The 57,671-nt window shown below is 39.0% G+C and carries 57 protein-coding genes, 1 pseudogene, 1 riboswitch and 1 other annotated feature (2 of these 60 cut by a window edge); of the genes and pseudogenes, 4 read left to right on the top strand and 54 right to left on the bottom strand.

The features are described 5' to 3' along the window. A protein-coding gene (locus I6G50_RS03255) for an HdeD family acid-resistance protein (RefSeq protein WP_081167857.1) crosses the window boundary here: on the top strand, positions 1-119 show its 3' end. Its footprint begins 412 nt before the window's first position; 119 of the gene's 531 nt are visible here — the last part of the coding sequence; its start codon lies beyond the left edge, outside the window; it ends in the stop codon at positions 117-119. Positions 120-165: 46 nt separating this feature from the next. Here I6G50_RS03255 and I6G50_RS03250 read toward each other — a convergent pair whose 3' ends face one another. From I6G50_RS03250 to I6G50_RS03240, 3 genes are all read right to left on the bottom strand, one after another. After that, on the bottom strand, positions 166-1,326 hold the full coding sequence (locus I6G50_RS03250; RefSeq protein WP_197909150.1) for an MFS transporter: 1,161 nt from the start codon (positions 1,324-1,326) through the stop codon (positions 166-168). Between the two features lie 171 nt (positions 1,327-1,497). Next, complete coding sequence (gshAB, locus tag I6G50_RS03245) at positions 1,498-3,756, bottom strand: bifunctional glutamate--cysteine ligase GshA/glutathione synthetase GshB (protein ID WP_197909149.1); 2,259 nt, start codon at positions 3,754-3,756, stop codon at positions 1,498-1,500. Positions 3,757-3,885: 129 nt separating this feature from the next. Beyond that, positions 3,886-4,323, bottom strand: coding sequence for an SACOL1771 family peroxiredoxin (locus I6G50_RS03240; protein WP_197909148.1), 438 nt, complete (start codon positions 4,321-4,323; stop codon positions 3,886-3,888). Between the two features lie 138 nt (positions 4,324-4,461). Between I6G50_RS03240 and I6G50_RS03235 the strand changes: the two genes are divergently transcribed. Together I6G50_RS03235 and I6G50_RS03230 are read left to right on the top strand one after the other, a co-directional pair. Continuing rightward, the gene (locus I6G50_RS03235) at positions 4,462-5,310 is read left to right on the top strand and encodes a transporter substrate-binding domain-containing protein (protein WP_197909147.1); all 849 of its coding nucleotides are present in this window, start codon (positions 4,462-4,464) and stop codon (positions 5,308-5,310) included. Beyond that, entirely contained in the window at positions 5,297-6,772 is a 1,476-nt protein-coding gene (locus I6G50_RS03230) for an amidase family protein (RefSeq protein WP_197909146.1), read from the top strand. Before I6G50_RS03235 ends, I6G50_RS03230 begins: the two co-directional genes overlap by 14 nt. Positions 6,773-6,832: 60 nt before the next feature. On the opposite strand, the gene I6G50_RS03225 is transcribed toward I6G50_RS03230, so the two are convergent. The 13 genes and pseudogenes from I6G50_RS03225 to I6G50_RS10585 form a co-directional block, all read right to left on the bottom strand. Continuing rightward, entirely contained in the window at positions 6,833-7,408 is a 576-nt protein-coding gene (locus I6G50_RS03225; protein ID WP_003134660.1) for a TMEM175 family protein, read from the bottom strand. A 50-nt stretch (positions 7,409-7,458) separates the two neighbouring features. Then, entirely contained in the window at positions 7,459-7,656 is a 198-nt protein-coding gene (locus I6G50_RS03220) for a hypothetical protein (RefSeq protein ID WP_003134661.1), read from the bottom strand. Continuing rightward, positions 7,646-8,542 (bottom strand): VOC family protein, encoded by an 897-nt coding sequence (locus I6G50_RS03215; RefSeq protein WP_197909145.1) that lies wholly within the window; start codon positions 8,540-8,542, stop codon positions 7,646-7,648. The genes I6G50_RS03220 and I6G50_RS03215 overlap by 11 nt, the downstream gene beginning before the upstream one ends. Before the next feature lie 120 nt (positions 8,543-8,662). Continuing rightward, positions 8,663-9,070 carry a hypothetical protein gene (locus I6G50_RS03210; protein WP_197909144.1) on the bottom strand — a complete coding sequence of 136 codons (408 nt, stop codon included), beginning with the start codon at positions 9,068-9,070 and terminating at the stop codon, positions 8,663-8,665. A 253-nt stretch (positions 9,071-9,323) separates the two neighbouring features. Further along, positions 9,324-9,689, bottom strand: a complete 366-nt coding sequence (rplL, locus tag I6G50_RS03205) for a 50S ribosomal protein L7/L12 (RefSeq protein WP_003134668.1) — start codon at positions 9,687-9,689, stop codon at positions 9,324-9,326. Between the two features lie 78 nt (positions 9,690-9,767). Next, positions 9,768-10,283 carry a 50S ribosomal protein L10 gene (gene rplJ / locus I6G50_RS03200; RefSeq protein WP_003134670.1) on the bottom strand — a complete coding sequence of 172 codons (516 nt, stop codon included), beginning with the start codon at positions 10,281-10,283 and terminating at the stop codon, positions 9,768-9,770. 34 nt (positions 10,284-10,317) lie between these two features. Then, positions 10,318-10,444 (bottom strand) — a sequence feature (ribosomal protein L10 leader region). 125 nt (positions 10,445-10,569) lie between these two features. Beyond that, the gene (locus tag I6G50_RS03195; protein ID WP_197909143.1) at positions 10,570-11,154 is read right to left on the bottom strand and encodes an ECF transporter S component; all 585 of its coding nucleotides are present in this window, start codon (positions 11,152-11,154) and stop codon (positions 10,570-10,572) included. 101 nt (positions 11,155-11,255) lie between these two features. After that, a riboswitch (FMN riboswitch) is annotated at positions 11,256-11,372 on the bottom strand. 91 nt (positions 11,373-11,463) lie between these two features. Continuing rightward, positions 11,464-13,536 carry a cation:proton antiporter gene (locus I6G50_RS03190; protein WP_197909142.1) on the bottom strand — a complete coding sequence of 691 codons (2,073 nt, stop codon included), beginning with the start codon at positions 13,534-13,536 and terminating at the stop codon, positions 11,464-11,466. Positions 13,537-13,545: 9 nt separating this feature from the next. Beyond that, positions 13,546-13,992 (bottom strand): hypothetical protein, encoded by a 447-nt coding sequence (locus tag I6G50_RS03185; RefSeq protein ID WP_003134673.1) that lies wholly within the window; start codon positions 13,990-13,992, stop codon positions 13,546-13,548. 137 nt (positions 13,993-14,129) lie between these two features. Further along, positions 14,130-14,927 (bottom strand): EAL domain-containing protein, encoded by a 798-nt coding sequence (locus tag I6G50_RS03180; RefSeq protein ID WP_197909141.1) that lies wholly within the window; start codon positions 14,925-14,927, stop codon positions 14,130-14,132. Positions 14,928-14,930: 3 nt separating this feature from the next. Then, positions 14,931-16,265, bottom strand: coding sequence for a glycosyltransferase family 2 protein (locus I6G50_RS03175; protein ID WP_081167826.1), 1,335 nt, complete (start codon positions 16,263-16,265; stop codon positions 14,931-14,933). Continuing rightward, positions 16,255-16,788 (bottom strand): hypothetical protein, encoded by a 534-nt coding sequence (locus tag I6G50_RS03170; RefSeq protein ID WP_197909140.1) that lies wholly within the window; start codon positions 16,786-16,788, stop codon positions 16,255-16,257. Before I6G50_RS03170 ends, I6G50_RS03175 begins: the two co-directional genes overlap by 11 nt. Before the next feature lie 104 nt (positions 16,789-16,892). Continuing rightward, positions 16,893-18,032: pseudogene (locus I6G50_RS10585) on the bottom strand (GGDEF domain-containing protein). A 564-nt stretch (positions 18,033-18,596) separates the two neighbouring features. Here I6G50_RS10585 and I6G50_RS03160 point away from each other — a divergent pair. Continuing rightward, a complete protein-coding gene (locus I6G50_RS03160; protein WP_197909139.1) occupies positions 18,597-19,445 on the top strand; it encodes an Rgg/GadR/MutR family transcriptional regulator in 849 nt (282 codons plus the stop codon). 39 nt (positions 19,446-19,484) lie between these two features. On the opposite strand, the gene I6G50_RS03155 is transcribed toward I6G50_RS03160, so the two are convergent. The 38 genes from I6G50_RS03155 to I6G50_RS02970 form a co-directional block, all read right to left on the bottom strand. Next, positions 19,485-20,150 carry an NAD(P)H-binding protein gene (locus tag I6G50_RS03155; RefSeq protein WP_081167818.1) on the bottom strand — a complete coding sequence of 222 codons (666 nt, stop codon included), beginning with the start codon at positions 20,148-20,150 and terminating at the stop codon, positions 19,485-19,487. Between the two features lie 157 nt (positions 20,151-20,307). After that, entirely contained in the window at positions 20,308-21,939 is a 1,632-nt protein-coding gene (locus I6G50_RS03150; protein ID WP_081167815.1) for a DUF6273 domain-containing protein, read from the bottom strand. Positions 21,940-22,368: 429 nt separating this feature from the next. After that, positions 22,369-23,358, bottom strand: a complete 990-nt coding sequence (gene guaC, locus I6G50_RS03145; protein ID WP_197909138.1) for a GMP reductase — start codon at positions 23,356-23,358, stop codon at positions 22,369-22,371. A gap of 172 nt (positions 23,359-23,530) precedes the next feature. Then, positions 23,531-24,166: a TIGR01906 family membrane protein gene (locus I6G50_RS03140; RefSeq protein ID WP_081167809.1), complete on the bottom strand. Its 636-nt coding sequence runs from the start codon at positions 24,164-24,166 to the stop codon at positions 23,531-23,533. Position 24,167: 1 nt separating this feature from the next. Beyond that, positions 24,168-24,947, bottom strand: a complete 780-nt coding sequence (locus tag I6G50_RS03135) for a TIGR01457 family HAD-type hydrolase (RefSeq protein WP_197909137.1) — start codon at positions 24,945-24,947, stop codon at positions 24,168-24,170. 7 nt (positions 24,948-24,954) lie between these two features. Beyond that, positions 24,955-25,707, bottom strand: coding sequence for an acyl-[acyl-carrier-protein] thioesterase (locus I6G50_RS03130; protein WP_081167806.1), 753 nt, complete (start codon positions 25,705-25,707; stop codon positions 24,955-24,957). A gap of 120 nt (positions 25,708-25,827) precedes the next feature. Next, entirely contained in the window at positions 25,828-26,268 is a 441-nt protein-coding gene (locus I6G50_RS03125; RefSeq protein WP_003134696.1) for a deoxycytidylate deaminase, read from the bottom strand. 1 nt (position 26,269) lies between these two features. Then, positions 26,270-26,605 (bottom strand): arsenic metallochaperone ArsD family protein, encoded by a 336-nt coding sequence (locus tag I6G50_RS03120; protein WP_197909136.1) that lies wholly within the window; start codon positions 26,603-26,605, stop codon positions 26,270-26,272. A gap of 133 nt (positions 26,606-26,738) precedes the next feature. After that, on the bottom strand, positions 26,739-28,382 hold the full coding sequence (locus I6G50_RS03115) for an FAD-dependent oxidoreductase (RefSeq protein ID WP_197909135.1): 1,644 nt from the start codon (positions 28,380-28,382) through the stop codon (positions 26,739-26,741). 9 nt (positions 28,383-28,391) lie between these two features. Further along, positions 28,392-28,676: a rhodanese-like domain-containing protein gene (locus I6G50_RS03110; protein ID WP_081167800.1), complete on the bottom strand. Its 285-nt coding sequence runs from the start codon at positions 28,674-28,676 to the stop codon at positions 28,392-28,394. 183 nt (positions 28,677-28,859) lie between these two features. Further along, positions 28,860-28,997: a hypothetical protein gene (locus tag I6G50_RS03105; protein WP_003134703.1), complete on the bottom strand. Its 138-nt coding sequence runs from the start codon at positions 28,995-28,997 to the stop codon at positions 28,860-28,862. Between the two features lie 2 nt (positions 28,998-28,999). Continuing rightward, positions 29,000-29,206, bottom strand: a complete 207-nt coding sequence (locus tag I6G50_RS03100; RefSeq protein ID WP_081167796.1) for a hypothetical protein — start codon at positions 29,204-29,206, stop codon at positions 29,000-29,002. Positions 29,207-29,223: 17 nt separating this feature from the next. Beyond that, positions 29,224-30,705 carry a PTS sugar transporter subunit IIC gene (locus I6G50_RS03095; RefSeq protein ID WP_081167793.1) on the bottom strand — a complete coding sequence of 494 codons (1,482 nt, stop codon included), beginning with the start codon at positions 30,703-30,705 and terminating at the stop codon, positions 29,224-29,226. Between the two features lie 49 nt (positions 30,706-30,754). Then, positions 30,755-31,846, bottom strand: coding sequence for a DUF871 domain-containing protein (locus tag I6G50_RS03090; RefSeq protein WP_197909134.1), 1,092 nt, complete (start codon positions 31,844-31,846; stop codon positions 30,755-30,757). Between the two features lie 38 nt (positions 31,847-31,884). Next, the gene (locus tag I6G50_RS03085; RefSeq protein ID WP_003134708.1) at positions 31,885-32,208 is read right to left on the bottom strand and encodes a PTS sugar transporter subunit IIB; all 324 of its coding nucleotides are present in this window, start codon (positions 32,206-32,208) and stop codon (positions 31,885-31,887) included. Positions 32,209-32,500: 292 nt separating this feature from the next. Beyond that, positions 32,501-33,517, bottom strand: coding sequence for a GNAT family N-acetyltransferase (locus I6G50_RS03080; protein ID WP_420028275.1), 1,017 nt, complete (start codon positions 33,515-33,517; stop codon positions 32,501-32,503). Further along, complete coding sequence (locus I6G50_RS03075; RefSeq protein WP_003134711.1) at positions 33,517-33,942, bottom strand: DUF3284 domain-containing protein; 426 nt, start codon at positions 33,940-33,942, stop codon at positions 33,517-33,519. Before I6G50_RS03075 ends, I6G50_RS03080 begins: the two co-directional genes overlap by 1 nt. An 84-nt stretch (positions 33,943-34,026) precedes the next feature. Further along, a complete protein-coding gene (locus I6G50_RS03070) occupies positions 34,027-35,292 on the bottom strand; it encodes a dihydroorotase (protein WP_197909132.1) in 1,266 nt (421 codons plus the stop codon). A gap of 38 nt (positions 35,293-35,330) precedes the next feature. After that, positions 35,331-35,960, bottom strand: a complete 630-nt coding sequence (gene pyrE, locus I6G50_RS03065) for an orotate phosphoribosyltransferase (RefSeq protein WP_197909131.1) — start codon at positions 35,958-35,960, stop codon at positions 35,331-35,333. Between the two features lie 217 nt (positions 35,961-36,177). Beyond that, positions 36,178-38,082, bottom strand: coding sequence for an ABC-F family ATP-binding cassette domain-containing protein (locus tag I6G50_RS03060; protein ID WP_197909130.1), 1,905 nt, complete (start codon positions 38,080-38,082; stop codon positions 36,178-36,180). An 83-nt stretch (positions 38,083-38,165) separates the two neighbouring features. Continuing rightward, a complete protein-coding gene (locus tag I6G50_RS03055; RefSeq protein WP_081167778.1) occupies positions 38,166-39,020 on the bottom strand; it encodes a MurR/RpiR family transcriptional regulator in 855 nt (284 codons plus the stop codon). Positions 39,021-39,103: 83 nt separating this feature from the next. After that, on the bottom strand, positions 39,104-39,589 hold the full coding sequence (locus I6G50_RS03050; protein WP_003134720.1) for a glutathione peroxidase: 486 nt from the start codon (positions 39,587-39,589) through the stop codon (positions 39,104-39,106). A 70-nt stretch (positions 39,590-39,659) separates the two neighbouring features. After that, positions 39,660-40,364, bottom strand: a complete 705-nt coding sequence (locus I6G50_RS03045; RefSeq protein WP_197909129.1) for a 16S rRNA pseudouridine(516) synthase — start codon at positions 40,362-40,364, stop codon at positions 39,660-39,662. Positions 40,365-40,453: 89 nt separating this feature from the next. Next, positions 40,454-40,660 (bottom strand): hypothetical protein, encoded by a 207-nt coding sequence (locus I6G50_RS03040; RefSeq protein WP_003134722.1) that lies wholly within the window; start codon positions 40,658-40,660, stop codon positions 40,454-40,456. A gap of 91 nt (positions 40,661-40,751) precedes the next feature. Then, positions 40,752-43,511, bottom strand: a complete 2,760-nt coding sequence (locus I6G50_RS03035) for a cation-translocating P-type ATPase (protein WP_197909128.1) — start codon at positions 43,509-43,511, stop codon at positions 40,752-40,754. Positions 43,512-43,838: 327 nt separating this feature from the next. Next, complete coding sequence (locus tag I6G50_RS03030) at positions 43,839-44,417, bottom strand: transglycosylase (protein WP_197909127.1); 579 nt, start codon at positions 44,415-44,417, stop codon at positions 43,839-43,841. Positions 44,418-45,578: 1,161 nt separating this feature from the next. Beyond that, positions 45,579-46,646: an ABC transporter substrate-binding protein gene (locus I6G50_RS03025; protein ID WP_197909126.1), complete on the bottom strand. Its 1,068-nt coding sequence runs from the start codon at positions 46,644-46,646 to the stop codon at positions 45,579-45,581. 15 nt (positions 46,647-46,661) lie between these two features. After that, entirely contained in the window at positions 46,662-47,462 is an 801-nt protein-coding gene (locus I6G50_RS03020) for an ABC transporter permease (protein ID WP_197909125.1), read from the bottom strand. Then, positions 47,462-48,256: an ABC transporter permease gene (locus I6G50_RS03015; protein WP_197909124.1), complete on the bottom strand. Its 795-nt coding sequence runs from the start codon at positions 48,254-48,256 to the stop codon at positions 47,462-47,464. Before I6G50_RS03015 ends, I6G50_RS03020 begins: the two co-directional genes overlap by 1 nt. Continuing rightward, a complete protein-coding gene (locus I6G50_RS03010) occupies positions 48,253-49,524 on the bottom strand; it encodes an ABC transporter ATP-binding protein (protein WP_197909123.1) in 1,272 nt (423 codons plus the stop codon). The genes I6G50_RS03015 and I6G50_RS03010 overlap by 4 nt, the downstream gene beginning before the upstream one ends. A gap of 601 nt (positions 49,525-50,125) precedes the next feature. After that, positions 50,126-51,028, bottom strand: a complete 903-nt coding sequence (locus I6G50_RS03005; RefSeq protein ID WP_197909122.1) for an HAD family hydrolase — start codon at positions 51,026-51,028, stop codon at positions 50,126-50,128. Between the two features lie 13 nt (positions 51,029-51,041). Continuing rightward, on the bottom strand, positions 51,042-51,950 hold the full coding sequence (murB, locus tag I6G50_RS03000) for a UDP-N-acetylmuramate dehydrogenase (protein WP_197909121.1): 909 nt from the start codon (positions 51,948-51,950) through the stop codon (positions 51,042-51,044). 37 nt (positions 51,951-51,987) lie between these two features. Next, positions 51,988-52,896 (bottom strand): RluA family pseudouridine synthase, encoded by a 909-nt coding sequence (locus tag I6G50_RS02995; protein WP_197909120.1) that lies wholly within the window; start codon positions 52,894-52,896, stop codon positions 51,988-51,990. Further along, positions 52,897-53,349 (bottom strand): signal peptidase II, encoded by a 453-nt coding sequence (gene lspA, locus I6G50_RS02990; RefSeq protein WP_197909119.1) that lies wholly within the window; start codon positions 53,347-53,349, stop codon positions 52,897-52,899. Between the two features lie 109 nt (positions 53,350-53,458). Then, on the bottom strand, positions 53,459-53,806 hold the full coding sequence (locus I6G50_RS02985) for a YxeA family protein (RefSeq protein WP_197909118.1): 348 nt from the start codon (positions 53,804-53,806) through the stop codon (positions 53,459-53,461). Positions 53,807-54,039: 233 nt separating this feature from the next. Then, complete coding sequence (locus I6G50_RS02980) at positions 54,040-55,836, bottom strand: hypothetical protein (RefSeq protein WP_197909117.1); 1,797 nt, start codon at positions 55,834-55,836, stop codon at positions 54,040-54,042. Positions 55,837-56,129: 293 nt separating this feature from the next. Next, a complete protein-coding gene (locus tag I6G50_RS02975) occupies positions 56,130-57,008 on the bottom strand; it encodes a metallophosphoesterase (RefSeq protein ID WP_197909116.1) in 879 nt (292 codons plus the stop codon). Between the two features lie 84 nt (positions 57,009-57,092). Continuing rightward, a protein-coding gene (locus I6G50_RS02970) for a DUF3048 domain-containing protein (RefSeq protein ID WP_197909115.1) crosses the window boundary here: on the bottom strand, positions 57,093-57,671 show its 3' portion. It continues 462 nt past the right edge of the window; the window shows 579 of its 1,041 coding nt (coding positions 463-1,041); the start codon falls outside the window, past its right edge — the gene reads right to left on this strand; its stop codon occupies positions 57,093-57,095.

Genomic DNA, 57,671 nt, shown 5'->3' with positions numbered 1-57,671 from the left:
TAGCGGGATTCATGCTTCTGCTCACACCATTATGGGGTGCAATGGCCCTTTGGACACTTTTAGGAGTAGTTGTACTTGTTCTAGGTATCTTTAAACTTATCCGTTATTTTACTTGGTAAGTATAAAAAAAAAGAGTTCTCATGGGAACTCTTTTTTCTTTAAAGTTTAACTTTTTTTACTCTTACGATTCATGAGTGTTGATAAAATTCCTGTTCCAAACAAAATAATTGCTGAAATATAATAGGGGAAAAAGTGATTAATATCAAACATAACCCCAGCAGCTAAGGGACCTAAGATATTACCAAAACTTGTAAAGGTTGAGTTTAAACCATTGATAGCACCTTGCTGATCGCCTGCATGTTTTGAAAGATAAGTTGTAACTGCAGGTCTAAACAAATCAAAAGCGAGGAAAACGACAAAAGTAGAAAGAGCGACAATGATGCGGTTACCCGTAAAGGCAATCACCGCAATAAAGAGCGCACTGGCAAAGAAAGTCACATGAATCAAGTGCATTTCCCCAATTTTTCCAACAATCCAATCGAAGAGGAAAAGTTGGAAGAAGAGAGCAAGGACACCCCCTACAGTAATCACCAACGCAATTTCACTTGTGGTGAAGCCAAAGTTAATCGTTGCCATAATGCTATAGATTGACTCAAAAGCTTGCAGACCAAATGAAGAAATCAAGATAACGACAAAAAGAGAGGTGAACATTGGATTTTTAAGGATATCCAAAAAGGAAGCTTTAGGGGTATCAGGATTGATATCCATTGTTTTTTCTGGCTCTTTTAGTATAGTCATACTCATGACAAACCCAATAAATGCTAAAAAGGCTGCCACATAGAAAGGCACACGTATACCAAAAGTTGCTATGAAACCACCCACACCAGGCCCAATAATGAAACCTCCACTAATAGCTGCGGAAACTTTTCCCATAGCTTTAGCACGCTCACCTAATGTTGTTAAATCTGCTACATAGGCTGTAACGGAGGGCATAAGCAAGGCCGCGGCCACACCACCTAAGGCGCGCGATACGTAAAATAACGATTTGACTTGTGCCAAACCAAATAAAAGTTCAGAAACAGCAAAAATAATCATACCTAAAGCAATCAGTTTTTTACGACCCACTTTATCTGATAAATGCCCCGCAATAGGTGATGCAACCAACTGAGCAATAGCAAAGATGGATATCATCATTCCCATTGTTGTTCCAGAAAAGTGCATCTGTTCTTTAAGTTGTGGCAGAACAGGAATAACAAGTCCTACTCCTAAGAAGACTAGCAATAAGTTTGAAATTGCTAGATTAATCATCCACTTTTTATTTGTCATAATGCTACACCCCAATAATCCGATAAAAAGACAGATTCAAAAAATTTGAAACCGCCTTTTTATTGTATTCAATTTATTAGTACTATTCTATCATATTATTTCATAAAATTAAAAAGTATAAATTTATTATACCTTTTATTCTTCTTAATGTTCCTAAATACCATACAATAGTTAAAATATTTCAGGAAAAAGGAAACGTAAAACTTCCATGGTTACACGTCTTCCTTTGCCCTTAAGTGGATACAGATGAAACAACATAGCTGGATTAAAATTTGCTTCTATAATGCTGTATTTCCTTGCTGTTTTATCTGTTATATCATCAATGAGGAGATCCACACCAGTTATATTGACCTGTAATGCTTGGGCGGCTTTCTCTGCAATAAGCTTGTATGCTTCGGGCATTTCATCTGTCATATCAATGGAATCCCCTCCTGTCGAAACATTTGAATTCTCGCGAAGATTTATCTTTACATCTTTTGGAGGAATACTCTCTACTGTATAACCTTGAACTTCAAGCATTAGCTTCTCTGTGTCCCCAAGCTGTATTTTTTCGAGGGGGAAACGATGGTCATGCCCCCGTAGAGGATTTTCATTTTTTTGAGTAACCAGTTCGGCGATAGTGGATGTACCATCGCCGATGACGTGGGCTGCATCTCTGCGAAGGACAGCAATTGTTTTGCCATTTAGCACGAAAAAGCGGTACTCGGTACCAGAGATAAATTCCTCCACAATCACTTCTTTATCTTCTTTAAAAGCAATAGCCAAAGCTTTTTGGAACTGTTCTTCTGTAGCTGGCTTTTTAAATATGGAAATACCTAAACCATAATTTGTTGACTTGGGTTTTACTACAATAGCCTTGTCTTGAAATACTGTATAGGCACGAGTTGCTTCGGCTATATCTGTGAACTCTTGACCTTTAGGAGTATTTAGCTGCTTCCGTTTTAAGAGCTTTTTGGTCACCACTTTATTTTCCATGATAGCATAAGCCACCATGGAATCTTTGGAAGTCATGTTTCCCTTCTCAATAATTTCTTCATGAGATTCATACTTAAGTGAAATCATCTGATCGTGTGCATCTAATATCTCTACCTTGAGTCCTTTTTGGATGGCATCAAAGAGTAGGTTTTGAGTAGACAATTCCAAATCTGTAAAGCCAGACAGTTGAAAAGGACGCTCGAAGGTCTGTGCCCGATAAGTTTCTGCTAACTCTAAAGCAAAATTATTATTTTCTTGATAAGCAAGCTCCATGCGCCCAGCTAAAGTTTCTTCTGGATGCTCAATCATGCGAGCAAATTGAGCAATAATCATTTGATCTTCGGCTGAAAAGTTCAATTCTTGGGCGAAATGGCGCATCTCAGTGAAAAAGAGAGAACCTTCCTCATAGTAAGCCGTCTTCTCTAATGGATTTTCAAGTGCAACTTCGTCATTTATAGCTTCACCATACTTTTGACTCACATTCGGTGTTTCTTCTTCTTCTTTGGCTATCAAATAAAGGGCAAATAGATGAACGAAACGGCTTGTATCCTTGTCCATAGCTACACGCACAAAGGGATTTAAGTCAAAATTACGAAATTCAACATATTGAATGCCCTTTTCTAGAAGTTCTTCTACCCGTTTTCCACCCCGTAGGCGTACTGCCGAATAAAATTCTTTCATTTCAGACAGTTCACCAGCTTTAACGTAGCCTTCTAAGTTACTATAGTATTTTTCCAAATTTTCATAACTTACGAAGATATCTTCGGCATTGCGGTAGCCAAACTTTGAGTTTCGGAGAGAGCGGGCAGGTTGTCTGGGGCTTGCGAACTTGTCAGTAAAGAAGCCTGCATTCGCGCGTGGTGAACCACCTAAACAATAAGTAATAATCCACATGTAACGTAAATATTGTCGAGAAAGTTTCATATATACTTCCGTTTTGAAACTCTTAAAGTCCTTTTCTGTTTGCTGCTCCCACATAACTCTCAACAGATCTTCAGAAAATTCAAAATTATAGTGAATGCCTGATACCATCTGCTTACGTTTGCCGTATTTTGAAGCTAAACCCTGACGATAAGCAACGTCTTCTTCTTGCTCTAACTGTGCCAGCTGAATGTCTTCTTCCTTTTCAGGTAAAGCTGGTGGCATAGACTGTACCCAGAGAAGTTCTTTTTTTTCTAACGAGCGTATCATCACGTCATGGAGTGCCTCCATAAATTGTAAAGGCTGATCAGAACGTTCAAATACAGGAGTGATGGCTTCAAGCTGAGTTTCAGCAAAATCAGTTTGGATATAAGGATGAAAACTACGTGATCCTAAAGCTTTAGGATGAGGCAGTGAACTCAAATTTCCGAAGTCATCAATCCGATGTCCTTCTCTTTCTAAGCCAAAACGTGCTTGAAAAAGGTGGGGTCTTACTTTTGAATGAGATAATATTTTTCTATAAGAAATAGTCATTTTTCTTTCCAGAGTTTCTATATTTTATTTGAGACAGTATGTAAAACTTTCACTGTTATTATATCATGTTGGAGCTTGCCACTTATCAAAATAAAAATGCGGATGCTATTTTTCCAAAAAAGTTAGCTATTATTCGACTTCTAGCTTAAGTTTCATTTCTATCACTACATTCCCTTGTATAGCGCGTGAAATCATACAAGAATTTTCTGCATACACTGCAAGTCGACGTGTTTTTTCCAAGTCTGTTCCCTTCGCTACTTTCAAGTACACACTATGTATAATCTTTTCATATTTAAAGACTCCCTTTTCGACACTTACTGTAGCTTCTGAATCAACGTGGAAGGTGACTGCATCTATTTGATTACGCTCTAGCAGTGCGGCTAAAGTAATCGTATAGCAAGTACTGGCTGCACCTAAAAGCATTTCATCTGGATTTGTCCCTAGTCCTGGGCCATCCATACTTGCGGGAATAGAAATTTTTTCTTGGAGAACTCCTGTCTGAATGTCGCCTACGGCATCACGCCCTCCTGGCCAAGTAATCTTTGAATTAAATATATGTTTTACCATTTTATACCCTTCCTTATCACTATCGTACTGTTCTGATGATACCAAAAATTTGTAAACATAAAAAGCTACTGGATTATTAAATTTTGCTAAAATAAAAACATACAGAAAGGAAGGGTTTGCAAGAACCCATTTACATAAATGAATAAAAAATTAGTTTTAGGTCTAGCCTTATTTTCTCTCACTTCTTTTGGGGTATTGACCGCTTGTAGCAAAAAGGAAGACGTTAAGTCTGAACCGAAAGAAATCATCGTGGCAACCAATGCCAATTCAAAGCCCAATACTTATATGGAAAATGATGAGCTTACGGGTTACGATGTCGAACTTGCACGCGCTGTCTTCGATGAGCTTCCTGAATATAAATTGAAATTTCAGGTTATAGATTTTAATTCAGTTTTATCTGGCATCGATAATGGTCGCTTTCAGATGGCCGCCAATGCTTTATCATGGACGCCGGAGCGTGCAGAGAAATATAACTATTCTCTTCCCTTGTCTAAGTCAGCGACTTCTGTAGCTGTCAAGCCTAACTTAGAGGTTAAAACCCTAGCTGATCTGGCTGGTAAAACCACCGAAGTTCTATCAGGCGTACAAGTTGCAACCATGCTTGAAAATTGGAACAAAGAAAATCCTGATAAAGCTATGAAGCTTAAATATATGGATGCAAGTTATCCTTTGCCTTCATATGTCGCTGACGTAGATTCTGGTAAGAGTGATTTCGTCATTTATGACCAGATTTCATTAACTCAGATTATACAACAACATGACTATAAACTTAAGGTAACGCCTATTGACCTTGGAGAAACGGACAAACATACGGGGTTCAGTTATTTCCTTTTTGGAAAAGACAGTGAGGACAAAGACTTACAGGAAAAAGTTGACCAAGCACTCGTCAAATTGCAAAAAAATGGAACAATGAAGAAACTTTCTCAAAAATACTTAGGGGGAGATTTCACTCCCAGAGAGGATGATATGAAAGATGGTAACGATTAAAGATGCTACATATTGGGTCGAAAAAATTCGGCAAGGTGAAGTTACCCCTACTGAATTACTAGCAATTACGCAAAAAAAAATTGATGAAATTAATCCCAAGTACAATGCTCTAGTTGATTATGATATGGCGAAGGCTCAGGAAGATATTATAAAAACAAAGTCAGGATATTTTGCAGGTCTTCCCTTTCCTTTAAAAATGTTAGGGCAAGATCATGCAGGCCTTCCCTCAACATCTAGTTCTAAGCTTTTTCAAAATAGTATTGCACGCTCCGATGATAATTACGTTAAAGCTTTGCTGGATTCAGGATTAACACCTTTCGGTCAGACAAATTCTCCAGAATTTGGCTTCAAAAACATATCGGATTCAGCACTGTATGGAGACACCCGGAATGTTTGGAATACTGCTTGCTACTCGGGCGGATCATCCGGCGGTGCAGCATCTGCTGTTGCCTCTGGAATTTTTCCGATGGCTGGGGCTTCAGACGGTGGTGGCTCGATTCGTATTCCTGCTTCTTTTTCTGGGCTTATTGGCTTAAAGATGACACGGGGGCTTATGCCCCAAGGACCGGGAAATTATCGTGGTTGGCAAGGCGCTGCTACGACTGGGGCTTTAACCGTTTCGGTTCGTGATACGGCTTCTTTTGTAGCCGAAATGCAACGCTCACAGGAAGCTGACCCCTATCAAACACAGTTGTTAGATAAAGAAGTTTTGCATCACTTGACGGAACCCGATCAAGCTTTACGGATAGCCTACTCTTTCGATTCCCCTATATCAGGAGTTGAAATTTCCGATACATCAAAGGCTGCTCTCCAAAAAGCGGTTGACTTTTTAAAAAACCAAGGACACCAGCTCTCGGAAGTATCTTTTCCCCTGGATGCACGTATTTTGGTTCAGACATACTACCAAATGAATGCCGCTGAAACTTATGCCATGCTCAAGCCTTGGGAAGCTGCAAACAAGCGGAAAATTAATCCTCATGATGTTGAAACATTGACCTATGCTCTTTTAGAAGCTGGGCGGAAAGCTGATGCTGCCTCTTACATCCACGCTCTAAACTTATGGGATGAAGCTTGTGCAACCTTTGACGAGAAGATTTTTACAGACTTTGATTTCTTTTTAACGCCTACAACAGCAAAAACAGCTCCAGCGATCGATGAGGAATTAATAAGTAGTGATTTAATAGAAAAGATGAAAGATATTGCGCACTATGCTTTTAATGAACAGACGGAGATTATCGCAAATGCCTTTGAAGCATCTCTGCATTTCACTCCCTATAATTTCATCAGTAATCTCACTGGGCAACCTGCACTTTCACTTCCCGTTTATAAGGAAACTGAAAGCAACCTCCCACAAGGCGTGCAACTTTGGGGTAAAAAGAATTCTGAGGTGATGATGCTTCGTCTAGCTTTACAATTTGAAAATCATGAACAGTTTGTATTACCTGACTATTATCGTGAATAATAAAAACAGAGCCCTGAGCGCTCTGTTTTTCTCTTGTTTTTACACTTGAAGAGGAAGCTTTTAATTCTTATTGACATAGCTTTCAATTTGTTTATCCGGGATAATCCACGGAATCATACTCAAAATTGTTGCAATAAGCGAAATCTGCGCAACTGGAAGTAAGATTGTCAATATAATACCTATTACCAATATTAAAATTGAAAAACCGCCTTTCCAAACCCAACGCATATCTTTTAACTTATAGTTTCTTGATTTGAAGATTTCATAACTTAAAATGTTAAAAATGATATCAATCGCTAAGTTATTGACGGCATATAATATCTCTGGAGTCTTTGAACCTGAGTACTCTGACAGCCAATTTGTTGTAAAAGGAATAAAGCTCATAAAAAACAAGAGCATAATATTCCACCAAAGAATTTTTCCCGATACCTTTTCTGCTAAATGAAAAAGATGATGGTGATTATTCCAGTAAATAGCAAGTAGATAAAAACTCGCCAAATAGGTCAAAAAGATAAAGCTCATATCAAACAAGTCAGACCAGTTTGGACCTTTAGGAATACGCAGATTCAATACCATAACAGTAATTAATATGGCAACAATACCATCGGTAAATGCTGAAATTCTCCCACTTGTCATCTGTTTGCTCCTTCATTTTATGTTCACCCTAGCGAGGTGTTTTCAACTTTTTATTTGCTCAATTCAAAATAAAGTGCAGCGACATTTCCTTTGAAATCACGAGCTGCTCCATTAATTTCTAGTTCTAAAACTTTTGCTGAATCTTCCAAAGCGGGTATTTCACGGTTTTGGAGCAAAACAAATTCTTCTACATCTGCAAATTCTTTACTTTCTTGACGGCCGTTAAGGTGTTGTACTTTAATTTTCATAATTTTCTTCTTTCTCTTTTTCAAAATGGACGCCTTGCTTTTGATAATAACGCAAGAGTTCTTGACGTTTCTTCTCATATCGTGGAGGGAGGGCCAAGCCACTGCCCAGATCTTGAATGGATTCGTCCAATGTAAAACCAGGAGTTCGTGTTGCAAACTCGATGCGGACACCTCCAGGTTCACGTAAATACACAGACTGGAAGTAGCCCCGATCCACATAAAGTTCTCTTTCATAGCCTAGTGCGTGGGCTTTCTCCCAAATTTCATCAAGTTCTTTGCTGGAATCGACAGCAAAAGCAACATGATCAATGGAACCCTTGCCCCAGATACGCTCAGTCTGATTTGTTTGCGAAGGCAAGAGCTGAATTTCTGTGTCTTGGTCCATAAATTGCTGGAAAAATTTCTGTGTGGCTGATAAATTTGAGCTATAGAGCCGAGTTCCCCAAAGACCTGTAATCTGATATTCAGCAGGAACATCTGACAAAAGATTACGTCTAGCATCATAATTTTGCTCGTCTACTTCTATAAATTCTACCAAAATATTATCAAAATCTGTAACCTTAAGCAAACCGTCTATTTGCTGATAATCAAGATTAAACTTTTGGAAACGATGTACCCAATATTCTGTACTACCTCTCGGAATTTTAAACTGAATACCTGTAAGATAATCTGAACCATCCTGTCGCACCACGTCAAAACGCTTATCGGGGAAAAAGGTGACAATTGTTCCAGGAGTTCCCATAAAATCTCCATAATAAACATGACGCATATAAATATTTCCCTGATTAATTGAATTTTTTACTAATCTAAGACCTAAAATATCGACATAAAAATGATAATTCTGTTCAAAATCAGCTGTCAACAAAGATAAATGATGTAGCTCCATTTGTCCACCCTCCTTTTATGTTTACAATTGTAAACCTATCTTGATCATATGTCAAGAATATATACTGAAATATAAAAACAACACCTACTCAGTAAATGTTGTTTCAAGAGGATTTAATTTTTAAGTTTTGACAATATTTTTAATCTTTTTCTTTTGAAGAACTTTCTGTAGCCCTCTTATATTCGGCAAACTCTTTTTTAATTGAGCCAGTTCTTCTTCTAGAGCTGACTTGGACTTCCTATACGCGAGTTCCTCATCTAGTTTTGATTTACGCTCTAAGAGTTGGTCTGTACTTAAATGTTTCAAATCCGCATTTTCGATAATTTGAGCTTGACTTTTTTCTTGGTAGATTTTATAAAACTTGTAAATCGCATAGCAAAAGAGTGCGAGTAGAATAAGTAAAATAAGACCTTTAATGACTGACACAAGACCAAACGCTTCATGATAGCGTGTAACTGGGCCATTCATCATGTTGTTGCGAAAATCGTCACTCGTGACAATGCCTTCTTTAATTGCTTCTGGGTTCATAGGGAGTGCTCCTTTATTGTTTTGAAATTTCCATAAATGTTACAACCTTTACCTTATTATAACTTTTATTACTTAAACAAAACTTTCCACGAAAAAAATTCTACTTTAACAAGAGTCTAGAACACAAAAAAAACAGCCAAATCGTTTGGCTGTTTTCTGGTTGCAATCTTTTCCGAAAGCATTATTTTTGAATCTGCACAAGGCAAATAAATAAAGGAATTAGGAAGCTTTACAACCTTTTTCACTCAAATGATTATTTAAGTGTGATTGAAGCACCAGCTTCTTCCAATTTAGCTTTGATTTCTTCAGCTTCTGAAGTTGCAACGCCTTCTTTGATAACTGTTGGTGCGCCATCAACGAGTTCTTTAGCTTCTTTCAAGCCAAGACCAGTGATTTCACGAACAGCTTTGATTGTAGCAACTTTTTTGTCGCCAGCTGCTGTCAATTCAACGTCGAATGAATCTTTAGCTGCTGCTGCTTCACCGCCAGCTGCTGCTACTGCTACAGGTGCTGCTGCAGTTACGTCAAATTTTTCTTCGATTGCTTTTACGAGCTCAGAAAGTTCGAGGATTGTTGCTGTTTCAAGTTCAGCAACGATGTTTTCAATGTTCAATGCCATTTTGATTCTCCTAGTAAATTTTAGTTTGTTGCGTAAATCCGCCGATATAAAATTTGCTTACTGTAATTCCTGATGGAATTAAGCAGCTGATTCTTCTTTTTCTGCAACAGCTTTGACTGCGAGAGCCACGTTGCGGACAGGTGCTTGAAGCACTGAAAGAAGCATAGAAAGAAGACCGTCGCGGTTTGGAAGAGATGCAATAGCTGCAATTTCTTCTTTGCTTGAAACTTTTCCTTCGATGACACCAGCTTTAATTTCAAGTTTGTCTGCTGTTTTAGCAAACTCGCTCAAGATTTTAGCAGGTGCAATAGCATCTTCGTTTGAGATAGCTACTACTGATGGGCCTACGAAGCTGTCGTTCAATTCTCCGAGTCCAGCTTTTTCAGCTGCACGACGCAAGATTGAGTTTTTAACAACTTTGAATTCCACACCAGCTTCACGCAACTCTTTACGAAGTTGAGTGTCTTGTTCTACAGTTAAACCACGTGAGCTTGCAACAACGATAGATGTCGCAGCTTCGAATTTTTCTGCAAATACGTCAACCAACTCAGCTTTCTTAGCAATAGTTGCTTCGCTTACTTTGTAATCGCTCATTTGTTTACCTCCATTTTATTTTGTTCGTAGAAATTTTTACAAATAAAAATCCCCACGACCAAAAGACATAGAGAGTTCAATCATTGTTTAAAATGTTTGTCCTCGGTTGGATGCTTATGACTAATGTCCCCAACTGTCTTCGGTCAGTCCTTTTCAGAACTTCTCTTAGTATATCAGATATTTTTTTAAAATGCAAGAGTAAAACAAAAATTTTTTTTAAATATTTATTTCAAAGAGAAATCTTCTTAAGCAAAAATAAAAAAAGGAAGTGACTTCCTTTTTTTATTTAGGCATTAAGAAATTTAATTGCTTTTGAACCGCGCAAAGCCCAGTATAAAGCTGCAAAGCTGGCAGCATAGATGAGACCTTCTAAGAGGTTAAAGATGATAACAGCAACGATATAAGCTGAAATCCCTCCTGGGAACATTGTAGCGATGTCAAAGTTTGCAAATGCTGAGTAAAGCGGGATAGCATATACGTAATTCAACACAACCATTACAGCGGTCAAAGCAAGGGTGCCAAAAATGGCGGCCATAATATAGTTACGCAGACTAAACTGATGACGTAAAAAGAACCAGAGGACGAGAACAAATACGGTTACAGCAACAATGTTCATTGGTAAGCCGATATAAGTATTTACCCCTTCGCTGTTTAGCAAGAGCCAAAGAAACGAGCGGATCACTAAGATTGCAAAAGCGCTACTCAAACCAAGCATAAATAGACCAATTAAAATAGGTAAGATTGTAAAATCAATCTTTAAGAAGCTTGCACTAGGAACCAAAGGAAATTGGAACATTGGATAAGACAGTACGAATGAAATAGCACTGAGCATTGCGACAAGTGTGAGTCTACGTGTTTTTGAATTTGACACGAAAAAACCTCCAAAATAGAAAATAGTATTTCTTCATTTTGAAGGGAGTATTTGAATATTTGTGAAAAACTGACGCAACCCAAAAAGAGCTGGTCATATTCCTTATTCTTCTCCCATCCAGACTTTACTGTCGGTTGTGGAATTTCACCACATCAAGCTTTTCAGCTTCGCGGACTTTAACCGCCGGTCCCGAATTTCACGGTGCCCTGAAGATAAGTATATTATATCACAAAAAATATTAATTTGTGATTTTTGAACTGTTTTTTGTGAGGTAATTTTGATTCATTACTCTTGTTATTTTTTCACTACTCAATTTCTATTTCTCGGCTTCTTTCTTTTATTCCTCCGAAATTCCATTAAATCATAGATAAAGGACCTGTGATCACTTGCTAATGCGTATTCCTCTAATAGATTGACGGTTTGCCTTAGTTTTTTCGCCTCACTCAACTCAATCCGTCCTGTATGTTCATAGTCAAAAATGACCTTGCGCTCGAGATAATAAGCTTCCATCAACTCTTCGATATTAGTCAATTCAGTTGCGACGCGGAAACCATTCACATAGTTCCAATTTCCTTGCGCGATATGTTCTGCTAAGCGTAGACGTTCTGACTGTAAGAAGTCAACGAGTTGTGCATCATATACACTTCCTAGATTTTCTAATGTTTCCAGAACCAGCTCGGTATTGTCAAGGTAGAGATTTGTTATTTCCCGGCGTGTTTCTTCCATATCCTCAGCATTTTGCTGTGTTATTTTAAAGTCCAGTCTTAAAAACCTGGTTCTTAAAACTCTCAAAGCTCTTACCAAAACGACTTGGGTAAATTGTAAACTAGAAACAAGGTCGTGCGCCAAGTTTTGCTCTAGAGTCCGAATATAACGATGATAAGCACGGTAGGTACGCATCGAGATGTGATTCTTTTCTAAAGCGCCTTCCAAACCTTCGATTTCCACTCGGATAATCAAAAGTTGTAAAGTATTAAAGTTTGCTGAAATACCCGCACTTTCTTGCTCCACAATAAGCTTTTGAATACGGTTTTGATAGTCGGCAATAACAAGATGATAACCGTTTTGAGCTTTTTCCGTTATTCTTTCTCGGAGTTCTTGAACCACATCACCTAAAATAGCAATGACAGTGAGATTATTAACAGAAGTCTTCTTCTCAACTGCAAAATAAGGCAATGCAATCAGACTCACCAAGAAGCTCAAACCTGTCACTGAGGTACAAAAGAAGATGAGCAAATTAGCTGTATTTCCTGCAAGTTCTGGTAAAAGTAAGATAGTCGCAATAGAAACTGTCCCTTTTGTCCCAGAAAAGGTCAAAAGCAAAAGTTCGCTCCAATAAGAAGTAAACACTTCTGCTTTATTCTTGGTTGCAAAAAGATAATAAAAAAACAATATCAAGAACCGAAGAGCAAAAAGAGCCAACGTTAAAAGTAAAACAACAAAAATCAACCAGAAAACAGAGTAAGTTCGATTAAAGAGAAAAGGAAAAACCAGACTATGTAGTTCAATGCCAAGAAAAATAAAGACACTCGAATTAAGCATAAAGACGATTGTTTCCCAGACACTGTTTTTTACACGTGTGACCTGTGCATCAAAAACAGTCGTTGGTCTCAAACCATTGGACTGAAGAATACCTGCGACTACAACGGCGATAATACCCGAGACGTCCAGTACTTCTGCTAATGCAAAAGCAGCAAGTGGCACAACAAATTCCAACATTAAATAACCGCTGACATCCTGTGCATCCACATCTTCAAGTGCTTGTAAAATTTTATTTTTTAATATGGAAAGTCCAATACCAATAGCAAAGCCACCTATAATCGAAAGCAACAAGTTCATCGTCGCCTGTGGCAATGAAAAACTTCCTGTCACAAGGGCTAAAACGGCTATCTGAAAGGAGACAATACCTGAAGCATCATTGAATAAACCTTCTCCCTGGAGGATGTTCATGACGCGTTGGGGAAACATAAAACGGGTTGAAAGTGTACCTACTGCAATAGCATCTGTTGGTGCTAAAGCAGCTCCTAAAGCCAAACAAGCAGCCAGAGGTATGCCCATATAAAACAAATGAAGAATCCCACCCAACCCAAGAGCCGTTACAAAAACTAAAGGAAATATAAGTACTAAGATCAAGTGACGATGTTTAACGATACGTTTGACTTCTGCTTCTTCACTTTCTCGAAATAAAAGAGGCGCAATAATAAAGCCTAGGAAAAACTCTGGATCCACATGAAGAAATTCTGAAATACCCCCAAAACCAAAAAGAATCCCTATTAAAACCTGTACCAAGGGTAAGGCTAACTTAGGGAAAATTTTATTGATAACATTTGAAAAGACCAATGCGAGGAGGAAAATGATCACGTGGATAATAGACTGTAGCATAAAATTCCTTTAAATATCGTTTCTAAAACGTCTTTGTTTTTCTTGAATTTTTTTGTCCAGTTTTGAACAGTCTTTATTATTCATGCGTAGACGGCAACGCTTAAACTCTAACTCTGCTAACTGACGTTTAATTTTTTCACGTTTTGCTCCGTTAAACTCGTCTTTTTTCACATATTCTAATTTTTGAAGCATTAACTGCTTTTTAGCACCCAGGGCTTCGAGATTATGTTCCAAATCTTCACGGGAAATATTGCTGGTTTCGTCTTGGAGAGTACTTTCCAAAATTTCTTTTTTTCGATTAATTTCGGACAGGTGTTCTTCAATTTTTTTAATTTTATCTTCTTTGGATAAACTCATGAAAGCATTAATCTCTTGAGATTCCTTATCTTCATTACCACCTTCAAGATAAGTCTTTCGAAGCTGTTTTAAGCGCTCTTCAAAAGTCAGTTCATTCATTTTTGTACTCTTCCTTTTTTCACTTATTATCCTTGAGATAATAGATATTTTACGTCAAAACGTTTTTCTAAAACTATTCTACTCTTTTTTGTAAATAATGCAACTTTCAAGTACTTATGAGAGTGAAAAATAAAGCACTACTTCTCAGAGTGTGGTTTATCGATAAAATAGCCTTGTCTGTTGTCTATTTTTAGCTTGTTTGCTAAATCTAGACCTTCGACATCTTCGACTTCTGTAATATCAATATTTTTATTTTTACTTCGAATCAAGCGTACCCAGTCACCAATATTTAAATCAAACCATTCTGAATCATTTTTCTTTTGAAACTTAGACAGTGGAATTTTTACGCCATATATATCGTTCAATAACCATTTGATTTTCTTATAGTACTTTTTAGTCGGTTCTATCTTTTCTAAGATCACATGAACGTTTATTTCTCTACTGATTTTCAGATTTTTCTTGATTCTTGACTTCATGATAAAGCCTACTCTATCTGTCAACTCTACGTTAAACTCAATACGTGGCTCCATCGGATAAGCTTCTCCTTTGACCCATCTGATAAAGTATTCATAACGTGGATCAGCCAACTGGTTTAAACTGATGTTAATGGCTATAAAATCAGAAGGATGATTGATTTTAACAAAGCTTTTGTTGAGTAAATGAATCACTTCGCGTAGGGTAAATTTATCGATATCTTCTGGAAAAATCCACTCTTGTTTATCCTCATCAAATTTACGTAACAAGGCTTCTAAACCCGATTTTTCTCCATTGTTGTCAACAATTGTCTGAAAGAAAAATGTGTAATTATCAACATTTTTCATCGTCTTCGGGTATATTGCATTTTGTCTTTTGGCCCAAGAATAGCTAATTACGATTCCGAGTAAACACAAAAGAATAAAAATTATGGTACCAATAAACAACAAGTCTATTAACATGTCTCATCCTTTCTTCAGGCTCTTTCTGGTCGGACTGACCCAAGCTCCGGAATGATCACTTTCCCCAAAGCAGGCCTTCATGGCTGGTATAAAAGTAGTTACAATCGTTAAGGGATTTACTATCCAAAAGAATAGCATGTAGAGAGGAGCAAAAATAAAGTACTTAAACTTCTCCCCTTTACTGTCCAAAATCAAGGCAGCCAGCAATTGCAAAGTTCCTGCTATAAGTTCAAAAGTCACAAATATAAAGGACATAGCAATTCCATGTCGAATAAATTCATAATTACCTGTGAACAAAGCATACAGCATTGTTATTGCAAAGATGATGGTAGTGATAAAGAAGAAAAAGGACCAGATGATTGAAAAGGTTGTGTCTAAAAACATGGACAGCACATAGCGATATTTGATGGGATGGAGAATAAACTTAAAAGAATTTGTAAACCATACCTCGGTACCCCCTTGAGCCCAACGTTTTCTTTGTTTATAGAGTTGAGATAGGGTTTCTGGTACGTTCATATGAAAGATAATGTCTGGTGCAAACCGAGGCGTTACTCCATACATTAGATGATCCCATGCAATACTTATATCTTCCGTGCTACGATCCTGTCTAAACCCACCCACGTCAATAAGAAACTGTTTCTTATACATGGTATTTGCTCCACTGTATGAATACATCGAATCATTAATCGCAGTCTGACTTCGCTTAATCACCCCAACAATACTAGAAAATTCAACCGTTTGAGATTTCCCCAATATTGTCGTTCTATTTTGAACATCCATATTTGCTGTCACTGCTGCAGTGTTAACATCTTCTTCACTGATAAAATAATTCATATATTTCATCAGGGCATCTTTTTCAGGAATAGTATCGGCATCATTACTTAAAATGTATTCACCCTTAGCAAAGTAAGTTCCAATATTAAAGCCATGTGCTTTACCTTGATTTTTCAAAATATTGATGACACGTAGTTTATCATATTTGGCTTGTAATTCAAGAAGAATAGGCAACGTTTTATCTGTACTTCCGTCATTAATCACTAAGATTTCATAGTTACTATAATTTAGCATTGTCGCTAAATATTCAATCGTTTCTTCGATCATGATTTCTTCATTATGAGCAGGAATCATAATCGTAATCATCGGCTGTTCATCTGGTGATAGCTCGATAAAATTTGTTTCTTTTCTACTTTTTTTTAAAAAACGGTAGCTCAGAGATCCAAAAAACCAAAATAAAGCTCCGATAACTGGATACAAACATAAAATTAATAAACATACTGCTATAAAGGTTTGTAGTCCACTGCCTCCTGCAAAGGTCTGTCCAAAAACATCAAATATCATAAGTATGCACCTCATCCTTATCTAAGGCTTTCGAAAGCTCATCATTTGCTAAATTTTTTTCAGGTAATACTTCGAAATATTTTACATTGTGTCGGAAATCTTTTTCACCAAAACGCTCCGCCATAAAATTTTCTCCTTTTTTTCTCCGTTCAATACTGGAAACAGAGTCAAAAGTTGGCCATTTTTCAATAACAGACTCCCGGCGATTATTTTGAATTATTGTCATACTGGTCGCATAGGTGAAAGTAATAATCACACAAAAAGCCAGTATGATATATAAAAATTTAATTTCTAAGATTCCTTCGGAATAATTCCAAAATTCTATCCCATGCTTGCCTTTGGATACATGATATACAAAGGCTTCAATAGTGATAAAGGTGGGAACAATGAAACAAATCCACCCTATTAAGGCGACGAAGAGCTGTTTTATTTTTAAAAACCAATTTCCTTTTTCAAAAAACAGGTCAGAATAACTGTAATTTTCTTCCTGTTTTTCTTTACTGTTTACCTTTTCCATATTCATATTTTATATTCCTTTGGCATAAAACTTTACTTGTTACCGCTACGATATTATTAGGTTAATGAAAGATTATAATAAAGCGCTAGAAAAATCAATTTTATTGTTTCTTAATTGTAATAGACTTGATTTTTTCCTCTCGTTTTAGCTGTGTATAAATTTTTATCTACAGCATAAATGGCTTGCTCTTGAGTGACACCATTTTTGATTTCTGCCACGCCAACTGAAATGGAAACATTAATATGATAGGGCTCATTATAGAATTTAAATGCAGAGATTTGCTTAACTATGTTGCTCATGATATCTCTCACTTATTCACCACTACGATTTCTAAAGATTAAAAAGAATTCATCTCCACCATAGCGAAAAAGTTGACCATTCTCTTCTTCCTCTCTCAGATACTTCTCTGTAATATAACAAATCTCTTTTAAGATATAATCTCCCGAGTTATGACCATAACTATCATTGATACGCTTGAAAGAGTCCACATCGAAAAATACTAATGAAAATTTCGAAATGATGGGGCTCTCAATTATTTCATTCATTGTTTCTTCAAATTTTCTTCTATTATATACATTTGTTAACGTATCAATATATGTAAATTTTTTGTATTGTGAATATTCCTCTACAATCGAAGAAATTACAGAAAAAATAAATTTGGAAACAATCAAGATAATGAATGTTTTACAAGCAACACCTATGGAATAGCCCACACTAAATGGAAAGAGGGACAAGGATAGAAGTTGTACCGACACAACCATACCTAAACTTATCAATATAACATTCGTATAACTCTGCATCATTGCGACTTGGTTTTTGGAGATAACATACAGTATAAACCAGAAGAGTGCAAAAGAAGCCCCAACTAATAGCGTAGATTTTAAATGGAAACCATAGCTATAAACATAGCACGCATAAAAAATGATAAAGGACGGTATTACTGCATACTCAATATTTTCATAATAGGAGACAATAAAGTAATCCACCACTATAGCAATAAAAATGAGAGAAATATCACTTAACAAATAGCCATGAGGAGAGCCTTGGTCTATCTCTAAAAATAATAATTTTAAAAGTAAAATCCAGGCCGTAAAATTACTAGAATATAGGAAAAATGCCGCATATCTGTTCTTGATTAAACTATTTCCATGGATAATATTTTTAGTGATAAATATACCACCTAATATAGTTGGCACTAAAAATAATTTCACGAAAAAATTATTTCCTATTACTTCATATATGAAATTCATTGTCTACACTCCTGTCGTCCTTAGAATTTGTGAGTTAAATCCTAAAAGTAAGTTTGACACATTCACCTCTAGAGTCAAATTTGGCCAAACTGTATTTCATCGTCTTAAGAAAAGTCCGCGAGCAAGCCGAACTTCTATTTCATAAGCAGACATTAAAAACAGGTACTCTATAAACTGTACCTGCCGAGCTCATAAACTGTTATTATAAAACTTATGGGAGTCCGCTTAGCTATTTCGATATATTAATAATTTGTTTTATCATTTTATATTTTTCAAATAAAAAATGATTTTGTGAGAATAAATTTCCGGTCCCAAGTAAATCTCATGTTAGAATACACTTATAATGTTTATTTTGATTTTGGGAAGAGTTAAATGTTGACTTGATTTAAATATTCTCTTTTTTTAATTATAATATATTATAGTATAACAAAAAAGGCGTCTTTTGATGTCGTTGCATAAATGCAACTAAAAAAATTATCGTTACACTTTTGAGGACAGAACGGCATTTCATTTCTTTTTCTGTTAGTATGTTTTGGGCTGCCCCAAAAAATGACTGGAGATTTTATGGCATATAAAAAATTTGGATATGTTTTTCGGCAAATACGAGAACAGAAACATCTCTCCTTATCCGATTTTTCTTCTATTGGTATATCTAAAGCAACGCTTTCTCGATTTGAACGTGCAGAAACAATGATGAGTTTTGAGAAAGTTGTGCAAGCCTTACAACTTATGGGAATAAGTCTTGAAGAATATGAGTATCTTTTAAACGACTACGCACCAAATGAATCGGAAGCGTTTATGGGAGAGATTGAACACGCGACAAATAAAAATGATAAAGACGAACTTAACAAGCTCTATACAATAGCACTTGAAGCTGGCTATCCCTATATTGCCCTTGCTGCGAAAGCTTCTGCTACACGCTTAGGGTCTGAAGATGTTGATACCATCACAGACTACCTCTATGAGGTCAAAGCGTGGAGTCATATTGAACTGTATATTTTTTACTTTACGATGAGCGATTTAAGTATGAGAGATATACTGTATATTTTAGATCTTTTTTTATTGGAAAAGAATCATAAGATCTTTAACTCTCGCAAATATCGGGCCATTCTAGTGCAGGCGTGTTGCCGTGCGGTAGCTATCCTCGCAAATCGAGGCTACAAAGAGTACAGTGAGCATATTCTTAATCGCGTAGATACTTTGAATCTTGTAAACTCCATGTTTCTACGTAATCTTCTCAACCTCTCCAGAGGCTTCTGGATACATCGTTTTAAAAATAAAACCGAAGGGGATATTATGATGCATCAAGCACTAGATATCTTCCACGCGATTAGTACGGTAGAGATTGCAGGATACTACCAAAGACAGTACGATACTTACGCTAAAAGACAAAATTGTGAAACTACAAAATAACAAACAAAAACCTAGTTTTCCATAAACTAGGTTTTTATATTATTCAACACTTTGAACAGCTGAAGAAATATCTGTCTTTCCTGTTACGATCTCAAATTCTTTTCCGATGGTAGCATTATTCTCTAGAGTTTCAAGGATGACTTTTGCTACATCTTCTCGGGGGATACTCCCTGCTTCTACTTGAGATCCCAGATCGATTTTACCGATGGCTGGGTCATTTGTAAGCATACCGGGATGAATGATAGTCCAGTCTAGCTCCGTTCTTGATTTTAACCACTCATCCGCATAGTTTTTAGCAATCGTATAAATTTTCAAAGAAGAATCTTCCTTGATCTGACGACTGATTTCTTCTCGTCCTACTCGGAAAGTACTTACCATGACAAAACGCTTAACTTTGGCTTGCTCTGCTGCAGTCATAATTTTTACTGCTCCATCTAAGTCGATCATCACCGTTTTATCTAAACCTGCGCCACCTGCTCCTGCACTAAATACCACAGCATCAACATCAGCCATAGCAGCAGCAAACTCTTCGATACTGTTGTTTACAATATCCAAAAGAGTTGTTTCAATGCCAAGCTTGTCAAAGAAGGCTTTTTGCTCTTCTTTACGAATCACTGCTTTTTCTTGAATTTCAGGATAATCTTTTAAGGTTTCAGCTAAATGCTTAGCTACTTTACCATTTGCTCCTACAACAAGTACTTTCATATCTGACCTTCTTTCTTACTTTAAGCACCCCATATAGAGTATGCCTTCTCCTTCTTATTCTATACCATAATCTAAAATGTTTCAAAAAAAGCAACTTTGAAAATAAGAGATGAGAAAAACCTATCCGTTTTCTTTGATAGGTTTTTCTGAGTGGTTTTTAGTTTTGGGATTGGTTTATTATGAGAGCTGGTCGGACACCCCCTGTGGGACTGCTAATCGTACGAGCAACATTACCACCCAAGTTGCCTTCTATAAACACAATCCAAGCATCCGCGCTAGTAGGAGCGGGGGTACGTAGCCACCACCAACCGAGAGCAGTAGAGCCTCGTTGTGCATGGTTCGGGAAAGCTAAACCTTCCCCAGACAATTTAGTCACATCCGCAAGTGAAAGCGCAAAGGCTCGGGCTGTTCCTTCAGGATCCACTTGCGTAATATCATACGCAACTTGACCTGTTAAGTTGTTAGGTATCCATCTGTTACCACCTGTGTAGGAAACAGCTCCATCCGCAATTTCACCTGTCGTAAAGCTATTGGCGACAGGCTGAACCATAGTTTGGACGGCGCTATCAAGATTGGCATACCAAGAAGTGAGGGATGCTTCTTGACCATTCCAAGTTACATTACGAATGGCATTGTTGCGAATGATTAGATGATTGCCATTGCCCATGTTTTCAAGATACCGGTACTGTTGTCCAGCCATGGTAAAGATACGGCCAGGGTACATCATGCGGAAGACAAAGTCGGAGGGGGGAGAGTCCACATCGGCACCGGGGTTGACCCCGCCCATAGCATTATTTCGAATGCCTGTGAGGAAGTCCGCTAAGCGGGCGTCACCCCCAGGCAGGAACTCATCACTCTCCGCAGGAGCTATGAAGTCACTCTCTACATGGATTCCGTAATAGTAATGACCATTGACAACAGTTTCCTTGATCGCATCGGTCATCTTGGCAGCATCCAGCAGATAAGAAGTTGTTTCTTTTGGCTCAAGGAGCGAGGCCCAGTAGGCCCAGCCAGTCTGATGGTCCACCACCCAGAAGTCGCCGATTTGTTGGCGCGGGGGGAGCGAGGCCCACTGTTCGATCGTCATCGGGGCACGCTCCTGTTGGAGGTTTTGTTCAGCTTCATTGGTAAGTGAAGCGCCGGGCCATGGAAGTGTCGCATCGTTCGTATACACATCACCTTCTGACCAGTAGTCATCCGTCCCATCTCCGGGATGCGTGGCTCCATCTGTGACACCGTCTGTCGCACCGCTTCCTGCGATATAGTCACGGGCATGTCCTGCGGCTGCAGTCATCTGATTTGTATTTTCATGGTTGAAGGTTGGCATATACCAAGGGGCATCTCTGCCTGCTCGGCTCCAGCCAAAAGTCAGGCGGGCGTATCGGTCAAAAGCATTGGACGGGTCGGTATTGAGTCGGTCATTGATATTGGTGGGGCTTGGCATCCATGTGGTCCAAGAGTCAAGGTTGTCCCGTTCGGTGCCAGCGACCAGTGGGGTCCAGGTGTCTTCTCCTCTTTTCCGTGTTTCTAAAAACTCCGACAAGCGTATACGTAACATGATGGGCTCTTCGTCGTCATAGTTTTCGGCAAAGACATCCTTGTTTTCGGTCTCACGGTTATAGTAGTCGTGCATCCGCCCGCCAACTGGGGTTTCAACTTCGTTTTCGCGGTCATTGATGGCCCGCTGGTTAAAGGCGGTAAAGGCATAACTTCCTCCGATGAGGAGCAGTAAGAGTGAGAGGAGGACAAGGTTACGCAATCGCCGGCTCTCTTTTTTTGTTGGTGTCATAGGCATACCTCTTCTTTTACTTCTTTTTTATCTTGATTCATAACTTTTTCTCTATAGGCCTCATCCTTAAGGAAAACGACACGAAAAAACCGCTCTAGGGATCCAGAGCGTTGTGGGACACGCAAAAAGAGGCAGTTTTCTACCTGTGCTGTGCTGTGCTGTGCTGTGCTGTGCTGTGCTGTGCTGACCAATTATACGGCATCACGTTTACCTCATCAAATAATTTAAAATGATATAAGAACATCTCTCATAATATTTTAACATTTATCTTTTTGATGACAAAATGATTTCCGTGTATTTCCTATATTGCTATTTTATATTGGTAGTTTAACTGTTTTCATTTCTTCAAAGAAGAGCCATTCCTTCTTTATAATATAAAAAAGCCTATCAATCGAGACAGGAACTGTTCAAATTGATAAGCTTCTTTTTTTATAATGAATCACCGTTCCAGATGGAGTTCTTAACGATGACATAGTCTACTTTACGCAGAGCGTTGAGATCACGACCACCTGCATAAGAGATAGAGCTTTGGAGATCTTCTTGCATCTCTTGAAGTGTATCTTTTAAGGCACCTTTATGAGGGAGGAGAATTTTTTTACCTTCCACATTTTTGTGCTCACCTTTTTGGTATTCACTTGCTGAGCCAAAATATTCTTTAAAGAGTTTGCCATCTTGCTCAATAGTTTGACCTGGTGATTCTTCATGCGCAGCAAAGAGTGAACCAACCATAACCATGCTTGCCCCAAAGCGAACAGACTTAGCGATATCTCCATGTGTACGGATTCCGCCGTCAGCGATGATTGGCTTGCTTGCTGCTTTCGCACACCAACGGAGTGCAGCGAGCTGCCAGCCCCCTGTACCAAATCCTGTTTTAACCTTGGTGATACAAACTTTACCTGGGCCAATCCCTACTTTAGTGGCATCTGCACCAGCGTTTTCTAGTTCACGCACAGCTTCAGGTGTGCCCACGTTACCCGCGATAACAAATACTTGCGGCATCAGACGTTTGATAAGTTGAAGCATTTCAATAACAGAGTTAGCGTGACCATGTGCAATATCAATAGTAATATAATCTGGGATAGTCGCAGTTTCAGCTAATTCACGGACGAACTGACGTTCGTTATCTTTAACACCTACAGAAATGGATGCAATCAAGCCTTGTGCGTGCATTTTTTCGATGAAAGCTTTACGTGTGTGCTCTTCAAAACGATGCATGATGTAGAAATAACCTTCTTTGGCTAACATTTCAGCAATCTTTTCATCAATAATTGTCTGCATGTTGGCAGGAACAACAGGGAGTTTAAAAGTATGTTCCCCTAGTTTCACCGATGTATCGGCTTCACTACGGCTATTAATAATACATTTATTAGGGATAAGTTGGATATCTTCGTAATCAAAAACGGGAACCATTGTGTTCATAAGTAGTGCCTCTTTATTCTTTAGTTATTACAGAATACCGACCGAGTTTTCCTAAGGATAACCTCGCTAGTTTGGCGATAATAATCTCTGCAACCAAACCTTCCTTATACATTTTATCGCATATCTTACTAAATGGAAGAAAAAAAAACTGATTACACATCAGTTTTACTCTTCAATGTTCGGATTTACCGATAAATTTAGTTTGCATCCTTTTATTTCCCATCCAGTAGAGCAAAAAGAAGATAAGCTCAAAGACTACTAAGAAGATGATGAAAGTAACCATAAAATAATTTTCTGTTAAAACATTGATGATCGGGTCTGTATCTGGATTAAACAGCCATGTATCATCGCGGAAAAAGATTTGATGAAAATAAATGAAGAAATTATCAAAACCAATTAAGGCTGCCACTAAACCGATAAATAAAGGAGTTCCCATCACGAAGCGGAGTCCGTTATGATAAACAATCGCCAAGTGTTCTTTAAGAAAGAGGATAAGACCTGGACTAAGAAGAATCATCAGTCCTATGGCAAAGAGAAAAAGCCTTTTGACATCGCTAAAATGCTTTAAAGCCTCAGGAGAGGAAGGAAAATCAGGCATGTGTAAACTACTAACAAAAGGATTGACCAAATAAGCCATAAGAACATTAAAATTATGTCTTAAAGTTTCTGCTGGAAGACCTGAAACATTCGTCAAATTTTCCAGATGAATATCTGCATAAAAAAGAGGAACAGCTAGAAGTAAGGTTAAACAGACTGCTGTAGCTGTCCCCCATAAAATAAGACTGGTAAAAATCAGGCGATCTCGCATATTAAACTTCCCAGTGCTCTAAACTTGAAACAACATGTGTCGGAGGAATCGGCAAACCTGGCACTTCTTCTGCTTTAGTAAAGCCTGTAGTCACTAACAAACTGTCGATACCGTTATCAATCCCCGTGCGGATATCTGTCAGGTAGTTATCGCCTACCATCAACAGATCTTCCTTAGCAATGCCCATTTTTTCGACTGCTTTATCAGCAATAATGGCTTCTGGTTTTCCGATATAAGTTGGCTTCACGCGCGTCGCTGCTTCAATCATTTTCACAAGAGAACCTGCGCCTGGCAAAAGGCCACGTTCACTTGGAAGGTTTAAATCTGGATTGGTTCCAATAAACTTCGCCCCTCTATGGATTGCAAGCGTTGCTAAGGCAATCATTTCATATGTCAAATCAGAGTCTAAAGCAACAACAACATAGGCTGGATTTTCACGCTCTTTTTTATATCCTGCTTCATAGATTGCTTCTTTCAAGCCATCTTCACCAATGATATAAACTGTCTTATCCAAACCTAAATCATTCATATAGTCAACCGTAGCTGCACTGGCTGTGTAGATGGTTTCCAACGGTGTTTCAATATTAAACTGTGTAGCCAAACGCTTTTGGACTACACGTGGTGTTTTTGTTGTGTTATTTGTCAAAAACAAATAAGGAACTTTGGCTTTCTGTAAACGATGAATAAAATCTTCCCCTGCAGGAATGCGATGATTCCCCATGTAGATCGTTCCATCTAAGTCGATAAGGTAGCCTTTATATTGCTTATAATCTTTTCTCATTTTTTCTTTAATTCTCCTCGATTATTTCTGACCATTCAATTTCAATGTTAGCATTATCAACACCATCTTTCCTAATGATATGGCAGGTAGTGTCACCTTTAAATTCGAAGACAGGGTGAATAAATTCATGATTTCCATAAAGGAGCTCATGGTTATAGCGGATATATACTTTCTTTGGCTCATATTTTAAGCGGAAATCATAGTCCAATTGATCAACGGCCCAATCAAAGTATTTAGCATTATTAACGTGCCCATTCATATCTAAATCCGAAAAACGAATAGGGAAAGGCAGGTTGCATTTGACATCATCCGACAGCGTCAAATACTTATGAGGACGAACAATCTTGCTTACCTTGGGTGCTTCATAAGGAGCAACAATCTCTTCTACAACACGTTCTACTTTTCTCGTATCCTTGTTCATAAGAACCCATGTCGAACTGATTTTGACCAAGGTTTCCCCAGATTCATTTTTAAAAATAAAGTCACGATAACAGAAAAATTTATTATAGGACGTTGCTTCTGTTTCAATCGTAATAACGTCGTTAAATTCTGGAAGACTGTAAAGTTGAACTTCGTGTTCGATAACGGCCCAAAACAGATTAAAATTATCAGAAATCCATGTATCACTTCGATCCAGTGTATAGGATTGCTCTCCAGATATCTGAAGTGCTATGGCGAGGATATCAGATATTCTCATCTTTCCTCGAGTATCGCTCTCATAAAAAGAGACTTTATGTGTTTGACTATATTTTATTCCCATTCTCTTATTTTAGCAAAATCAGGCATAAAAAGCTGGAGTAAGAATGAACTTCGGAGATGAATAATGGGAAATATATGGTTTTTCAGTATGAAAAAAATCCAAGACAATTCTTGGACTCTTTTATATTTTCTCAACTTTGATACCTAGAGTCTCAATAAGTTCTTCCTCATAGGCGTTTTTAGCATGATATTCATTAATGTATTTGATATGTTTCACTCCCGATGCTAATACCAGCTTCAGGCAAGCGATACAAGGAAAGAGCGTGGTATAGAGAATCGCACCCTCTGGTGAGACACCATGTTTTGCTGCTTGAGCAATGGCATTTTGCTCGGCATGAACAGTCGCAATGCAATGTCCGTCCTTATCTTCCAAACAACCAACGTCTGTACAGTGTGGCATAAGGGCAACTGAGCCATTGTATCCTGTGGAGAGGATTTGTCCATCAGCAGTGACCAAGAGGGCGCCTACTTGAGCGTGCGTGCAGGTAGAGCGCTTCGCAACAACTTCAACAATTTCTTTGAAGTATTCTTCTTTACTTGGCCGTTTAAAATTTTCAATCATTTTATCCCTTTCCACATTTGCAGTTATTACACTGACAGTTTTTATTTCTTATCTCTTGAAAGCTTACCCCTGTGATTTCCGTCAAATCTTCCATATCAGGGTAATCGCCGATAAGCATGATTTCCCCATCGACAAGGGTCAAAGGCAAGGCACTTTCCATTTTTTTCATGGCCTCACTGATAATGGGATGATTTGCGAATAATTCAGGCGATTCTTTCAAGTTATAACGCGCTGTTTGCAATTGCGCATCTTCTTCCTCATCACCAAAAGCTGCAAAAACTTGTGCAATAGCAGCTGTTCCGCCATCTGGATATTCCTCAAATATTTCAAGTCTCATGACTTCCCCAACTCTAACAGATATTTTTTAATATTATATCATAAGCAAACTACAAAATCATCTGAATTTTTCTATGAAGCTTTACAACAGCTCTAAAAAAGTCTATCTAAGATAGACTTTTACTTATTTTCATTCAGAGTCCCATCACTTTGCTATAAAGACCATAAGCTCCATCAAGATTTTGGACTTTGTAGCCTTCTTGTTTCAAGATGCGTTCTGCTGTATACGAACGAAGTCCTGACTGGCAGCTTACAATGTATTCTTGGCTTTTATCTAGTTTGTCAAGATTTTGTCTTAAGTCATTCAAGGGAATATTTAGAGCATTTTCAAAGCCTCCTCGGGCAACTTCGCTTTCTTGGCGCACGTCTAATAAAATTTTTCCTTTAGCACGTTCTGCCTCAAGCTGGTGCCATTGGATATTGTCCGATAAGCCCATGGCAATATTCATCGCTGCATAGCCTATCATATTCACTGGGTCTTTAGCAGAACCAAAGGGTGGTGCATAAGTTAATTCAAGCTCTGGAAGATCAAAAATAGTCATACCTGCTTTAAGTGCTGTTGCTAAAACATCAATACGTTTGTCCACACCTTTTTGACCCAAAGCGGAAGCTCCATAGATTTGTCCACTTTCTGGATTAAAAATGAGCTTAAGGAGGATGGAGCTTGCGCCTGGATAATACCCTGCATGGTCACTAGCTGTAATATGGACGACTTTGTGTTTTAAATTTAAAGTTTGAGCTTGCTTTTCCGAGATTCCTGTAGAGGCTGCCGTCAAGTTAAAAGCTCTCACAATAGCCGTTCCAATACTTCCTTTGTTTGTTACAGGAAGACCTGATATAATGTCCGCCACTTGGCGGCCCTGACGATTTGCGGGACTGGCTAAGGAAATCAAGGCATCTTGATCTGTGACTTGATTTTTTACAAGAATCGCATCACCCACAGCATAAATATCCGACACCGAAGTTTGATAATGCTCGTCTACTAAAATAGCACCGCGCATACCAAGCTCAATCCCAGCATCAGCTGCAAGTTTAGACTCCACTTGAATGCCTACTGAAAGAATAACTAAGTCAGTTTTTAATATATCACCATTTTCGAGAAGTACTGTCTTTCCTTGGTCTTGAAATTCTACTACAGATAGGCCAGTCAGAACTTTCAAGCCATTTCGTTCAAGCTCCTCTTCGATATGAACAGCCATCTCCTGATCAAGTGTAGGTAGTACATGATTGGCTTTTTCGACAATCGTTACATCCAAGCCTAATTTCCTTAGGTTTTCAGCCATTTCCAAACCAATGAAACCAGCACCTACTATCAAGGCCTGCTTACGATGTTCGAGCTCCATGTATCCAGTGATTTGGTCCAAGTCAGGAATATTGCGTAAGCTGAAGATATTGTTGGCTTCTCTTATACCTTTAATGTTAGGGATAAACGGGCTGGCACCAGGCGAGAGTATAAGTGCGTCATAGTTTTCTTGATAAGTTTTGCCCTCAGAAAGAACGGTAACCTCTTTGGTTGTTTTATCAATAGCAACAACTTCTGAATTGGGACGAACATCAAGATTAAAACGTTGCGCCAAGCTTTCTGGTGTTTGTAAGATAAGCTTGTTTCTTGATTCAATTTCTCCCGATAGATAGTAAGGCAACCCACAGTTAGCAAAGGAAACATAAGGGCCTTTATCAAACACGATGATTTCCGCATCTTCTTGTAGACGACGCAGACGTGTTGCTGCACTCATTCCTCCTGCGACACCGCCAACGATAAGATATTTTTTTGCCATTTTTTCCCCTTATTTTTCTAATTTATCATCCCAGGCACTTGTTCCGCCTGCTACATTTATGGTTTCTATTCCTTGCGTTTCTAAAGCTTGGCAGGCGCGCATAGAGCGCATACCTGACTGGCAGATTATATAACTACCGGATTCCACTTCTTTATATTTTTCATCCAGTTGGCTTAAAGGTATATTGACAGCTGTAGGGACATGTCCTTCAAGATACTCGTGACTTTCTCTTACATCAATAAGTGGTACTTCACCCAGTTTCTCCTTTAATTCTTCTATACTAATCGAATCCATAACTCTTCTCCTCATTACTTTTTATAAATACATTATATACCCTTAGGGGTATATAATCAAGAGATGAGATTTTCTAACATTCAAACTAATAACTAAAGAACATCCTTTGTCCATCTTATAATGCTTCGGAAGTAAAGTCAACTCTAAATATAAAAAGAGACCTGCCTAGGCAAGTCTCTTTGTTTATTCTTCTTTTTTCTTCTTTTGTCGTGCAAGTATAAGCATGACAAGTGAAAGAATGAATAGCATACCTCCAAAGCTCCAATTTTGATAAGCTAGGAGCAAGAGCGATAAACTAAGTAATGCATATATCCAAGTCATATTTAAACCTCCTCGACGTTAAAGAATAATGCTGAACCAAATGAACTTTGTTTAATTAAGCTTTTTGCAGATAAAGCATCTGCGGCAGAATCCGTACCGGGGCCTTTAAAGAATAGCTTCAATCCTTGTTTTTCCTTAAATTGAAAACCATTTTCCTCAAGAAGCTGGATTACTTTTTCTTGCATCATAGCTACATTAATAACAATCATAAGGTTCCTTTCTGTGTTTATAATTCAGGTTCTTCCATCTTGTTTGCTGCAATAACAAATGGTGTCCAGATGGCGAATGTTACTGCCAAGTTGACAATAGCTAAGACGATAGCGCGCCAGTCAAATCCTGTTGCCAAGAAGGCATTCATGATTGGTGGTGTTACCCACGGTACAGCACTGACTACTGGATCCACCCAATGTAACATTGTAGCGACATAAGCAATGATAACCGCAACTAATGGAGCTATTGCAAATGGGATAAAGAAGATAGCATTCAATACGATAGGCATACCGAAGAGTACAGGTTCGTTGATGTTGAAGATACCAGGTGCTAGACCAAGACGTCCAACTGTCTTATAATCTTTACGTTTAGAGAAGATAAGGATGGCAAGAATCAAGGTAATTGTACCACCTGATCCACCGAACCAGACAAAGGCATCCCATGAACCACGGACCCAAAGGCTGACATAGTCACCGTTAATCGCATGCGCTTTATCAATCGCACCTTTAGCGATCAAGTCACGGATACCATCTGAGTGAACTTGGAAGTAAAGGGCTTGGTTATTAAGACCGAGTGGAAGCCAGATACCATCAAGGGCAGGTGCCAAGACGTTTGGTCCGTGGAGTCCGAAGAACCAGAAGATTGATACGAAGAGTGTAACAATAAGAACTGAGAAAATGTTTTGAGACAGTACTTGGAATGGCTCTGCGATGTAATGCGTGATTAAGTTGATGACAGAGTCATGTGTAAGTTTATCGATAACGTAGTAAATCAAACTTACAACGTAAATAGCTGCGATAGTAGGGATGATAGCAAGGAAAGCTTTCGCTACTGCAGGTGGTACTGATTCTGGCATCTTGATTGTAATATCAGCTAACATAAGTTTAGCATAAATAATTACTGCAAGGGCACCCATAATAATAATTGTGAAATAAGCACCTGCATCGAGATGGGCTGCTGCAAAGAGTGGTTTCCATGATGCAAGGCCTTGGCCAGTTAAAACACCATTGATTTTATCTGTAGCAGCTACTCCCGCATCGCTAACACCCAAAGCATCTAAGAACTTAGGCATTTGGTTTGGCAAACCAGCAAAGAGAGTTGCAACGGCTACGACACCACCGGCAAGGTCATTGACACCATAAGCACGAGCCAAGTTATAACCCCAAGAGAAAGCAAATATAAGACCAATAACTGTCAAAGTCCCTTGGTTAACGAGAGCTGAAATATTGTTCAAGTCCCCGATAATTGGTGTGTTCGCAAGTGTCCAAATATCTTCCGGTGCAAGTTGTGAAAACTTGGTAGGTCCCAATACCATTTGTTGAATAGATTGAGGGAAGGTTGTAACAATCGCTGATACCATAGCTGCCAATGCACCTGTGAGGGTTGCTGGCAAGATACCAATAAATGAGTCACGCAGCGCAACCAGGTGCTTTTGCGACCCGATTTTAGCTGCTACAGGGACGAGATATTTCTCCATCCACATAGTAATTCCGTTCATAGAAATCCTCCTAAAAAATTTTTATTAGCTAAAGTTAAAAGATAATAACTTAATCACTCTCAATAAATTTAAATGAACTCCAAGGTTTTATAAAGTCAAGCAAGAACATCTCATCTTCTGAAATATGTCCTACAACATTGACACGTCCATCATTTTCCATTTCCCTTAGAGCAATTTGAGTTTCTCCTTTATATTGACCATATCCATCATTGTCAATAATCACATCACCTGGTTGAATCTTATCCGTGTCATGTGCAGGAAACTCTAAATCTTTGTAGATTACACGCGTCATAGTTGAACGCAACATATAGGCTGATCGATCCCCACGATAGCTATGTGTTGCTTCAAAGACGCATTTACGTTCATTTTCTGTCATTGTTTCTTTTGGAACGACTTTAAGCTCAGGCATTCTTGCATGAAAAGCCTCTGCCATCACTTTAAGCTCTGCTTCGCTTGCATAAGCGTTGGCAATAGTAATATCATCCACACCGTCCAAAAGTTTGAAGTGTTTAACTTGGGTCTCAAGGCTAAGATTGCGGTGATCTTCGAGTGTGCATAAACCATCCTGTGTAGGCCATGGACCAAAAGTTGCTTCATGAGAATTAACAAAGACCATTGTATTTAAATTGTACTTTTTAAATTTTTCTGTACATTTCTCGTAGTGCTCAAAAGCAAGTCCCGTGTAACGATGTGGGTAAAAATTATGGCTTCCTAATAAGTTTTCAATATTAGGAGAGTAGTCCATGATACTGTCCACATAGCTTGTTCCTTGACTCATATTAATTTCTATCTTAATACCGTAAGGGTTGCGGGTCATACGCGCTTCCTCAGCTCCTGTAAATCCAAGGTCTAATCGAATACCATCAGCCCCCATCTTATCAAAGAAACTCAAGTCATCGTAACTAATTTCCAGTTGTTCAAAAAGTGCAGGATTAATGTCAACCATGACTTCCATACCTAAACTATTGGCATATTCAATGACCTTGGTAAATCCTGCTAGGACTGCTTCTTTATCTCCTTTTATCTCTAAAAGTGAAGTAAAAACCCGTTTGTAACCATAACGATGCGCCAAATCTAGATAAGCTTTGTCCGCTTCAAAGTTTGATCGCTCTGGATAAATAGATATACCTAGTTTTCCCATGTTACTCCTTTCATTTTCTAGACTTCTAGATATTCTCCCTATCCATTCATCAAAGCATCTGCTGCTGCAACTACATTTTTACCATTCATCATGCCGTAATCTTGCATTTTAATCACATCACATGGAATACCTACTGCAGCGGCTTTCTTGATGACTTCATTTTTCATGTAAGCCACTTGTGGACCCAAAAGTAAAATATCGGGTTTGTCTGAGCCAGATAGCATGTTATCAATCTCTGCTACTGACTTAGCATAAATCTCATAATCTTTTCCTGCTTCTTGTGCGGCTTGTTGCATTTTTGTCACAAGCAATGATGTAGACATACCTGCTGCACAGGCTAATGCAATGACTTTCTCTGCCATTTTCATTTTCTCCTTCTTTTTATCTATACCAGTATTATAGCGGTTTCAGAAAGCGATTACAAATATAATTTATTCACACAATATTAAGAGAAAAAACAAGATTTTTTTAATAAAACCCTTATATATAGCGCTTTTACATTATTAAAAAACCTATATACTTTAAATTATTGTGCTTTTTCACGGAACATGTTACATATTTAAAAACAAAAATTCTTCTTTTTTATTTTTATTTAATAAAAAAACCAAAAGCGCCTCCTTAAGAGTTGCAACTTTTGGTTTTTATAAACTATTTCTAAAAGTATTCACGAAGAATGGCCTTATTTTCTCGTAAAATACGGGCTGTAAACTCTCCGATAGACATTTCTTCTGGATTTTCTACTTGAGGGCCTACACAAATATTATTCTGTGGCAAAATCTCATCAATAATACGTGCCGAAAATGCAGGCTGACCGTTGACCTTTAAGAATTCCTGTAAATTGACAATTCTTGCTTGCATATAAGCTTGAAGTTGAAGTTGCATCCTTGCTGGCTCAGCTAAGTCATACTCAAGAAACGTATCGGCTGGTGCTGCCCATTTAATCATTTCAAAGCTCGCAGCATGACTAGAAATGAAGCGGTAAAGCGCATCCTTAGCATTCTGAGTTAAAGAGATACATTCACGAATGACGAAAGTTGTACCCGAAAATTCATAAATCAGATAACCCAATATTTTTCCGCTTTCCTCATATGTGGCAAAATAAGGCTGTGACTTATACTGGAAGTAATATTCCCAAACCTCTTGCGGACGAACAAGAGAGCCTTGATTATAGGCTTGATTGTGTATCTCCGCCATGTCTTCGACAAGAGCTTCGCTGAATTGTCGACGTTGAACGTGGCCTAAAGTTTTCTTTCCTTTAGGAAATTCTTGGGCCGGGATTGTATAAAACTTTTGGTCAAATGCATACTGATAGCCAAATTGACCGTAAAACTGATATGAAAATGGTGCCAAATAGCTAAGTGCTGTTCCAGCAACATAATTGTCTTCCAGAATTTCAGTCATGAGCTTGCGTATGCTGCCATTTCCTCTAAATTCAGGATATGAGGCCACATAGCCAATCCCTGACATCTTAAGCTTTTCTTCTTTCCAGTAAACACGAAAAGAAGTATCAATAATCATGGAAGACAGTTCTTCATTTTCCCAAAAAGTATAAGGTTTTGAAAAGGTGAGGAGTTTTGCAAAAGCTTCTTCTCTTTCTTTATTTCGTGGTTTATTAAAAGCATATACAGCTAAGTCTAAAAGTTGATTTTCAAGGTGTTTATCCATCTGCATCACTTCCCACCGTTATAAGCACGTTCAATATGATCCAAAATAGCAATCATTTGGCGTTTTTTCCAATGTCCAAGTAAAGTACCTACAAACATATCGTTCAACTTTTGAATCATCCCGCTTGATGTGCGGCTTTCTTCAATAGTGATTTCTGTAAGTTTAGTGTCAACAGGCTGGAAATTCCAACGTGTATTAAAGGTATTTCGAATCGTAGTAGTTGTAAAGGCATAAGTACTTGCTTTTACAACTTCATCAATTTTTATAGTTCCTTGCTGATTTTTTCCAAATGTCTTTGAATATTCATAACCATTGAGAAACTTAAGATCAGGACGTTGGCCTGTATTTTTTTCGATGTCGTAAATAGATGAATCCAAAATTTGATTGAAGACAAATTCGACAGGAGCATTGATTGTTTTACTGATTTTCATATTTAGGCTTCTCCTATTGCTTAGAATAAAATTTATTAAACATTAAAATCATTTTAACAATTTATGTAAGCTCTTGCAAGATTTTTATAGACGATACACAATTTGTCCTGAGCAAAGGGTATATTTCACTTGTCCTAAGAGCTCCTGATTAATAAAAGGAGAGTTGCTTGCTTTGGAATCAAAGTTTTTATCAACTTTATAATAGTTTTCTGCATCAAAAATAACCAAGTCTGCAGGTCCTTCTTCGGCAATATATCCTGCATCAAAGCCATACAGTTTTGCAGGGTTCACTGTCATTTTTTCCAGTAATTGGATCAATTCCAAATGCTTGGGTGCCACCAAATGTGTAAGTCCCAGTTGTAAGGAAGTTTCTAAACCAATCATACCGCTAGGGGCTTGTGCTAAAGCAACATCCTTTTCTTCACGTGTATGTGGGGCGTGATCGGTTGCGATAACGCTGATAGTATTGTCCTGAAGTCCCTCTAAAATCTTCTCAATATCTTGAGAGCGACGCAACGGAGGATTAAGTTTCGCATTTGTTCCTATTTCTAAAACAGCTTGTTCAGTTAACGAAAAATGCTGCGGTGTAACTTCGGCACTCACTTTTGCTCCCATCTTTTGGGCAAAGCGTACGACATCAACACTTTCACCAGCTGATAAATGTTGAATATGTAAACGTGCTTGAGTATCTAAAGCAAGCATCGCATCTCGGGCAATCATGCTGTATTCGGCTACCGTTGTTGCTCCTGTTAGACCACATTGGTGTGCCACTGTGCCTTCATTAATACCCAAAGTCCCCACTAGATTAGGATCTTCTTCATGAATGGAAAGTAAACTGTCTGTTTCTTTTGCTTTCTTGAGTGCTTTATGCAAAACACCTGAATGACTTAAAGGAATCCCATCATCTGAAAAGCCAACTGCACCAGCTTCAAGTAAAGCATCAAAATCAGTCAAGTGCTCGCCATCAAAATCTTGTGTAATGGAAGCAATGGACTTAATATGAATTTTTTCCTGAGCCGCAAGTTTCAGTGTTTCAGAAAGAATATCAGGGCGGGACAAAATCGGTTTGGTATTCGCCATCATCACAACAGTTGTAAAGCCACCACGTGCAGCAGACAAAGCCCCTGTATGAATCGTTTCTTTTTGCGTTTGCCCTGGTTCACGAAAGTGAACATGAATATCAATAAGACCGGGAGCTACAATTAAGTTACTGGCATCAATGATTTCTGCTCCATCCACTTCCAAATTTTGGGCAATACGAATTATTTTCTTATCCTCAATCAACACATCTGCAATTTGATCAAAACCTGACTTGGGGTCGATTACACGGCCGTTTTTTATGAGTAGCATCTGTTCGCCTTTCTTTATTTTACATAATATATAATATGTTATTTATTCCAAGTTTCTTGATTATCCTTGAATTTTTTGAGCATTTCCAACTCATCTTCTGTTACATATCCTGTTTCTTGGGCGATTTGGATGAGTTCCGAATAATTTGTCAATGTGTGAAGGGGAACTTGCGCTTTATCAAACTTTACTCTAGCTTTTTCCAACTCATACGTAAAGATAGCAATAACGCCTAGGACTTCTATACCCTCTCGTTGTGCTGCAGCTACTGCTTCCAGTACTGAACCACCAGTAGAGATCAAATCCTCAACAAGCACCATTTTTTGGCCTTCTGAGACACGCCCTTCGATTTGATTGCCTGCACCGTGATCTTTTGGTTTGCTACGGATATAAGCAAAAGGTAGGTCAAGGTAATCAGCAATAATCGCGCCGTGTGGAATACCTGCTGTCGCTGTACCGGCAATAACCTCAACTTCTGGATATTCAGCTTTGACCAAGTCTGCAAAAGCCTGCTCGATACGACTGCGCACTTCTGGATAAGCCAAAGTCACACGATTATCTGTGTAAATGGGAGATTGAATCCCACTGGCCCACGTAAACGGTGCACTAGGCGATAAGCTTACAGCCTTAATTTCGAGTAAATCCGCAGCGATAGTTTTTGATAGTGACATTGTTTCCTCTTTCTTAACCTTTAACTTTAATGATAATATTTTTGCAGAAAAAAACACTTGCAGTAAGCTGCAAGTGCGTAAAAAAATATGTCCATAATACTTAGACTACACCTAGGTATCATGTAGATAGACATTTATACGGTTTCCTTGCTAGCCTCTCGTGCTAATTTAAAGGTTTCTTGTTATATAGTCTAACAGATTTAGTAAAAGTTTGCAATCATAAACTTTCTAGGTTTTCCATGGCTTCAAGTAAAGCCATCTCTGTTTCTTCTTTTTCTTCGACTAAGTTATCGAGTCCTTCTTGAAGCTCGCCCAGTTTAACAAAGTCATCTGTGACTTCAAGCATGGCTTGAGCGATTTCTTGGCTTTGTTTTTCCAGCTGAGCAAGCTTTTCCTCAGCTGCACTTACTTCACGTTCTAATTTACGTCGTATTTTCTGAGCTTCTTTTTGTTGCGCATAATCCATTTGGCCCATGCTTTCAACTTTTTCTTCAGGATCAATACCTTGTTCATCTGCAGCTTCTTGTGACTTTTTCTCTAGATAATAATCATAATCCCCGAGATAAAGCTTACTTCCTTGGGGTGATATTTCCAGTACTTTTGTTGCAACGCGATTGATAAAATAGCGGTCATGGCTGACAAAAAGTAGGGTTCCATCAAAATCAATTAAGCTATTTTCAAGTACTTCACGGCTGTCAATATCCAAGTGGTTGGTTGGTTCATCCAGGACTAAAAAATTGTCATGTTGCATGGCTAGCTTAGCTAAAAGAAGACGAGCTTTTTCTCCACCAGACAACATCGAAACGGTTTTTTTAACGTCTTCACCACTGAAAAGAAAGGCACCTAAAAGGTTGCGGATTTCTACTTCAGGTAAGAGGCGGTGTTCATTCCATATCTCATCTAAAACAGTGTTTGAAGGTGTCAAACGTCCTTGTTCTTGATCATAATAACCTAAGTCAACATTGGCGCCTAACTTTGCCTGCCCTTTTAACAATGGAATTTGACCAATAATTGATTTAATCAATGTTGTTTTTCCAATACCATTAGGACCTACAATCGCGATAGCATCATTTTTTCGTGTATCAATATTGATAGGTTCCGAAAGAACTTTATCATAACCTACTGCTGCATCTTCAACGGTTAATACAATATTTCCTGATTTTTTCGCAGGAGAAAAAGTCATATGTACAGCCGCTTCACTTGCTGATGGTGCATCGATACGTTCCATCTTTTCCAGCTTTTTCTGGCGTGACTGGGCACGTTTCGTTGTAGATGCGCGCACCATATTTCTCGCAACGAAATCTTCTAACTTTTCGATTTCTTTTTGTTGCTTGTCATAGTTTTTTTGCTCGCTAGCGATCATCTCAGCTTTAAGCTCAATATATTTACTATAATTTCCTGCAAAGCGTGTTAGCTTACCCCGGGAGATTTCTAAAGTTTCTGACACAACCTTATCTAAGAAATAGCGGTCATGGCTGACAATCAATAGACTTCCGGAGTAGTTTTTCAGATAGGTTTCCAACCAAGCCAGCGTTTCAATATCCAAATGATTGGTTGGTTCATCCAAAATAAGGAGGTCTGGCTTTTCAAGAAGCATTTTAGCCAAGGCTAAGCGGGTTTTCTGTCCTCCTGATAAAGAAGCAATGTCACGCGCCCACATCTTTTCATCAAAACGGAAACCATTGAGGACGGCTTTTATTTCTGCTTCATAGGTGAACCCATTTGCCTGACGGAACTCCTCGGATAAGCTGTCGTAACGCTGCATCAGACTGTCCAGCTCCTTACCGGAAAGCTCTGACATCTGCATTTCCATCTGACGCAATTGACGCTCTGTTTGACGAAGCTTCTCGAAAACAGTTAGCATTTCTTCAAAAATCGTTAAATCGGAAGAGAGACCTGTATCTTGAGCCAAGTAATTCAAATGCAGGTCTTTCACCTTAGAAATTGATCCTGCCGATGGCTCTTCGACGCCTGCTATAATCTTAAGTAATGTCGATTTTCCTGCACCATTGCGCCCTACTAAGGCCATGCGTGAATGGTCTTGCAAGTTAAAATTTATATTTTCGAATAAAACATCGCCACCAAAAGTGCGTGCTATCCCATTTCCTTGTAGTAAAATCATTCTTCTATTTTAACATAAAAAAACTTAAGATAGAGGAAACAATAAGGGCTCCTGCCATAAAATAGCAGGAGTCCTCCTTATTTTTATTTATAATTTTTTTCAAGATGACGGACAATATCCAGCGAACGGATTACTGCCTCGCGCGAACTCTCAAAGTTCTGGCTCACATAAGCATAAAAGAGTAAATCAATCAAATAAAGTTGTGCCAGCATGGATACTGTCGCTGCATGTCGGAATTCAAAATTTTCTCCCGATAAAGATATCAATGGATAATCAGCCTGTTGTGCCAAGCTGGAATTCTCAATACCTGTAATAGCCACGGTCTCAATCTTTTGGGACTGCGCCAGACTAAGCATCTCGAGAACTTCTCGGGATTCCCCCCGGTCGCTAATGGCAATGAAAAGTTTCTTTTGATTATTATTCGTTAAACTCACACCCATCGTGTGCGTGTTATCGGCAGCGATACTAATCTTGCCGATACGATTCAGCTTTTGCGCTAAGTCCTGAGCCACAAGGAAAGAAGCACCAATACCAAAGATAAAGATAAGCTCTGCATCATCAATCAGTTGAACCGTTTTTTCCACTCTGTCATTATTCAAATGACCATTTACCAACTCTGTCATATGATTAATCCGAGCTTTTAGTTTTGATTTTATCGAATCGATATCTTCGTTTGGGCGTAATTCTTGAAAGTCTGTTTCCGACTGAGCATTCGCTTTCCAAACCGAAAGTTGTTGCTTCAGTTGTGGTACGCCTTCCAAACCAATGGATTTGACAAAACGAATGACTGTAGCTGGTGAGACTTGACTCTTTTTGGCTATATCTTGCGTACTAAGGCTAATCGCCTCCTCCGGACACTGTAAGACATACTTTCCAACCTTCGCTTCGTTAGGTGAGAGGTCTTTCATTTTCATTTGGATTTCGAGAAGAATATTCATGTTCCAATTATAGCATAAAGCAGGCTGGATAAGCCCAGATTGGTGAAGAAGTCCAAAAAAAGAGAGATGGTGTCCTCTCTTTCTTAACGTGCTGCTTGAAGTTCTTTTTCAATATCTTTGGAAATCTTTTCGGGCTCGGTTGTAGGTGCATAACGAGCAACCACTTCCCCTTGTGCATTAATCAGGAATTTTGTAAAGTTCCATTTTATTTTTTTCCCAAGGGGGCTTCCTTTTTCTTCTTTCATCCAAGTATAGAGCGGACTTTCATCTCCACCATTTACATCAATTTTTTGGAAACGTGGAAAAGTAGTTCCATAGTTCAGTGTACAAAATTGATCAATCTCATCTGCTGAGCCTGGCGCTTGCTCTTTGAACTGATTACAGGGAAAATCGAGAATCTCAAATCCAGCTTCTTTATAATCATCGTAGAGTTTTTGAAGACCTTCATACTGTGGTGTAAAACCACATTTTGTTGCAGTATTAACCACCAGCAGAACTTTTCCTTTATATTTAGATAAAGAAATATCCTCTCCTTGTTTTCCTTTAACGGTAAAATCATAAATAGCCATAGGTGTTTCCTCCTGCATTGCTTTAAGTGATAACGATTATATCACTTGCTGTATAACCTGTCAAAGAATTTTACTTTCGCATATAAATTTTCAGACTTAGGATTTCTTCCCGCGTCAGAGGTCGATAAGCCCCCATTTGCAAGTCATTATCGAGAGATAAAGGACCAAAGGTAAGGCGTTGCAACTTTTCGACTTTCTTTCCAAGAGCCAAAAACATTTTTTTAACTTGATGATACTTACCTTCTTGAATCGTCACTTTTGCATGATGGGTATCGAGAATTTCAAGTAAAGCGGGCTGAGTACACACACCTCCTATAAACTCAATGCCTTGCGCAAAGTGAGACACATCGTCTTCTTCCAGTTCTTCCCAAGTTTCGACCCAATAGGTTTTAGAGACATGCTGTTCTGGTTTGAGCATATCAATGCCTAAAGGGCCATTATCGGTAATCAATAATAAACCTGTAGTTAAAAAATCCAAGCGGCCAACAGGATATAAGGCGTCATTTTCTTCCTTTAGTAAAGAGCGATAAGTAGGTAACTTTTCGTCTTTATTTGCTGTTAAAACGCCTGCCGGTTTATTTAAAAGATAATATTGATGAGGAAAACGAGTGAGTTGCTCTTCTTTTACAAAAATATCATGCATCTGTGGGTCGACATTCCGGCTCAAATTATATTCAACGTTGCCATCAATTTTGATCTTTCTTGTCTGTGCAAGACGTTTTATTTCTTTTTTATCCGTCCAGCCATTTAAAAGCAGGTATTGGTCTAATCTCATATTGGTCCATTCTACCAAAAATAAAGAAAATCTTCTAACTGAAAACTAAAAAAGCTGAAGGAATACCTCAGCTTAAATAGTCTACTCTTTTATTTTCGCCCACGTATCACATAGCCACAGATAAAGCCAATCAAACCAACGACAATGATACCGTAGAACATTGGAATATCAATGTTGAAAAAGAGCATATTCACTCTAATGGTTGAAAAGTTAAGTACTGCAAAAATAAGGATGAGCAAGAGTACTAAAAGGACGAAAATTCGTTTTGCGGTGAAAAAATTTTTTTCTTTTTCCATATGCTTACTCCTTCTCTTGATATATTATAGTTTTATTTTAGCATAATATACTCTCATCTCTCTGCTTGAAGCACCCGCAACCTGAAAGAGCTTACCAGATTTTAACGTTAAAGATTTCTTTTATTCCCGACAAAATCAAAGTTGGTAGTGCTGGAATAAAGAGAACCATCAGATACACTGGCAGTGATAATGGTGCTGTCCCCATAACGACATTAAAGAATGGGAGCACGGTAACGAGGAAGGAAGAGATACCTGCAAAAAGAACAGCCAAAATCAAACGTGGATTGCCAAACGGATTTCTTCTAAACAAGGTACGTGAGCTTCGTGCATCGAAGACATGCCAGAGTTGTCCGTAAACCAAAGTTAAGAAAGCTACTGTTTGTGCTTCATTGCTAGCCATGCCTTGTTTCGCTGCCCACACAAAAGCGACGAAGACCATGAGACCCATGATTGTCCCACGGATAAGAACCCTGGACCATGTGTAGTTTGCAAGGACGGATTCTTTAGGATCTCTTGGCTTTTCATTCATAATATCAGATTCTGCGATGTCATAGCCTAAGGCAAATGATGGCACAGCATCACTGACCATGTTCACCCAAAGGACCATAAGTGCTGTCAAGGTTGGCGTTGTATAATCTACGTTGCCAATGCTGGCAGTGAAGAACAGGAGCCCTAAAATCAGCGAAAGTACTTCGGCAACGTTCGTTGTGAGTTCATGACGGATAAAGTTTTTAATGTTAGCATAGATAGTTCGACCATTTTCCACTGTTTTTTCGATGGTCGTGAATTTATCGTCTAAAAGGATGAGATCAGCGGAATCTTTCGTTACTTCTGTTCCCGCGATTCCCATAGCGATTCCGATGTCTGCTGCTCGTAAAGCTGGGGCATCATTAACGCCGTCACCTGTCATCCCCACCACTTCACCATGTTTTTGGAGCTGTTTTACGATACGCTGCTTATGCTCAGGAGACACACGCGCATAGACATTGACACTCTTTACAATATCGAAGAGTTCTTCATCTGTCATACTCTCAATTTCGATACCTTTAATCACCTTGGCATCTTTAGATTTTACTATTCCTAAATTATAAGCTATAGCACGGGCTGTATTTTCATGGTCCCCTGTAATCATCACAACTTCTACACTGGCATCTTGAAGCGTTTTAACGGAAGCCTTTACCTCCTCACGTGCTGGATCAATAATTCCAGCTACACCAGTGAGAATAAGATTTTTTTCTAACTCTTCTAGACTACCCTTTTCAGCTTCTTCTCGGCTGAGGATTCTATAACCGACAGCTAAAGTACGCAAGGCTTCATTAGCATAGTTATTAACTGTATCAATAAACTTGTCTTTTTCACTGCTGTCTGTGTTGAGTTCACCATCGATGAGCAAGGCTTTACTTTTATCAATCAGAACATCTGGGGCGCCTTTACTATAGAGAAGATAATTTTCACCTTTCTTCACAATAACACTCATCATTTTCCGATCACTGGTAAAAGGCAGCGTTCGGATAAACTCATATGTTTCAAGAAGCTGATCTTTAGTCCGTCCTATCTTCTGCCCTAAAACAGTCAGAGCTATTTCGGTTGGGTTACCAAAAGGGACAAACTCTCCCTCAATTTCTTTTAATGTCGACTCATTACAGAGCAAAGCGCCTGTTACAAACGCCGAGTAAGAAGATTGATTAGCCTTTTGATCCGAAAGTGCCGTTATTTCTCCCTGCGGTGAATAGCCCAAACCAGTTACTTCATAATATTGACCATTCGTATAAAAGTGGGTAACTGTCATCTCATTTTTGGTAAGCGTGCCTGTCTTATCTGAGCAAATATAAGAAGTTCCACCCAATGTTTCGACGCTGTTTAATGACTTTATTAAGCCCTTGTTTTTCGCCATCTTAGCCGCACCGATAGTTAAAACAATAGAAAGAACAGCTGGCAAGGCATCAGGAATAGAAGCCACCGCTAAAGCAATAGAGGTAGACAAAACGGAAGTGATGGACGAGATACTTAGTTCTCCAGCTTGGATAATCCCTACCACCAAAGTAAATATTACGATACCTGCGGAAACCTGCATCAAGGTTTTTGTTAATCTATGAACTGTATTTTGTAATGGTGAAGTTCTATTTTCGACCGCTTGGATTAACTTGGCAATTTTACCAAGTTCTGTGTGCTCACCGACAGCAACCACGACGCCTAATCCTTGACCTCCTGAGACCGTAGAGCCAGAGAAGCCCATATTGTAACGGTCTCCTAGTTCTGTATTTTCTAAAATCGCATCGGTCTTTTTGCTGATCGCATCTGCTTCTCCCGTCAAATGCGACTCGATAACTTGAAGTTCATTGACCTCAATCCAACGCACATCCGCTTCAACAAAGTCACCCATGGAAGCTTTGACGATATCGCCTGCCACAAGTTCTGTAGAGGGTATTTTTTCAAACTCACTATTACGTAATACTGTGACATACCGGTTGTTCATTTCTTTCAAAGCATTTAAACTCTTACGCGCACTGATTTCTTGGTAAAAGCCTAAAAAAGCATTGATTAAAATCAAAATCAAGATGGCTATAGCTTCATAGAGAGCTTCCATGCCGTGTTTGTTATCATGCTGAAATTGAAAAGCATGGTAAGAGCTAAGAAAGGATAAAAGGACAGCTCCTAACAAGACAATAACGATTGGCTCTTTAAAGCTTTTGAAAAAGATTGCAAGATGTGAGTCCTCCTCTTCCTCAGGCAGTTTATTCTCGCCATGAACTTCTCTTTGTTTGAGCACCTGTTCATCATTTAGCCCTGTCTTTGGGTCAACCAAAAACTCCTCAATGACTTCTTCTTTTGCTTTTTTATAAAATTCCAAAGCAACCTCCTTTATATTTTTAGAGAATATAAAAAGGGCGCAAGCTTTCAAAAAATCTCCCCCTTACCCTCGGAGGAAATATCTTGAAGCTTGCGCCCAACCTATATTGTCTATTTAATTTTAATAATTTAGTAGCTGTTACTAAATGTACTCTTCCATTATAACATATTTTTATAACATATTTTCTAAAATTTTTTAAGCATTTTTGGAAAAAATAAGCCTATCACTATTAAAAGACAAAGCAAAAAGGCTTTCACTTCTAGTGATAGCCTCGGATGTTTAATCTTAATGAAGCATTCGAGAAATCAAATATCATTTCATTTCTTCTTAATAAACAACCCAGCTTCCTGCAGGGAGTTTGCTTGCCATTTCGATTTGTTCCCCAAGAGTCATGCCAGCATATTCGCCATGTCCTAACAATTGGAAACTACCATATGCACCTGAACTTGCATTTACAGCATCTACACGTCCGTTAGACTCATGCTCAATGATGTATGCCCATTCGCTTGCAGAGTAACCTGCTGCATTGGCAGTATTAGAAACCATGTAATTGGCAAGGGCTTCAATATTTACCTGACCAGAAGTTTGACCTAAGTCAAGACCTGATACAGTTTGTGCTACCTTAGATTTAGCAGGTTGTGTTTCAACTTTTTTGGTAGATGCAGGAGCTTTTGTTGATGTTCCTGTCAAAATATTATTAACTTCTGTTTGTACAGTTTCAAAATCCAAGCCTTTGCTTGTAAGCATTGCAACACGATCTTGTCCTGTACCATAGCTACCGTTAATAACTTCTATAGCTACTTCATGAGTAGATTGTTTTGGTGTGTCCGCGTGGGCCATACCATTACCAATAAACATGAATGAAGCAATTACACCAGTTGAAATAGCAACTTTACTGAATTTCATTTAGACCTTTCGATTTCGCCACTAAGAATATTGCATAGAGTTAATGCTCAATTACGAACCCCCGTATATACTCTATCATCATGGTTACTTCCCATACACATTATAAAGTCTTGAACGCATGTGTAGGATTACCGTAAGCAGTTTAACGTCATTGCACGCTATGGACGTTTTTTTGGATAAGAGAGAATTCAATTTTCTGCTTATTGCGAAATTACAAAGCTTGAATCGCTCAATTTAAAATGTATAAGTTCACTCATAATAAAAATAAAATTTTTAGTTTCAAATTCATTTCAATCATGAGGGCTCATTATATGCTCTTAACCTTAAACATAACTTAAAATATAAAAACTATAAAAGAAAGCGAAAACATGTGTAAACTAAAAAAACAAAGGTCATTATCTAAACAAAAATAAAAAAATGTACAATAAAAACGCCTATTTAATGCGCTTTTCATTTAACTAAGAATATTTTAAGTATAAATTTGAATTTAAATACATGAGAAAATTTTCTTAAGATAAAAGAGTTAATTTTCTGATATTTTTTGTTTCAGTTAAGATTGGCACAATTTATGATATTTTGATGATAAAAAGAGAAGACATATTGTCCTCCTATTTTCTTTTCCCTTGCGCCCTATCTTTCGTTTGGTCTTTAGTTTAAAAAGTGCGCGTAACGCCCACTATTACTTGCTTTATCTTTGAATGTCATACTCGCTCGCTTGAATTTTTAAAAAGATAGCTTCTTTTTTTTATTACTTAATCTAAGATATTTTCTTAAAATACCAATAGAGGTATTTTTCTTAAAAAGAAGAAGCTTTTCACTCGTGAATTTCTCATAATTTTCCTTTTAAAGGACTAAAGGAAAATTTTCTTTGTTTTTATACAGTCTATTTCCTTAGCTTTTAAAAACTTTTTATGAGCAGATTTTAAGGAGTTAAGATACAAATTATGCGGTTAAAAGAAAAAGCTCCACGACTGCGGGCAAAGAACCAAGCACAGACATGGAGCACTCAATAAAGGTGGTACCTCAATAAATAATCTGGTACTTACCTCATCTTTATTATAACACATATGAAAACGTTTACTAAATGTATTGCAATAACTGTAAAAAATAATTTGGCACTAAGAAAATAAAAAAAGCTTAACCGCAAGGGTTAGAACTTTTTTATTTATTCATCTTAAACTGCAAATAAAGGTCATTATAAACCCCCGTCCAGTAAGGATTCAAATTCACATAAGCTTCGTCTTCCTTGATGAGTGCTTCATCCGGATAGTAAGATTTGTCTTCTCGAACTTCTACAGGCAGGAGTGCTTCTGCTTTGACATTGGGTGTGGAATAGCCAACGTATTCGGCATTGGCCGCTGCATTTTCTGGTTCTTGCATGAAGTTGATAAAAGCATAGGCTGCTTTTGGATTTTTACTGGTTTTCGGGATCGCCAAGTTGTCATACCAGATATTTGTTCGTGCAGGAACGACATAGTGCAGGTGTTCATTACTTGCCGTCATTTCTGAGGCTTGCCCACTGTAAACGACTGACATAGGTGTTTCGTTATTAATCATGTAGCTCATGATTTCATCGCCGAGAATGGCTTTGACATTTGGTGTGAGTTGCAGGAGTTTATCATAAGCACGGTCAATTTCTGCTTGGTTTGTCGTATTGACAGAGCTGCCAGTAGCAATCAAGTTCATGCCCATAACATCACGGCTACTGTCTGTAAGGAGAATCGAGTTTTTATACTCTTTCGCCCAAAGGTCTTCCCATTTTGTTGGGGGGTTAGTGATGTACTTATCGTTATAGACAATGCCTAGTGTCCCCCAGAAGTAAGGGACGGAATAGGTATTTTTGGGATCAAATGCTGCATCTAGTAGTTTAGGATTGTCATAGTGAAGATTTTTTATCTTGCTATGATCCAGTTCAAGGAGCAGTTTTTCCTCGGCCATCTTTTGAACCATGTACTCACTGGGAACAACGATATCATAAGCTGTTCCTCCCTGTTTGACTTTAGAGTACATGGCCTCGTTTGAGTCAAACGTAACGTAGTTTACCTTATAACCTGTTTCTTTTTCAAATTTGGTTAAGAGCGTAGGATCGATGTACTCGCCCCAGTTGAAGATAGTAAGGCTATTGGCTGTTGTTGAGACACCATTTGCAGCGGACATACGCCATGCTGTAACACCTAAGAGGGCAGTTATTGCAAGAATCCCTGTCAAAAAATAGATTAATTTTTTCAAGTTTACTGTCCTTTCTTAAGTAATATTTGGTGATTTACCAGCAGTATCTGATTCTCTCATGATTATATAATACCCTATAACCAGTAAAATTGAGAAGAGAAATACAATTGCTGACAGGGCATTGATTTCTAAAGAGATACCTGCACGGGCGCGTGAGTAGATCTCTACAGACATTGTGGTGAAGTCGTTTCCTGTTACAAAGAAAGTCACAGCAAAGTCATCTAAGGAATAAGTAAAGGCCATGAAGAAACCGGCAATCACACCAGGTGTCAGATAGGGAAGCACAACTTCACGGAGTGCCTGTGTATGGGTTGCTCCCAAATCATAAGCAGCTTCGACCAACGATTTATCCATTTCTTGGTAAAGCGGGAGAACCATGAGAACAACAATAGGAATCGAAAAGGCGATATGGCTCAGTAAAACAGAGGCAAAACCGAGCTTCATCCCGACTAAAGTAAAGAGAATCAGGAAGCTTGCACCAATGACTACATCGGGTGAGACCATCAACACATTATTCAAGCCAAGGAAAGTGGTCTTGCCTTTGGACTTGAGGTTTTCAATAAACATAGCGCCAAATGTACCAATAATCGTTGCTATCAACGCACTTAAGAAAGCCAAAAAGAATGTCTGTATGACAATCAAAATTAAACGACTGTCTTGAAAAAGTTCCTTAAAGTTGTCTAAGGTAAAACCTGTAAATTGGTTCATATCGCCCCCTTCATTGAAGGCATAAAAAATCAAGAAAAAGATTGGGGCATACAGAATAAAGAGCACAAAGCCCAGATAAATTTTTCCGATACGGTTTTTACTACGCATTAGCTGCCCACCTTTCTTTCTCTAGTCAAGAGCATGATAATCATCATTGCCAAGACGAGGACAATGGCAATGGTTGAGCCCATGCCCCAGTTTTGTGTTGTGAGGAAATGTTCTTCAACAGCGGTACCTAAAGTGATAACTTTATTTCCACCAATCAAGCGGGTCAACATGAAGAGGGATAAGCTGGGTATAAAGACAGCTTGAACCCCAGAACGGACACCATTAAGTGACAAAGGCCAAACCACATGGATAAAAGTTTGCCAGCGTGTGGCTCCTAAGTCATAGCTGGCTAGAACTAGGTTCTCATCTAAGTCTTCTAAAGCATTAAAGATAGGAAGAACCATAAAAGGAATGGAAATATAAGTCGCCACAAAGATAAAGCTAAAGTCTGTAAATAATATCTGAGGACGCCCTAGACCAATAAATTGCAAAAAGCTATTGACTGATCCATACTTACCGAAAATACCGATGAAGGCATAAGCCTTGAGCAAAAGATTGACCCATGTTGGTAAAATAATCAGCATCAAAAGCAGCTGTTTGTGTCTTAACTTCGTCAAAACAAAAGCAACAGGAAAGCTAATCAAGAGAGTAACAAGTGTAATAATCAAAGCATAAAGTATCGAGTTCCAAGTCATCATCAAGTAAGTCGAGCTTGTAAAATACTGACTGTAGTTGCCGAAGGTGAACTGTCCTTGAATATTAAAGAAGGATTGCCATAACAAAAGGATAAGCGGTGCAACAACAAAAAGTCCTACCCAGAGAAAATAAGGGACAGACATAAGTCTTCTGGTCATTCTTCGTCCTCACCTTCTTCATTTTCTTGCTTATGCAGGATAACATTGACCGCTTGAGCGAGCTCTGTCAAGTCCATTGTATTTTCCAAAGCTTCCTGAACGGCGTCTTTGAGAGCTGCCTCTTCTTCGGCGGCTTCTTCTTCCACAGCGTTGGCAATACCAATGGTTTGCTCTTCTTCCTCAACATATTCCTCAATACGAGCATCAAACTCTTCTTCCGTTTCATCAAGACGCATGATATGAATAGCTTCAGGCTCAAAAGAGAGACCGACCGTTTCACCAACCAAGGCCTTATGTGTCGAGTGAATCAACCATTCATTATCAAAGTCATCATAAGCAACAATCTCATAATGAACACCACGGAAAAGTTGAGTATCGACCTTCACATTAAACTTCCCTTCATCAGGGAGAGTAAATTCGATATCCTCAGGCCGGATGACAACTTCGATATGTTCGTTAGGGCGCATCCCCCCGTCAACTGCTTCAAATCTTTGACCATTGAACTCAACTAGATAGTCCTCAATCATACGACCACTGATAATATTTGACTCCCCAATAAACTCCGCTACAAAATGGTTGATCGGCTCATCATAAATATCGGTTGGTGTACCTGACTGAACAATCTCTCCTTCATTCATGATAAATATCCAGTCAGACATGGCAAGAGCTTCTTCTTGATCATGAGTGACAAATATAAAGGTAATCCCCAAACTTTGCTGCAACTCTCGAAGCTCGTATTGCATATCTTTTCGGAGTTTCATATCAAGGGCTGATAAGGATTCATCTAATAAAAGAACTTTTGGACGGTCAATAATCGCTCGCGCAATCGCGACACGCTGTTTTTGTCCGCCAGAAAGCTTGCTTATGGCACGTTTTTCAAAACCTTCAAGTTGAACAAGTTTCAGTGTTTCCATCACACGTTTGGCAATCTCTGCTTTGCTTACACCTTTGATTTTTAAGGCAAAGGCGACATTGTCAAAGACCGTCATATTAGGAAAGAGCGCATAAGATTGAAAAATAGTATGCACATTGCGCTTGTTAGTCGGTATATCATTGATCCGCTGCCCGTCAAGTAAAATATCGCCCGATGTTGCATCGAGAAGTCCTGCAATAATATTTAAAATCGTTGATTTACCAGAACCTGAAGCGCCAAGTAAAGTGTAGAACTTACCTTCTTCAATCTCAAAAGTAATGTCTTTGAGAACCGTTGTACCACTATCTTCATAGGTTTTGGTTACATTTTTAAATTCAATGATGTTCTTTGTCATAATTTTATCCTTAGTGATGGATTTAGAGTTTTGTTTTGCGATAAACACAATCGGGATCTCAAAACCGACAAGTAAGCTGGCGCAATGGGAGAAGTCATGACGGTTAAAAGAAAAAACGATAATTTTTTGCTTTTAACCTAATAAGGCGCTCAGGAAAGGCCAATAGGACTTTCCGTTCCTCATTAGCACCTTTAGGTGCAATGAGGATAGCGCATTAAAAATCCAAGCGTACACACGCTTGGATTCACATTCAATCTTTGATTACATATAAAAAGCAGTCTTACTGCGGAGAGACCGAGTAGTCAACTTTTAGTACTCTTATTGATGCGCGCAAGCGTATTTCTTGGGTGGAGCATTTAATCTCCATAAGCAAATGAATTTGCTTAATCAATAAGGCAATAAAATTGCCAATCGGCTGTGACTCTGGCTGTCCGTATGGCCTTAGTTTTTGTTGAAATTTAACAAAAATGAGTCCTATTTTCTGCATTTGCAGAACTTTTATCATTATAACGCAATTTTTAATCCTTTGCAAGAGTGAAAGCGTATGTATTTTTTTATCTAGAATTACAAAAAAATCAGAGTTCACCCTGATTTCTTTCTTTTATTTATAACCTTTTAGAGTTAAGAATTCGATTTGTTTTTTGCCCAGTTCAAGCATGGTAGCTACTTCGTCAAGGTTGAATTTTCCTGTAGACAAGAGGCGTTCTGCTGCGAGATTCATACCCGACTTAATGCCTAACTCGAGAACGGGGTTCGTTTTGTCATTAGAATCCATGATGTATTTATTGTCAGGCAAGTCAAAAAGAACTTTTACCGCGCCAAACAGCTGTTCAAAGGAATCAATCTCGACATCATGAACTTTTTCACTTTGAGAAATGCTACGGCCACGGTGGTTGAACCACATTGTTTTCCAACCACCATTGTGTCCACCCATAACATCATTGTCATAAGAGTCCCCTACATAGAGTGTGGTCTCAGGGTTCATGCCAAACTGTTGTGCTGCTAAGTTAAAGATTTCTTTTTCGGGTTTTTGAAAACCAGTTGCTTGAGAAACGATAACATGACTTGGCTCAACATAGTCATATAAACCTAGTTTGCGCACTTTTTTCAGTTGGTGTTCTGTTGGGCCATTGGTAATCACGCCCACGGGGATATTACGTTTTTTTAAGAAATCTAATGTCAAACGCATCTCATCAAGCATGGTGATATTTTCAAGTTCATCCGCATAGATATCTTGGAAATAATCCCCTGTCTCGCGTGTAATTTCTGGATAGCCCAGGTCTTTAAGTGTTTCATTTGTACGATAAAAACGGAAATACTCAATTTCCCACTCACCTGCGATAACCTTAGGGAAACCAAGGTCTGAATAGTGACGGTAGCGAATATAAGCTTTATTCATGTCGGACATATCAAAGTCTGGGAAGACTTTAGCAATGGCCCGTCTGAAGGGTGCTTGTTGGTCGTAAATTGTATCGTCAACGTCAAAAACTATTGCATTAATCATTTTATCTTTGTTTTTATCCTTCTAATTTCTCACCGATAATACGGACTTCTGCTTCTAATGTCAAACCAGAGTTTTCTTTCACATGCTCAATCACATAAGCAATCAGGTTTTCATAATCTGTGGCTGTACCCTTATCCACATTGACCATAAAGCCAGCATGTTTTTTCGATACTTCAACGCCACCAATACGGTGACCTTGCATTCCTGCTTCTTGGATGAGCTGACCTGCAAAATGTCCCGCTGGACGTTTGAAAACCGAACCACAGCTCGGAAATTCTAAGGGTTGCTTGCTTTCACGTAGTCCAGTCAAACGGTTCATCTCTGCTTTAATCACTGTCGCATCGCCTGTTTGAAGTTCAAACTGTGCGGAAACAACAATCAAGTCCTCCTCACGAATCACGGAATGACGATAGCCAAACTTCATCTCATCCGCTTGCAGTACACGAAGGTTACCTTTTTTATCGATAATAGTACAGCTAAGAAGGACATGCGAGATTTCGCCATTGTAAGCTCCAGCATTCATGAAAACTGCGCCACCGATCGATCCTGGAATGCCACAGGCAAACTCAAAACCAGTCAGCGCATGATCTAAAGCAACATAGGTCGTATCAATAAGCTTCGCTCCAGCTTCCGCCGTAATCACTTGGTTCTCTACTTTTACATGATTCATTTTTTCAAGTAAGATAACAAGTCCTCGGATGCCGCCATCGCGTACGATTAAATTTGAAGCATTCCCCAAAACAGTGATTGGGGTATCCGCTGCTCGTGCTAAGTCGAGAAGCTCAACCAGCTCATCACTTGAAGCGGGAAAAGCTAGGAAATCTGCCGGACCGCCAACTTTAGTATAGGTGTAATTTGATAATGGCTCATCATACTTGACAAGCAATTCAGGAAATTTTTCGAAATCAGATTTTTTTAGCATAGAACTATTTTACCATAAATTGAAATAAAAAAACTTGTCATTGTGACAAGTTTCTCAAATTTTCAAGTTGTTGGGCAAAAAGTTCTGGGATGTCTATTTGGAACTCCATAAGCTCGCCTGTGGTTGGATGTTCAAAGCCTAAAGTTTCAGCATGCAGAAATTGTCCTTTATTTGGTGTCAGTGTTTTACTTGGCCCGTAGAGAGGGTCTCCTGCGATAGGGAAGCCGATGTAAGCCAGATGCACCCGAATCTGATGGGTACGACCTGTTTCGAGTTCGAGGGAGAGTAAGGTGTAGCCAGCGAAACGCTCCAAGACGGTGAAGTGTGTTTTTGCGGGTTTTCCGCCAGATACGACGGCTTGCTTCTTACGTTCCTTAGGATTACGCCCAATCGGTGCTTCTATTGTGCCTTTTTCGTTAGGTATTTCGCCGTGTACAAGGGCGATATAGCGGCGTTTGTTTGTTTTAGCTTTGAGCTGTGCTGCTAAGGACTCATGAGCCCTATCATTTTTGGCAATCATCAATAGACCTGAGGTATCTTTGTCGATACGATGCACGATACCTGGGCGAATCACGCCATTGATTGAAGAAAGGTCTTGGATGTGGTACATGATGGCATTAACTAAAGTACCAGAAGCATGGCCTGCACTTGGATGAACGACCATACCTTGCGGTTTGTTTATGACAGCAACATCTACATCCTCATAGACGATATCTAAAGGAATATCTTCAGCTTGGATATCCAAAACTTCAACTTCTGGCAGTTCATAAGTGACACTCTCACCAGCTTTTACTTTATATTTTGCTTTTTTAGTTTCACCGTCTACACTGACTTTGCCCTCACGGACAAGCTCTGTTAAAACGGAACGTGAGACATCACTCAAGTTTGCAAGAGCTTTGTCTAATCGAAGACCTGCATTTGCCTCGTCAATAATTACTACTGTCATTTATTCTACCTCTTTGTCTAAAATAATCGCGATAAAGAGTACTACAAAACCTACAGATAGCAGTATATCAGCGATATTAAATATTGGAAAATTGATGAAATCCGTTTGGAACATATCAACCACGAAAGATTGGCGGACACGGTCAATAAAGTTTCCCAAAGCACCTGAAATAATCAAAGTCAGGGCTGCAAAATACCAGTTTTGATCAATCTTTTTATAGAGGAAATAGACAGCTGCAATAATCACGATAGGTGTTAAGATTAAAAAGAACCATTGTTTACCTTCCAACATTGACCAAGCGGCGCCTTCATTACGAAGATAAGTGAGGCTGAGAAGACCAGGAATAAATTCCTTTTCTCCTCCCAGTTGAATATTAGAAACAGTCCAAGCTTTCAGCAGTTGATCTGCAAGTATTCCTAAGAGTATTAAGCCGAGGGAAATTATTTTTTTCATACTCTTTATTATAACAGAAATATTGTTTCTTCCATTGATTGACCTCTGTTTTTAAGAAGGGAGTCTGTCGCTAAAAGGAAAAGCTCCTCTTTCCATAATTTAAAGACGATTATTGTAAATGGTCCAATGCTTCTTGTGGAATTTCTCTTTTAGCTACTTCTTCCCACTCTATCACGTTGCTGTACTCGTCCGTCGCTATTTTTAAATAAACCCCATGTTTCAAGTTATGGGTGGCTGTAAATGTAAGGTTTTTCTTTTCTCCTTTTGAATTATAGCCGTCCATTTTATAATAATAAAGTTTGATGGGTTTACCGCTGTCAGTTTTTTCGTCCTTAACTTTCCCATCTTCATCAACGTGAACATAACAAAGAGAAGCAAGATAGCTGGATCTATTCCAGACATAGCTGACGCTGGCGAGGAGTGTGATAACACACAAGCCTACTAGAATTTTTTTCATTTGTTCTCTCCCCATATTTTATCAGATAACATATTCTACCAAAAAAACTTTTTGACTTAACACAATATGCCTTAAAAGTGAGGTCTGGTTTTTCGCTGGTGGTGGACAGGGATGCTTTCTCAAAATAGCCTTCTATTTATACTTTATTTATTATTCCGAAAATTATACAACAAAAAAACAAGCACTTTGAGGGAAAAGTGCTTGTTTATTTTTGAAAGTTTAGATATTCGTTTTTACAGTCCAGATGTCCAAGCTCCACCTTGGTCGCGCATGATGAAGGCGGGGCGGGTAGATACCCAACTTGGAGTTGTAATAGAAACATGTATACCGGATAATAGCGATCCTACGGGAGGAGCATTATCCCACGAACTTATGTACCAAGCGGTATTCGTTCTAGCAGGTGTACGTAACCACCAACTTTCACTACTGTTAGCGGCCCGTACTCTTGAATTTACATTTGGAAAAGCAAGGCCAGGACCCGATAACTTCATAACATCTGCAATAGACAGAGCAAAAGCTTTTTTTTCTCCACCGGGAGTATAGACTGTAATATCCTCTCGCATCGCTTCTGGCACAGATACATGGCTCATATTAAAGAGCCAACCATTGGTCCCTCCTATCCAAAGAGCTGCTGGGTTTTCAGGACTTCCTAAAGGAATCGGGCCATTAGCTCTCCAGTTAAGCCAGCCAGTAGGCTGGTTAGCAAAAACTGTCGGAAAAGTTTTTTGGACAGGTTGTACTTGACGCCTAATGACGCTAGGTTGACTGTCATAAAATTGACGCATAGCATTATCAAGTGTTGAACCATTATAATCTGGGGCTCCTGAGGCATTCCAAGCTATAAAAGCAGGTACTGTTGCATTTTTAATAATTAAATGATTCCCATCCCCTTTGTTCTCAAGATAGCGGTACTGGGTACCTCGCATAGAGAAAATCTGTCCTGGTGTCATTTCGCTAAAGATAGGTAAGCCGTTGCGCACCTCTTCCACAAGCTGTTTAGCCAAGTCGCTGTGATTTTCATTCCCGCCATCCCAGAAAGCATTCACATCCACGTTGGTATTGGCTACCATATTAGCCACTGCCTTGATACCATAGTAAAGCTCTCCTCTCATACCTCCTGTTAAAAGGTCGGCCTGATCCAAGAGAAAAGAGGTCGCTTCCTCGGGAAAGAGCAAGTTGGCCCAGTAAGCCCAGCCGGTCTGCGGGTCCACCACCCAGAAGTTACCGACACGTTGACTGACAGGGAGGGCATTCCACTGGCTGAGGAGCATGACGGGTTGGTCTTGGATAACCGTTTGTCTGGCGGTGTGTTGTCCTGACTCCGTATCGGGTGGCGAGCCTAAGAGGGAGTTGGCTGTATCGCCACTGTTCCAGAAACCATCCGTTCCGTCTCCGGGATGGGTTACCCCTGTAGCATCTGTGCCAGCATTGGTCCCATCAGGGCTGGCTGAGGTATCCGCTTCTTCGCCTGACTGGGTCCAGTCGCGTCCATGTCCTGCGGCGGCTGTCTTATGGTCATTGCGATTACGGTTAAAGGTTGGCATATAGTAGGGTGCGATGAGCTGGCCTGAGTCATCGGTTGCAGGACGAGGTTGCCAGCCTACTGTCCAGCTGGCTCGACTGTTAAAAACAGCACCTGGGCCCACGCGGTTGCCGACAGAATTTCCAGAAGCTTCAGGTGTCCATGGTGTCCAAGTCCCTGTGTCTTCTTTGATCGGCTGTACAGCATTTCCCGCAGCGACTTCTGCTGGGTCAGCTTGCACCAAGGACTCGCCATTGATTTCCATGTATTCCAGCAGTTTGACCCGGACTAAGATAGGGGCATCACCAAAGTTTTCGGCAAAAACATCTTTATTGCCTGTGGCACGGTCAAAGTAGTCATGGAGCCGACCGACTTCTTCAAAGTTAACACGTGTCTTGCGGTCATTGATGGCACGCTGTGTGAATGACCTCCAAGCAAAAGCACCTGAAATCAAGAGAAGGACAGATATGATGAGTAAAAGTATCCCTAACTTATTCTTGTTTTGCATATTTTTCTTCACTTTCAAAAAAAGTTATATTAACGTAAAATTTCTTTTTTATTTCTTATATTACATTTAGATAATATTATTATAGAACAAAAGCAAAAAAATAGCAAATACATAACAATAAAATGAGAAAATTAAGGTTCTAGGTTTTCCTCTAACGATGAGTGAACTTAAACACTTGGAATGTTCGACTGCAAAGATAGACCTTCTTTAAAAATCACACGAAAGAATCGCAATCCTCTTTTTTGTCTCTTAACAAAAAAAGAGAGACTGGCTCTCTTTTTATTCATCCTATTTTAAATATAAATTGTAAACTGTGTCACTTCAGGAATCACACCAAAGCGGGCATGGATAGATGTGGTGCCAATACCCGTATTAACATAGAGCTGCGTTACCGCATCAAGCTGGTATAAGCCACGTGTGTACTTTTCAGCAAGGACATTTTTTATCGGGTAGAAAGGAATCCAAACCTGCCCCCCATGACTATGACCGGCTAAGACTAGCTGGGTATCGGTACCCATAAAGGCATCCGCTACATCAGGCTCATGAGTCATCGTAATGGCATAATCATAGCTTTGGCGATAAGCTAAAGTATCCGTAACCGACGGATTTCCAAGGAGCGAGTCATCAAGTCCGCCTAGAAAAACACGGCGTCCGTCATCAAGAGTCAGAGTTTCCCCCTGGTTTCTTAGGACAGTAAAGCCACCTGCAGTCATAACTTCTTCGTAAACTCGGACTGCACCGCCGCCATAGTCGTGATTGCCCCAGACTGCATATTTCCCGATATTAGCTTTAAAAGCCTTCAGCTTTTCAATCATTGGTGCTTTCTGTTCAGGATATTTGGAATAGTTATCGAACAAATCACCCGTAAACAAAAGTATATCAGGATTTTGAGCATTAACCTCATCAATTACCTTATCTAAGCGGTCTGTTTCGTAATACTTGGAGACCTGCAAGTCTGAGATCTGCACTACATTCAAAGGTGTGCGTTCATTTTTCTTTCCCAACTCCACATGGTTTACATGCACGAGGAAAGGCTCAACTTTCCACGCATAGAACGGAAGGGCGATGATTAGGAAGAGGAAGAAAGTTATGATGGAGAGGATGACGCGTTTGTTTTTATTTTTGCTTTTTTTACTTGTTCTTGGAGGTGTTTTTGGGGTTTGCTTTTGCATAGTTTTTTATTATAGTATAAAAAGCGCTGTAAAAAATCCAGCGCTTTTTTTGATTTGTTTTTTCTCTAGAAGTGTTGAAACACGTTACTCCCATGTCACTCCACGGGTTTTATCCACTGCAGTGACCCAAGTTTGTCCCGACTTCAGTGGAATATTTTTATCTTGGTCATCGGTAAAGCTGATATTGGTTTGGGCGTTTGGCTTCGACCACTTGCCTTCTTGAACTTTGCCGTTTTGGAAGATGTAGGCCTTGCCCGTTCCTGTGGTTTGGATATCCATATGGTTGCCATCTGCGGAGAGGCTTTGATCTACCATGATAGCAATAACCACATCGGGAGAAATCTGCCCTTTTTCGCGGTCTTGATGGGCTTCGCCACCTTGGAAACGTTTGTAGGTGTGGCTTTCTGTATCGTACTGGTAGCTTACGTCAAAAATTCCTGTTGACACTGGCATGTGGATAGTGTGGGCATCAGCTAGCTCTGTTTGTGGTTCTTCACTGGTTTGAGTCGAATCTAGTGGCTCTCTCTCCCAGGTTTCAAACTCAGACTTCTTCTTGTCTAACTTGTCCATGTATTTATCTAAGCCGCTCATTTTCGTATACATATTATGCGGGGCTACGCGGTCATCCGAGCGCCAGAAAATACCCTCTGGAGCTTTGAACTG

Source organism: Lactococcus garvieae, assembly GCF_016027715.1.
GTDB lineage: Bacteria > Bacillota > Bacilli > Lactobacillales > Streptococcaceae > Lactococcus > Lactococcus garvieae_A.
The sequence above is the reverse complement of the archived record's forward strand: the minus strand, read 5'-3'. Positions and strand labels throughout refer to the sequence as shown.

Coding starts and splice junctions, on each gene's coding strand:
- I6G50_RS03120 (WP_197909136.1), bottom strand. CDS start 26,605: ATGAGACTTGAAATATTTGAGGAATATCCAGATGGCGGAACAGCTGCT.
- I6G50_RS03125 (WP_003134696.1), bottom strand. CDS start 26,268: ATGATTGAAAATTTTAAACGGCCAAGTAAAGAAGAATACTTCAAAGAA.
- I6G50_RS03015 (WP_197909124.1), bottom strand. CDS start 48,256: ATGACCAGAAGACTTATGTCTGTCCCTTATTTTCTCTGGGTAGGACTT.
- rplL (WP_003134668.1), bottom strand. CDS start 9,689: ATGGCATTGAACATTGAAAACATCGTTGCTGAACTTGAAACAGCAACA.
- I6G50_RS03235 (WP_197909147.1), top strand. CDS start 4,462: ATGAATAAAAAATTAGTTTTAGGTCTAGCCTTATTTTCTCTCACTTCT.
- murB (WP_197909121.1), bottom strand. CDS start 51,950: ATGCTAAAAAAATCTGATTTCGAAAAATTTCCTGAATTGCTTGTCAAG.
- I6G50_RS03030 (WP_197909127.1), bottom strand. CDS start 44,417: ATGAAATTCAGTAAAGTTGCTATTTCAACTGGTGTAATTGCTTCATTC.
- I6G50_RS03230 (WP_197909146.1), top strand. CDS start 5,297: ATGGTAACGATTAAAGATGCTACATATTGGGTCGAAAAAATTCGGCAA.
- pyrE (WP_197909131.1), bottom strand. CDS start 35,960: ATGTCACTATCAAAAACTATCGCTGCGGATTTACTCGAAATTAAGGCT.
- I6G50_RS03070 (WP_197909132.1), bottom strand. CDS start 35,292: ATGCTACTCATAAAAAACGGCCGTGTAATCGACCCCAAGTCAGGTTTT.
- I6G50_RS03155 (WP_081167818.1), bottom strand. CDS start 20,150: ATGAAAGTACTTGTTGTAGGAGCAAATGGTAAAGTAGCTAAGCATTTA.
- I6G50_RS03190 (WP_197909142.1), bottom strand. CDS start 13,536: ATGCTACAGTCTATTATCCACGTGATCATTTTCCTCCTCGCATTGGTC.
- I6G50_RS02975 (WP_197909116.1), bottom strand. CDS start 57,008: ATGCAAAAGCAAACCCCAAAAACACCTCCAAGAACAAGTAAAAAAAGC.
- I6G50_RS03080 (WP_420028275.1), bottom strand. CDS start 33,517: ATGCAGATGGATAAACACCTTGAAAATCAACTTTTAGACTTAGCTGTA.
- I6G50_RS03090 (WP_197909134.1), bottom strand. CDS start 31,846: ATGGGAAAACTAGGTATATCTATTTATCCAGAGCGATCAAACTTTGAA.
- I6G50_RS03040 (WP_003134722.1), bottom strand. CDS start 40,660: ATGGAAAAAGAAAAAAATTTTTTCACCGCAAAACGAATTTTCGTCCTT.
- I6G50_RS03115 (WP_197909135.1), bottom strand. CDS start 28,382: ATGGCAAAAAAATATCTTATCGTTGGCGGTGTCGCAGGAGGAATGAGT.
- I6G50_RS03075 (WP_003134711.1), bottom strand. CDS start 33,942: ATGAAAATCAGTAAAACAATCAATGCTCCTGTCGAATTTGTCTTCAAT.
- I6G50_RS03095 (WP_081167793.1), bottom strand. CDS start 30,705: ATGAACGGAATTACTATGTGGATGGAGAAATATCTCGTCCCTGTAGCA.
- I6G50_RS03105 (WP_003134703.1), bottom strand. CDS start 28,997: ATGACTTGGATATATGCATTACTTAGTTTATCGCTCTTGCTCCTAGCT.
- I6G50_RS02995 (WP_197909120.1), bottom strand. CDS start 52,896: ATGACAGTAGTAATTATTGACGAGGCAAATGCAGGTCTTCGATTAGAC.
- I6G50_RS03060 (WP_197909130.1), bottom strand. CDS start 38,082: ATGATTTTACTACAAGGAAATGGGATAGCACGCACTTTTGGTGGCGAT.
- I6G50_RS03100 (WP_081167796.1), bottom strand. CDS start 29,206: ATGATTGTTATTAATGTAGCTATGATGCAAGAAAAAGTAATCCAGCTT.
- I6G50_RS02985 (WP_197909118.1), bottom strand. CDS start 53,806: ATGAAAAAAATTCTAGTAGGCTTGTGTGTTATCACACTCCTCGCCAGC.
- I6G50_RS03140 (WP_081167809.1), bottom strand. CDS start 24,166: ATGCGAGATCGCCTGATTTTTACCAGTCTTATTTTATGGGGGACAGCT.
- I6G50_RS03020 (WP_197909125.1), bottom strand. CDS start 47,462: ATGCGTAGTAAAAACCGTATCGGAAAAATTTATCTGGGCTTTGTGCTC.
- I6G50_RS02980 (WP_197909117.1), bottom strand. CDS start 55,836: ATGCAAAACAAGAATAAGTTAGGGATACTTTTACTCATCATATCTGTC.
- I6G50_RS03135 (WP_197909137.1), bottom strand. CDS start 24,947: ATGAGAAAAGATTATAAGCAATATAAAGGCTACCTTATCGACTTAGAT.
- I6G50_RS03210 (WP_197909144.1), bottom strand. CDS start 9,070: ATGAACCCAGAAGCAATTAAAGAAGGCATTGTCACGAGTGACGATTTT.
- I6G50_RS03240 (WP_197909148.1), bottom strand. CDS start 4,323: ATGGTAAAACATATATTTAATTCAAAGATTACTTGGCCAGGAGGGCGT.
- I6G50_RS03220 (WP_003134661.1), bottom strand. CDS start 7,656: ATGAAAATTAAAGTACAACACCTTAACGGCCGTCAAGAAAGTAAAGAA.
- I6G50_RS03170 (WP_197909140.1), bottom strand. CDS start 16,788: ATGAATATGGAAAAGGTAAACAGTAAAGAAAAACAGGAAGAAAATTAC.
- I6G50_RS03085 (WP_003134708.1), bottom strand. CDS start 32,208: ATGGCAGAGAAAGTCATTGCATTAGCCTGTGCAGCAGGTATGTCTACA.
- I6G50_RS03110 (WP_081167800.1), bottom strand. CDS start 28,676: ATGGATTCGATTAGTATAGAAGAATTAAAGGAGAAACTGGGTGAAGTA.
- I6G50_RS03160 (WP_197909139.1), top strand. CDS start 18,597: ATGGCATATAAAAAATTTGGATATGTTTTTCGGCAAATACGAGAACAG.
- I6G50_RS03180 (WP_197909141.1), bottom strand. CDS start 14,927: ATGTTAATAGACTTGTTGTTTATTGGTACCATAATTTTTATTCTTTTG.
- I6G50_RS03010 (WP_197909123.1), bottom strand. CDS start 49,524: ATGACAAAGAACATCATTGAATTTAAAAATGTAACCAAAACCTATGAA.
- lspA (WP_197909119.1), bottom strand. CDS start 53,349: ATGAAAAAAATAATTTCCCTCGGCTTAATACTCTTAGGAATACTTGCA.
- I6G50_RS03055 (WP_081167778.1), bottom strand. CDS start 39,020: ATGAATATTCTTCTCGAAATCCAAATGAAAATGAAAGACCTCTCACCT.
- I6G50_RS03250 (WP_197909150.1), bottom strand. CDS start 1,326: ATGACAAATAAAAAGTGGATGATTAATCTAGCAATTTCAAACTTATTG.
- I6G50_RS03225 (WP_003134660.1), bottom strand. CDS start 7,408: ATGACAAGTGGGAGAATTTCAGCATTTACCGATGGTATTGTTGCCATA.
- I6G50_RS03175 (WP_081167826.1), bottom strand. CDS start 16,265: ATGATATTTGATGTTTTTGGACAGACCTTTGCAGGAGGCAGTGGACTA.
- I6G50_RS03005 (WP_197909122.1), bottom strand. CDS start 51,028: ATGATTAATGCAATAGTTTTTGACGTTGACGATACAATTTACGACCAA.
- guaC (WP_197909138.1), bottom strand. CDS start 23,358: ATGAACACAATGGTTCCCGTTTTTGATTACGAAGATATCCAACTTATC.
- I6G50_RS03185 (WP_003134673.1), bottom strand. CDS start 13,992: ATGAATGAACTGACTTTTGAAGAGCGCTTAAAACAGCTTCGAAAGACT.
- gshAB (WP_197909149.1), bottom strand. CDS start 3,756: ATGACTATTTCTTATAGAAAAATATTATCTCATTCAAAAGTAAGACCC.
- I6G50_RS03150 (WP_081167815.1), bottom strand. CDS start 21,939: ATGACACCAACAAAAAAAGAGAGCCGGCGATTGCGTAACCTTGTCCTC.
- I6G50_RS03050 (WP_003134720.1), bottom strand. CDS start 39,589: ATGGCTATTTATGATTTTACCGTTAAAGGAAAACAAGGAGAGGATATT.
- I6G50_RS03215 (WP_197909145.1), bottom strand. CDS start 8,542: ATGGAGCTACATCATTTATCTTTGTTGACAGCTGATTTTGAACAGAAT.
- rplJ (WP_003134670.1), bottom strand. CDS start 10,283: ATGAGCGATTACAAAGTAAGCGAAGCAACTATTGCTAAGAAAGCTGAG.
- I6G50_RS03045 (WP_197909129.1), bottom strand. CDS start 40,364: ATGAGATTAGACCAATACCTGCTTTTAAATGGCTGGACGGATAAAAAA.
- I6G50_RS03130 (WP_081167806.1), bottom strand. CDS start 25,707: ATGGGAATAAAATATAGTCAAACACATAAAGTCTCTTTTTATGAGAGC.